General features: G+C 71.3%; 25 protein-coding genes. 12 read left to right on the top strand and 13 right to left on the bottom strand.

Annotation, left to right across the window (positions count from 1 at the left end):
• Positions 1–114: 114 nt before the first annotated feature.
• The 6 genes from ACWIGI_RS39165 to ACWIGI_RS39140 form a co-directional block, all read right to left on the bottom strand.
• Complete coding sequence (locus ACWIGI_RS39165; protein WP_454208701.1) at positions 115–384, bottom strand: three-helix bundle dimerization domain-containing protein; 270 nt, start codon at positions 382–384, stop codon at positions 115–117.
• Between the two features lie 236 nt (positions 385–620).
• Positions 621–1,241: a response regulator gene (locus ACWIGI_RS39160; protein WP_454208700.1), complete on the bottom strand. Its 621-nt coding sequence runs from the start codon at positions 1,239–1,241 to the stop codon at positions 621–623.
• Positions 1,238–2,377 carry a sensor histidine kinase gene (locus tag ACWIGI_RS39155; protein ID WP_454208699.1) on the bottom strand — a complete coding sequence of 380 codons (1,140 nt, stop codon included), beginning with the start codon at positions 2,375–2,377 and terminating at the stop codon, positions 1,238–1,240. The genes ACWIGI_RS39160 and ACWIGI_RS39155 overlap by 4 nt, the downstream gene beginning before the upstream one ends.
• Entirely contained in the window at positions 2,377–3,186 is an 810-nt protein-coding gene (locus tag ACWIGI_RS39150) for an ABC transporter permease (RefSeq protein WP_454208698.1), read from the bottom strand. The genes ACWIGI_RS39155 and ACWIGI_RS39150 overlap by 1 nt, the downstream gene beginning before the upstream one ends.
• Positions 3,183–4,148: an ABC transporter ATP-binding protein gene (locus ACWIGI_RS39145; protein ID WP_454208706.1), complete on the bottom strand. Its 966-nt coding sequence runs from the start codon at positions 4,146–4,148 to the stop codon at positions 3,183–3,185. The genes ACWIGI_RS39150 and ACWIGI_RS39145 overlap by 4 nt, the downstream gene beginning before the upstream one ends.
• A 114-nt stretch (positions 4,149–4,262) precedes the next feature.
• A complete protein-coding gene (locus ACWIGI_RS39140) occupies positions 4,263–5,054 on the bottom strand; it encodes an SAM-dependent methyltransferase (protein WP_454208697.1) in 792 nt (263 codons plus the stop codon).
• A 238-nt stretch (positions 5,055–5,292) separates the two neighbouring features.
• Here ACWIGI_RS39140 and ACWIGI_RS39135 point away from each other — a divergent pair, with 238 nt between their 5' ends.
• The 3 genes from ACWIGI_RS39135 (at position 5,293) to ACWIGI_RS39125 (ending at position 9,777) form a co-directional block, all read left to right on the top strand.
• Positions 5,293–6,549 (top strand): amidohydrolase, encoded by a 1,257-nt coding sequence (locus ACWIGI_RS39135; RefSeq protein WP_454208704.1) that lies wholly within the window; start codon positions 5,293–5,295, stop codon positions 6,547–6,549.
• Positions 6,550–6,973: 424 nt separating this feature from the next.
• A complete protein-coding gene (locus tag ACWIGI_RS39130) occupies positions 6,974–8,743 on the top strand; it encodes a ThiF family adenylyltransferase (protein WP_454208696.1) in 1,770 nt (589 codons plus the stop codon).
• Entirely contained in the window at positions 8,740–9,777 is a 1,038-nt protein-coding gene (locus ACWIGI_RS39125) for a 3-oxoacyl-ACP synthase III family protein (protein ID WP_454208695.1), read from the top strand. Before ACWIGI_RS39130 ends, ACWIGI_RS39125 begins: the two co-directional genes overlap by 4 nt.
• 60 nt (positions 9,778–9,837) lie before the next feature.
• Here ACWIGI_RS39125 and bla read toward each other — a convergent pair whose 3' ends face one another.
• Positions 9,838–10,731 (bottom strand): class A beta-lactamase, encoded by an 894-nt coding sequence (gene bla / locus ACWIGI_RS39120; RefSeq protein WP_454208702.1) that lies wholly within the window; start codon positions 10,729–10,731, stop codon positions 9,838–9,840.
• Positions 10,732–10,944: 213 nt separating this feature from the next.
• On the opposite strand from bla, the gene ACWIGI_RS39115 reads away from it, so the two are divergent.
• Entirely contained in the window at positions 10,945–11,820 is an 876-nt protein-coding gene (locus ACWIGI_RS39115) for a LysR family transcriptional regulator (RefSeq protein ID WP_454208694.1), read from the top strand.
• Positions 11,817–12,713, top strand: a complete 897-nt coding sequence (locus ACWIGI_RS39110) for a serine hydrolase (protein WP_454208693.1) — start codon at positions 11,817–11,819, stop codon at positions 12,711–12,713. Before ACWIGI_RS39115 ends, ACWIGI_RS39110 begins: the two co-directional genes overlap by 4 nt.
• A 56-nt stretch (positions 12,714–12,769) precedes the next feature.
• Here ACWIGI_RS39110 and ACWIGI_RS39105 read toward each other — a convergent pair whose 3' ends face one another.
• From ACWIGI_RS39105 to ACWIGI_RS39095, 3 genes are all read right to left on the bottom strand, one after another.
• Positions 12,770–13,564, bottom strand: a complete 795-nt coding sequence (locus tag ACWIGI_RS39105) for a murein transglycosylase (protein ID WP_454208692.1) — start codon at positions 13,562–13,564, stop codon at positions 12,770–12,772.
• Positions 13,565–14,584: a hypothetical protein gene (locus ACWIGI_RS39100; RefSeq protein WP_454208691.1), complete on the bottom strand. Its 1,020-nt coding sequence runs from the start codon at positions 14,582–14,584 to the stop codon at positions 13,565–13,567.
• A 90-nt stretch (positions 14,585–14,674) separates the two neighbouring features.
• Positions 14,675–15,823 (bottom strand): FG-GAP repeat domain-containing protein, encoded by a 1,149-nt coding sequence (locus ACWIGI_RS39095; RefSeq protein WP_454208690.1) that lies wholly within the window; start codon positions 15,821–15,823, stop codon positions 14,675–14,677.
• A gap of 425 nt (positions 15,824–16,248) precedes the next feature.
• Here ACWIGI_RS39095 and ACWIGI_RS39090 point away from each other — a divergent pair, with 425 nt between their 5' ends.
• Complete coding sequence (locus ACWIGI_RS39090; RefSeq protein ID WP_454208689.1) at positions 16,249–17,091, top strand: acyl-CoA thioesterase; 843 nt, start codon at positions 16,249–16,251, stop codon at positions 17,089–17,091.
• Between the two features lie 25 nt (positions 17,092–17,116).
• Here ACWIGI_RS39090 and hpnE read toward each other — a convergent pair whose 3' ends face one another.
• Entirely contained in the window at positions 17,117–18,541 is a 1,425-nt protein-coding gene (gene hpnE / locus ACWIGI_RS39085) for a hydroxysqualene dehydroxylase HpnE (protein ID WP_454208688.1), read from the bottom strand.
• Positions 18,542–18,624: 83 nt separating this feature from the next.
• Positions 18,625–19,080, bottom strand: a complete 456-nt coding sequence (locus tag ACWIGI_RS39080; RefSeq protein WP_454208687.1) for an SRPBCC family protein — start codon at positions 19,078–19,080, stop codon at positions 18,625–18,627.
• A 183-nt stretch (positions 19,081–19,263) separates the two neighbouring features.
• Between ACWIGI_RS39080 and ACWIGI_RS39075 the strand changes: the two genes are divergently transcribed.
• From ACWIGI_RS39075 to ACWIGI_RS39065, 3 genes are all read left to right on the top strand, one after another.
• Positions 19,264–19,644, top strand: a complete 381-nt coding sequence (locus ACWIGI_RS39075) for a hypothetical protein (protein ID WP_454208686.1) — start codon at positions 19,264–19,266, stop codon at positions 19,642–19,644.
• Positions 19,645–20,028: 384 nt separating this feature from the next.
• Positions 20,029–20,601: a hypothetical protein gene (locus tag ACWIGI_RS39070; protein ID WP_454208685.1), complete on the top strand. Its 573-nt coding sequence runs from the start codon at positions 20,029–20,031 to the stop codon at positions 20,599–20,601.
• A gap of 163 nt (positions 20,602–20,764) precedes the next feature.
• Positions 20,765–21,253: a MarR family winged helix-turn-helix transcriptional regulator gene (locus ACWIGI_RS39065; protein ID WP_454208684.1), complete on the top strand. Its 489-nt coding sequence runs from the start codon at positions 20,765–20,767 to the stop codon at positions 21,251–21,253.
• Here ACWIGI_RS39065 and ACWIGI_RS39060 read toward each other — a convergent pair.
• Positions 21,180–22,265, bottom strand: a complete 1,086-nt coding sequence (locus ACWIGI_RS39060) for an ATP-grasp domain-containing protein (RefSeq protein WP_454208683.1) — start codon at positions 22,263–22,265, stop codon at positions 21,180–21,182. The two genes, ACWIGI_RS39065 and ACWIGI_RS39060, sit on opposite strands and share 74 nt — an antisense overlap.
• Before the next feature lie 669 nt (positions 22,266–22,934).
• On the opposite strand from ACWIGI_RS39060, the gene ACWIGI_RS39055 reads away from it, so the two are divergent.
• The 3 genes from ACWIGI_RS39055 to ACWIGI_RS39045 are packed head-to-tail and all read left to right on the top strand — an operon-like array spanning position 22,935 to position 51,792.
• Positions 22,935–24,626 carry a fatty acyl-AMP ligase gene (locus tag ACWIGI_RS39055; protein ID WP_454208682.1) on the top strand — a complete coding sequence of 564 codons (1,692 nt, stop codon included), beginning with the start codon at positions 22,935–22,937 and terminating at the stop codon, positions 24,624–24,626.
• Positions 24,623–25,948 (top strand): MupA/Atu3671 family FMN-dependent luciferase-like monooxygenase, encoded by a 1,326-nt coding sequence (locus ACWIGI_RS39050; RefSeq protein ID WP_454208681.1) that lies wholly within the window; start codon positions 24,623–24,625, stop codon positions 25,946–25,948. Before ACWIGI_RS39055 ends, ACWIGI_RS39050 begins: the two co-directional genes overlap by 4 nt.
• A gap of 23 nt (positions 25,949–25,971) precedes the next feature.
• Positions 25,972–51,792 carry a non-ribosomal peptide synthase/polyketide synthase gene (locus ACWIGI_RS39045; protein ID WP_454208680.1) on the top strand — a complete coding sequence of 8,607 codons (25,821 nt, stop codon included), beginning with the start codon at positions 25,972–25,974 and terminating at the stop codon, positions 51,790–51,792.
• Positions 51,793–51,831: the final 39 nt, after the last annotated feature.

The following is a 51,831-nucleotide window of genomic DNA, read 5'->3' as shown; positions in this document are numbered from 1 at the left end:
TTTAACTCACCCACCCCGGCGCCTCACCCCGGGGGGGGGGGCCCCCCCCCCCCCCCCCGGCGCCCCCGTTCCCCCCCGGCCCCACGGCTCCGGACCGACACAGCGATCGATGTGTCACAGGAAGATCGGGGACGACGGCCGCAACGCGCCCCATAACGGGTCGCCCATCTTCGCCGACGGCTGATACGAGACCCGCCTGCTCAGCTGTCGTTCCGCGATCCGCTCCACCAGCAGCGGTATGAATTCCCGAACGCGATGGCCGTCGAACTCGCGGTGAATTCCACGCACTTCCTCGCCGACGACCCGGGCCGTCAGGTAGGGGAATTTGCCGGCCAGCCGGTCGACGAGCTCGCTGATCTGCCGCTCCTCTTCGGATGCCCTCATACTCTGGTCTCGCCTCCATACACGAACGTTGGCCGCCGGCTCCTGTGCCCTGGCCGGCGATCTGGACAACGGCCCGCAACGGACCGTGCCTCCGAGTGTCATCTCCCCCGGGCTACTTTTCTGCCCACGAATCCTTTTATGGCACAACTCGTCGGCTATTCGGCACCGCAGGTCCTCGACAACGACACCTGCAAGCGACAAATGAAATTGCAACTGCAACAGCGCCTTCCGGCGGCCTAGATCCAGCCCCTCCTGCGGGCCTCGAGCGCGGCCTCGTAGCGGTTCGAGACACCCAGTTTGGCCATCGCGGAGGAGAGGTAATTGCGCGTGGTGCCCGGCGACAGATGCGCACGCCGGGCGATATCCTCCACGGGCGCACCGTCGATCGCGTATTCCAGCACATCGGCCTCGCGCGCGGTGAGCAGGGTGTCCCCCGCGCTGATCGCCTCGGCCGCCAGTTCGGGATCGACGTACCGGCCGCCGCGATGCACGGTGCGGATCACCTCGGCCAGGGTCGCCGCGGACGTCGTCTTGGGCAGGAACCCCCGAACCCCCGCTGCGAGAGCGCGTTTGAGATAGCCGGGACGCCCGTGACTGGTGACGATCAGGGTGCCCGCGCCCGGGGTCAGCCGCTGCAGTTCGACGGCGGTCTCGATGCCGTCGATGCCGGGCATCTGCAGGTCGATCACCGCCACCGCAACCGGATCACCGTGTGCGGCGCGCACCCGCCACGCGGTCAGCAGTTCCTCGCCCGAACCGACATGATCGACCACCGTGAGATCGGCCTCGAGGTCCAGCATGGTGGCCAGCGCTGCCCGGACCAGGGTTTCGTCGTCCGCCAGGAAGACGGGAATCATGTTTCCTCCCAATGGATCTCGAGTACGAATTGGTCCTCGCGCAGCTCGGCGGTCAGCCGCGCGCCCACCGCCGCGAGCCGCTCGGCCAGCCCGCGCAGCCCCGAGTGCGCGCCCGGGACGCCCTCGGGGCGATCGTTGCGCAGTGCCATGCCCGCGGGCCCGAGGGTCAGCACCGCGGTGCTCGCCCGTGAATGCTCCACGATATTGGTGGTCCCCTCGCGCACGACCCACGCCGCGACCTCGTGCAGTCGCGCGGGCACCTTCGCCGGATCGCCCTCGACGACGAGTTCGCAGCCCGCCGCCGACAGCAGCGACCGCGCCCCGGCGACCTCGCCGCGCAGGTCGATGTCCCGGTAGCCGCGCACCAATTGGCGCATCTGGCCCATGGATTCGACGGCCAGGGTCTTCACCTCGTCCATTTCCGCCGCGGCGCGGTCGCTCGCACCCGCCCGCGCGAGCACCGCGGCGAGTTCGCTCTTCACCGCGATCGCCGAGAAGCCACGACCGACGACATCGTGCAGATCCCGCGCGAAGCGCAGCCGCTCCTGCGCCACGCGCAGTTCGGACTCAACGGCCTTGGCCCGGTCCAGTTCCTCCACGACCCGCAGTCCCCAGATCGTCAGCAGCGTGGTGCCGACCACGAATCCGCCGGCGAGAAAGGTCATCAGCGCGAAGGCGGCCATCGCCGCGGGCCCCGAACCGAACGCCACCCCGGTGGCCAGGCTCAGCCCGAGGACCGCCCACCACCGCTGCCGGGCGAAGGAGATCACCGAGAACATGGCCAGCAGCGCGACATAGATTCCGGCGACCCGGGCGTGGGTCGCGGTCGCGTCGTCGGTGGTCGTCCGGGCGACCACGGCCATGGCGGGCCACAGCAGGACCAGGGTCGCGGTGGCCACCGGCCGGATCCACGGGCGCGGCGCCGGTGCCGCAGGCGGGGCGAACTCGGGCTGGACCTCCACCACGGCGATGGACGCGATCCCCGCGACCACGATCACCGCGGCGGACCACCACGAGCCCGCGGTGGCCGCCATGGCGATGATCACCACGACGAGCCCCACCTGCAGGATGACCCGGCTGTAGAGGCGGAACTTCGCGGCCGCCGACAGCCCGCGCCACCACGACCGCACGCCCATCAGCCGCGATCGTCCCAGCGGAAGTTCCTGCGGGTCAGCGCGAACGCCAGGGCCGTCCATATCGCCAGTGTGGCAAACGGGCGGCCGAACTCGGCCCAGGTGCCCGCGAAGTCGAGGGTCGCGGCGGCGTCGCCGGCGGTCGCCGTCCGACCCGAGGCGCCGAGGTACACGAGGTCGGAGATGGCCGCGAACGGGGTCCAGTCCGCCACCTGGGCCAGTCGATCGGGCAGCGCGCCGCGCAGCCAGCCCATGCCGAGCATCGCGACGGTCATGACCGGGAGCGAGGTGATCTGTGCCGCTTCGGCGTTCTTGGTGACGGCGCTCGTCGCGAGTGCCAGGAGGGAGAACAACACGATCCCGGCGATCAGGGCGAGCGCTATCGCGAGCGGGTTCACCGGGAGTGGTGCGCCGGTGGCGTAGACGGCCGCCGCGACCGCGACGGTGGAGGCCACGGTGAGCAGCGCGCCGGGTACGGCCGGGGCGGTCTGGATCTGCCAGTCCGCGGCCTCGCCGGTGCGCAGGCGTTTGAGCACGCCCTCACCGCGCCGCGTGGTGATCATCGAAAGCACCGAGTAGTACTGCACGAACAGTAGAGACACCAGGGTGATGAGTTCGAGGGTCGAGGCCGCGATGTCCGCGGTCGGCTCCTGATCCTTGGTCAACAGGAAATAGGTGGCCAGCGAAATGCCCACCGGGAACAGCACACCCATCCACACCAGGGTCTTGTTGCGGCGGAACTGGAGGTACTCGGCCTTGGCGAGCGCGGTGAGCGGACGGCGCCGGAACACGGGGGTGAGGGTGGCGGTCATCGGGTGGCTCCGATCGGTTCGGGGGCGCCGGCGGAGTCGTCGGCGATGTCGAGGAAGACCGCCTCGAGCGAGGCGGCGCGGGCCTCCAGCCCGCCGAGGCGGACCTCGTGATCGCGGGCCCAGCCCAGCAGCGTGAGCAGATGATCCTGCGGATCGTGGGTGGCGATGGTGACGCGGGCGCCCGCGTCCACGCTCGCGCCCGGCAGCGGGGGCAGGGGCAGTCCGGGGTGGTCGAACACGATGCGGGCGGGGTGGCCGTCGACGATCTCGCGCAGGGTTCCGGTGCGGGCGACCGCGCCGGCGTGCATGATCGCGATGCGGTCCGCGAGGGCCTCGGCCTCGTCGAGGTAGTGCGTGGTGAGCACGATCGTCACCCCGGACGCCTTCAGGTCCGCGAGCAATCGCCAGGTGTCCCGGCGGCTTTCGGGGTCCAGGCCGGTCGTCGGCTCGTCCAGGAACAGCAGGCGCGGCTGCCCGAGCAGGGCGCAGGCCAGATCGACCCGCCTGCGTTCACCGCCCGAGAGCGCGCCCACTCGGACCCCGGCCCGGCCGCCCAGGTCGACCAGCGCCAGCACGGATTCCACCGGGGCCGGGTTGCTGCAGGTGCCTCGCCACATCTCCAGGGTCTCGGTGACGGTCAGCTCCGCGGGTAAACCGCCGGACTGCAACATGATTCCCACCTGGGCTCGTACCTGGGCGCGGTCGCGCCGCGGGTCGAGGCCGAAGACCTCGACGCCGCCGGCGGTGGGTGCGGCCAGTCCCTCGAGCAGGTCGAGCGTGGAGGTCTTGCCCGCGCCGTTGGTGCCGAGCAGGGCGAAGACCTCGCCCTCCCCGACCCGCAGGTCCACGCCCTTCACCGCCTCGAAGGCGTTCTTGCCGGTGCCGTAGGTGCGGCGCAGGCCGTGCGCGACGATGACGTCGGGACTCGGCGGCGGATTGCGGACGTGGCGTCGTTCGGTGATGGTCACGTCATCCACGATCGCGAATTCCGCGCGGCGTCAGTAGTACGCGCAGTCACCGATGTGGAGCGGGTTCGTCATGGTTGGGCCATGACAAATGTCAGCTGCCGGGCCGATTCAGGGTTTGCGCGCCACGCCGCAGTAGCAGGAGACCCTCGCGTCGTGTGCGCGCGAGATGTCGGTGGGTTCGGCGGGCCGCCACCGATGCGGCGGCACCACCCCGGGTTCGACGAGCTCGAGCCCGGCGAACCAGGAGGTGACCTCGTCGTGGGTGCGGACCTGCGCGGGTAGTCGGCGCACCCGGTAGACGTCCTGGGCGGCCACGACCTGCTCGGGGGCGAAATCGGCTGTGATGGTGCAGATCACGAGGTAGGAGCCGGGGGCCAGGGCCGCCAGGATATCGGACACGATCTTGTCGACGTCGGCTTCGACGAAGTGCAGCAGCGCGATCATGCTCACCCCGATCGGTTGCGACAGATCGAGCAGCGCGGCCAGCTCCGGTGCGGCGAGAATGGCCCGCGGATCGGTCACGTCACCCTCGATGTAGGTGGTGGCGCCGGGGGTTCCCCCGGTCATGAGCGCGCGGGCGTGCGCCAGCACCAGCGGATCGTTGTCGACGTAGACCACCCGGGCGTCCGGGGTGATCTCCTGCGCGATCTGATGCAGGTTGGGTTCGGTCGGTATGCCGGTGCCGATGTCGAGGAACTGCGTGATCCCGGCCTCGGCCAGGAATCGCGTACTGCGGTGCATGAACTGGCGATTGGCCCGGGCCGCGGTGCGGATGTCCGGCCAGGCCAGCAGGATCTCGGCCGCGGCCGCGCGGTCGGCCTCGTAGTTGTCCTTGCCGCCCAGGAAGTAATCGTAGATTCGCGACGTGTGCGGCTGATCCAGCGGGAAAACCCTGTCCATCGAACCCGCCTCACTCGCCCGGAACGATCACACCCTGTGTGGACAGGCTAAGCCGTCCGCGCACCCGACCACGGAGTTTCGTTCGGAACAATTGCGGCCCTTGCGGTTCCGTTGCTGCCCGCGCGGGCCCGCCCGGATCGCCCGGAGCGGGGTCAGCGGGCCCCTGGTCACGGTGAGGTTCGGCGGCGGGTACGGCGAAAACCGGGAAATCGCCATGATCAGCTTCGGGCCGTGGATCATTGGCAGGGTGTCGTCGATCAAGAGTCGAGTCGCCCACGTCACCGCCGATCTCGCGGACCTGTACCGCGATCTGCACGCGCATCCCGAGCTGTCCTTCGCCGAGCACCGCACCGCGGCGATCATCGCCCGGCGGGCCAAGGCCCTGGGGTGCGAAGTGACCGAGAAGCTCGGCGGGACAGGCGTGGTCGCACGGCTCGCGAACGGGCCCGGGCCGCTGGTGCTGTTGCGCGCGGACATGGACGCGCTGCCGGTGCTCGAGCAGACCGGGCTGCCCTACGCCTCGACCGCCACCGATCCGGCCGGCGGCGAACCGGTCATGCACGCCTGCGGGCACGACATGCACGTCGTGTGCCTGCTCGGCGCGCTCGACGCGCTGGCGACCGCGCGCGACCGGTGGTCCGGCACCGTGCTCGCGGTGTTCCAGCCCGCCGAGGAGGTGGGCCTGGGCGCGCTGGCCATGGTCGAGGACGGATTGTTCGACCGCTTCGGCAGGCCGGAAGTAGTGCTCGCGCAGCATGTCCTGCCGATCGCCGCGGGCACCGTGGCCACCCGGGCGGGCGCGATCCTGTCGGCCAACGACAGTCTGCGCGTCACCCTGCACGGGCGGGGCGGGCACAGCTCCCGGCCCGAGACCACCATCGATCCGATCGTCATGGCGGCGGCGACGGTGCTGCGACTGCAGACCATCGTGTCCCGCGAGGTGGCCGCCGCCGATCAGGTCGTCGTCACGGTCGGCACCCTGCACGCGGGCACCAAGGAGAACATCATCGCCGATCAGGCCGAGCTCGGGCTGAGCGTGCGGACCTACTCGCCCGAATCGCGCGAGCGGGTGCTCGCGGCGGTGCGGCGCATCGTGCACGCCGAGGCGGCGGCCGCGGGCGCGGACCGGGAGCCGACCATAGAGACCCTGACCCGATTACCGGTCACCTTCAACGACCCTGTCGCACTGGACAAGACATGCGGCGGGCTCCGGGCGGCGCTCGGGGACGATCACGTGCTCGACATGGCGGCCTTCCCGGCCAGCGAGGACGTCGGCATCCTGGCCGAGGCCGCCGGCGCGCCCCTGTCGTTCTGGTTCTTCGGCGGCGCGGATCCGGCGAAAGTCGCGGCGGCACAGCGCCGGGGCACGACCGATCAGGACCTGCCGATGAACCACTCGCCGCATTTCGCGCCGCTGGCCGAACCCACCATCGGGCCCGGGGTCAACGCGCTGACCGCCGCGGCGCTGGCCTGGCTCGAGCCGCGCAGGCGATGACGGTCCGGGTTCGCCCGACACTCCGGGGATAGCGACGCGCGCTCGGGCGATGAGCCTCGGAACCCCGCGCAACAAAGGGAACAAAGTAGACAAATTGCCATTGTTATCCGATGGCAATTTGTCCGGTTAGTCATTCCATTCCCATCACAGCTACTATTCAGCAACGTTGATTGTCAGTCGCGAGGGCGCGCGAATCACGTTGTCTTCCTGTTCAGTTTCGCCATGGCATTGCCGTACCCGGCTGAACTTGTAGCGGGGTGTGGTATAGCCAGCTAATTCCGGGAAAGGATCCATACACGTGTCGGTATCTGGCGGATCTCGTATGCCTGTCGACGGATGCGATATCCGGAACCGCAATTCTGATCCGCAGTGGCATGTTTGCGCATTCCACATACCCCGCCACGGGACCGGGGCCGCCGATCAGGTGGAACGGTTACGTGCGCTGCGGGCCCGCATCCTCTACGACAACGGCCGGCGACCGGAGTTCCGCGACGCCGCGGGCGCTCACGTCGACGACCAGGAATTAGACTACGGTGCCTGGCATTTCGTGGCGCGGCGGCACCCCGAGGGCCCCGTGCTCGGCTACATCCGGCTCTCCACCCCCGACACCGCCGAGCTGTTCCAGTCCCGCGCGTACCTGGGCGACGCGCGGTACGAGCAGCTGCTGGCCGCCGAGGGCGCCGGGGTCGCCACCACCTACGAGCACAGCCGGCTGGTGGTGGAACATCGCGCGCGCAAACTGGGGCTGGGAGCGCATCTCAACGCGGTGGCCATCGGGGCCGCGCATCATCTCGGCGCCGAGCTCATGATCGGCACCTCCGGCACCCGGGACGGGCAGGATCATTTCCACGGCCGGTTCGGGTTTCACCCTGTGGACGGAACGCGCTGCTACGTCGAGCGCTACACCGAAGAGGTCGTCATCCTGCTGCACCGCACCGCCGCCGGAGCGGGCGAGTACACCGGCCTGGTGGCACGCATGCGCGACGAATTCCCGCTGCTGGTGACCGGCGGCCTCGACACCGTACCCGCCGCGCGGCGCGAAAGCCCGCACGTGCCAGCGGCTCTGGCGGCCGCGCGGCACGGCGACAACGAGACGTGGCGGCCGGTGCTGTTCGAACCCCACCGCGCCGACGACTACGCGGCGCTGACCGACCTGCTCGAATCGGGCCGGGTGAACGCGGTGCACGACACCATCACCGATCAGCTCGCGGAGCTGATCGGCTGCCGCGAGCCCCAGCACCGGTATGCCGGAGCCGAACTGGAGCGCCGGATCGAGGAGCAGTTGGCCGGGGTCGAGCCCTGGGCCTACGGCTCGTGGGTCTGGTACCCGTGGTCGGGGCGGCTGGTGCACGTGCTGCCGCGCGAGGAGTTCCGGCTGGTGCGCACCGACCGCAATCGCGGCAAGATCCAACGGCCGCAGCAGCGCCGGCTGCTCGAGCGGCGCATCGGGGTGGTCGGGCTGTCGGTGGGCAACAGCGCGGCGGTGACGCTCGCGCTCGAAGGCGTCGGGGGCGCGTTCCGGCTGGCGGACTTCGACGAACTGAGCCTGTCGAACATGAACAGGCTGCGGGCGGGGGTGCAGCACCTGGGCCTGGCCAAGACGGTGATCTGCGCCCGGCAGATGTTCGAGATCGACCCGTACCTCGACATCGAGATCTACAGCGGCGGGCTGCACGCGGACAACATGGCGGAGTTCTTCGAGGGTGAGCACGCGCCGATCGACCTGCTGGTCGAGGAGTGCGACACCCCGTACGTGAAGATCGCGGCCCGCGAATGCGCTCGGGCGCTGGGCATTCCGGTCGTGATGGACTGCAACGACCGGGGCATGCTCGACATCGAGCGATTCGACCTCGAGCCCGACCGGCCGCTGCTGCACGGCAGAATCGGCGACCTGCGCGCCGCGGATCTACCCGAACTCACCGCCCAGGCCAAGTCGGATCTGATTCTGGCCATGGTCGACCCCGAGCGCATCAGCCCCGAACTCGCCGACGCGTTCGGCCAGATCGGCCGGACCCTGAGCAGCTGGCCGCAATTGGCCTCGGACGTCGCGCTCGGCGGCGCGCTCGTCACCTCGGCCGCGCGGCGCATTCTGCTGGGCGCGCCGTGCGCCTCGGGCCGGTTCTACGTCGACCTCGACGCCCTCATCGCACCCGAGCACAACACCGCTCGCGAACTGGACGGGGCCCTGACATGACGATGTCGTACGCGCCCGAGGACGCGTGCTCGCTGACCGTGCGCCCGCCGGTGCCGTTGCCGATCACGGTGTCCGGCTCCGCCGTTCATCTACCGGAGACGGTGGTGACCAACGCGGATCTGGCCCGGACCCTGGACACCTCTGACGAATGGATCGTGCGGCGCACCGGCATCCGGCAGCGCCGCCGGCTCGCCCCGGAGGCGGCCGTCTCGGACATGTGCGTCGCGGCCGCGCCCGCGGCGCTGGCGGAGGCGGGGGTGCGGGCGAGCGAGCTGGACGCGGTGATCGTGGCGAGCTACACCTTCGATCAGCCGCTGCCCTCGACGGCGCTGCTGGTCAAGGAGCGGCTCGGGGCGTGGCGCGCGCTGCCGATCGACATCACCCAGGCGGCGTGTGCCAATGGGCTGCAGGCGATTCTGCTCGCGGCGCATCTGCTGAGCGTGTCCGCGCGCACGGTGCTGATCGTGGCCGCGGACTGCGCGTCCCGGGTCACCGATCCGCGCGACCGCACCGCCGGGGTCTTCTTCGGCGACGCGGCGGGCGCGATCGTGCTGTCCCGCACCGAAACCCCCGGCGCCGGATTGCTCGCGTGGGACTTCGGTTCCCGGCTCTCGCACGATGTGGAGATCCGGGCGGGCGGGTCGCGCCTGCCCACCAGCGCGCGGACGGTGGCCGATCGGGAGCACTATCTGCGCATGGACGGGCGCGCGGTGTGGGAGACCGCGACCCGGGCGCTCCCGGCGAGCATGCGCGCGGCCACCCGGCGCGCCGGGCTCGATGTCACCGAGATCGACCATTTCTTCCTGCACCAGGCCAACCTGAACATCCTGACCGCGGCCATGACCGAGCTCGGGGTGCCCATGGAGCGGGCTCCGGTCACGCTGGACGAGCTCGGCAACACCGGCTCGGCGGGTGTGCTCACCGCGCTGCATCGGGCGCGGCAGGAGCGGCGGGTGCGCGGCGGGGACACGTTCCTGCTGTCGGCCATCGGGGCCGGATTCCAGTGGGGCACGCTGTGTTTGCGAGAGCCGTGAGGTGATCGGTGCGGGTGGCCGGGCCGCCGGCGAGCTCGGCGGACCGGCCCTCGCGCCGGCTCAGTGGTCCAGGCCCAGTGCCGCGACGGCGGCGCGGGCCGCGGCCGCGACCAGCGCGTTGTCGGGTTCGGCCCGCTCCTGCGATTTGGTGGTGAGCACGGTGATCACCACGGGCGCCCGCCCGGGCGGCCAGGCGATCGCCGCGTCCAGCGCCGAACCGTAGGCGGGGCTGCCGGTCTTGTCACCGACGATCCAGTCCGAGGGCAGTCCGGCGCGAATGCGCTTGTCGCCGGTGGTGTTGGCCTTCAGCCAGGAGAGCAGTTGCGCGCGTTCGGGTTCGGCGAGCAGATCGCCGAGCCCGAGGGCGCGATAGTCGGCCGCGAGCGCCTGCGCGGTGGTGGTGTCGCGCTCGTCGCCGGGGACGGCGGTGTTGAGTTCGGTCTCCCAGCGATCCAGGCGGGTCACCGGATCGCCGAGGGCGCGCAGACCGGCGGTGAAACCGGCCGGGCCGCCGAGTTGCTTCAGGATCAGGTTGCCGGCGGTGTTGTCCGAGAGGGTGATGGCGGCGTCACAGAGTTCGCCGATGGTCATGCCGATCGCGACGTGCTGCTCGGTGGCGGGTGAGTACTCGACGAGATCGCTTGCGGGATAGGTGATCCGCTGCTCGAAGTAGCCCGAGGACAGGGGATGCTCGCGCAGCAGCAGCCCGCAGGCCAGGCCCTTGAAGGTGGAGGCCATGGGAAAGCGCTCGCCCTCGCGATAGGAGACGGTGCGGCCGGTGGCGGTGTCCACCGCGTAGACGCCGAGGCGGGCGCCCGCCCGGGCTTCCAGCTCGGCGAAGGCGGGGTTCGCGGCGGCCGGCGCGGCGCTGGTGACGGGCTCGGTCGAGGCGGATGGGCTGTCGCACGCGGCGAGGGCGGTCGATGCCGTCAGCGCGAGCGCAGCGGCCAGCAGCCGGGTGCGGAGCGGGCGGTCGGTGCGGGTCGATAGGGGGTTGATCACGACCTCAGCAAACGCCCGACGAGGCGGTCCGAGCCAATAGCGGACCCGGCGCGAGCCGAGTCGTGTTCACTATCGCCGCAGGTAGAGGTGTCGTGTATCCGCCGAAAGCCCGGACCCGAGCGGCGGGGCCGCGGCGGGCGCGCTAACGGCTGGTTCAATGGCGGCATGGATCTGGTCCGGCATCTGCGCTTCTTCGTCGCCGTCGCGAACGAGGGGCACTTCGGCCGGGCGGCCACCGTGCTGGACATGACCCAGCCGCCGCTGTCGCAGGGTTTGCGCAGGCTCGAGGAGCACCTCGGGGTCGAGCTCATCCATCGCACGCGCCAGGGCGCGCTGCTGACCTCGGCCGGGCGGCAACTGCTGCCCCGGGCCCGGCTGCTCGTCGACGACGCCGATCGCCTGCTCGCCGAGTCCCAGCGCATAGCCAACGCGCGCGGCGCGGTGCAGTGGGGCGCGACCGAGGCGCTGCCGGATCGCGTCGTCACCGCCTGCGTGAGCGCGCTGCGGGCGGAAACGGGCGCGGGCGCAACGGTTTCCACGACCATGGGGACGACCGTCGATCTGATCGGCGAGGTGCGCGCGGGCGTGTGCGACGTGGCGGTGATCGATCACCCCGCGCTGGTGGACGGCGTGGAAGCCGGTCCGGTGGTGAAGATTCCGCGCTGGGTGGTGGTGCCCGCGGATCATCGCGGCGCCGTCGCCGAGCGGCCGGGGTTCACCATGCTGTCCGGTCTGGCGTTCGCGCATCCGGCGCGGGCGGGCAACCCACCCGCCTTCGACACCGTGGTGGATCTGCTGCGCGAACGCGGCGTCGACGCGCCCGTCGTGACCGCGCGCGACGACCGGGCGCTGTTCGCGGCGGTAGCGGCCGGGGGCAGTTTCGGGCTCACCGCCACACCGCCCACCCCGACGCCGGGGGTGGCGTGGGTGCGCCTGGCACCGCAGGCGATCGCGTTGCGGCTGCGGGTGATTCGCCGTCCCGACGCGAGCGCGCAGGCCGGTGCGCTCGATCGCGCGCTGTATCGGGAGCGGCTGCGATGACAGCCGCCGAACGGATTCGCGCGGTCTTCGCGGACGCGGGCTGCACCGGCTGGCTGCACGCCCGCCGCTGTGACGACTCCGCGGCCGAGGTATCGGTGGACGGCCGGGACCGGGTGGTCATGGCGTCGGTGTACAAGCTGCCGCTGTTCCTGACCTTCTGTCGCCGAATCGACAGCGGCGCACTCGATCCCGCCGAGCGGCTGACCGTCGTCCCCGCCGACTGCACTCCGGGCCCGACCGGTCTGGCGATCATGCGGGATCCCATCACGCTGAGCCGCCGGGACCTGGCCACCTCCATGATGACCGCCTCCGACAACGCCGCGGCCGACGTGCTGCTCGGCGAGATCGGCCTGCCCGCGGTCCACGACCTGCTCGCCGAGGCCGGGCTCACCGAGACCCATCTCGTCGGCGGCACCGCCGACCTGCACCGCACCCTGGTCCGCGACACCGACACCCACACCACCGCCGAGGCCTTCGCCGCCCTGGCCGACAACGACGAGGCCTGGTCCGTCTCGGCCTACGATCCCTCCTACACCAGCGCGACGACCCCGGAGGAGATGACGCGCCTCCTGACGGCGGTGTGGACCGGAAAGCTCCTGTCCCCCACCCAGACCCACGCCGCCCAGGCGGTGATGCGCAACCAGATCTGGCCCCACCGCATAGCCTCGGCCTTCCCCCACCCCACGATCTCGGTGGCCGCCAAGACCGGCACGATCGGCATCATCCGCAACGAGGTGGCGGTGGTCGAGTTCCCGCACGAGCCCCCCATAGCCGTGGCCGTCTTCACCCGCGCCGCCCGCGCCGACCCCGTGCTCCCCGCCGCCGACGCCGCCATAGCCGAGGCCGCCCGCATAGCCGTGACCGACCTCCGCCGCCCCCACCTGGAGCAGTGAGAGCGACCCACCGCGGAATTGGCACTCGGGCGATTGAGGCGGGCAGGCGCTCGGGGTCAGCGGTCGTAGGTCTGTGCGGCGGCGCGGACCTGGGTGATGTAGGCGCCGGAGTGGTTGTAGGCGAAGACGGCTCGGCGCCAGCCGGTGGGGGTGGACAGGTCGCCGCCGGCGGCGCAGAGGTAGCGGGCGGCGGCCAGGGCCGCGTCGTCGATGTCGTCGGGGGTACCGGATCGAGACGGGGCGGGCGTCGCGGATTTCAGTGTGGGAGCGAGGGTTTCGAAGGGGGTGTCGGCCGAGACGCCCCAGCGGGTCCAGGTGTCGAAGATGAACTGGAAGGGGCCCTGGGCGCGCGCGTACACGGGGTGGCCGGTGGTGGTCGAGGGGGCGAGGATCACGGCGTTGCCGGCGGTACCGTCCAGGGGGACGCCGCGGATCGGCGGGCGGACCGTGCCGTCGAGGGTGATCGTCGCGCCACCGAAGCGGGCGTGATCGCTTTCCACGCGGGCGATTCCGGCGAGGGTGGTCCAGCCGAGGTGGCAGTCGGGGCGGGCCTCGGCCATCACGACGGAAGCGTAGCCGTAGGCGGTGAGGGCTCGCTCCGGGATGGCGAACTCGCGGGCCCGGGGGCGGGCCCAGTCGCGCAGCTGGGAGACCCCGGATTCGACCGCGTCCAAACGGATCTCGGGAATCGGGTCGCCCAGGCCGGGCGGCGGCGGAGCCGCCGAGCGATGCGCCGAGAGCAACCCCGCGACCACGACGGCGGAGGCCACCAGGGCCACCCACATACCGCTCGAGCCGTGCCCGCGCTCGAGCGAACGGATTCGTTGTTGTTCAACAGGATTCTCCGCCACCTATTTGCACGTCCGTGCGGGGGTGGTGGACGACGGCGCGGTCCGGGCGCGTGGGATGACCGGCGGGCGGGCTATCGCCGGGCCGGTCGTGGTCGCTCCCGGGGTGGTCGTCCCTCGGCCGGTCGTGGTTGTCCCCGTCGTGGCGTCGCATGTCGTGGGAAGTGTTGTCACGCGCGGCGTTGTCTCGACGCGCGTGGTCGTGACCGATCGGGTGGTGGTCACCGGCCTCGTCGATGTGACCGGCCGCGTTGTCGTCACAGGCAGGGTCGTCGTCACCGCATCGGTCGTCGCGACAACCATCGTGACAGGGGCGGTGGTCGCGGGGTCGGCGTTCGTGGCCGGGGGCGTGAGCACCACCGTGACCGTGCGGGTGGCCGCCGGACCCGGGGACAGGGGCGGGCCGGGCCGTTGCTCGGGGCCGGCTACCACCGTGAGCGGATTGGGCTGGATCGACAGGCTCGCACCCGCGGACACGGTCACCGAGAAGACCGGGCCGCCAAGCGAAGTCGGGGAAACGGTCGTCGAATCCGGCAGGTCGGTCGTCGTGTCGACGACAGCGGGTTCGGTGCCGGGCGGCTCGGTCGCGGGATCGACGACCGACGCGGCCGACTCCGGGACGACCGGGGGCTCGTCGAGCACTGTCGCTCCGTCCATCGGGGTTTCGCCAGGCTCGGCAGCGGCGGGGACGGGGATGTCGGGCGGCACACCGCGGGGGGCCGCGGGGTCGCCCTCGGGCCCGGCGGCGACGGCCGGGGGTACTCCGTCGGAGGTCTGCGACGCGGCGGCCACCGCGGCGGCCACCCGATCCTCGCCCCGGGATTCCACCGCCACGAACACCCCGGCCGTCACCGCCACCAGCGCCGCGACGGCGGCGATCTGGGGCCTGTGCCTGCGGAAGTCGGCGCCGCCGAGGTATGCGCGGATCATCGCCGTCGGGCGCGGGCCGGGCGCGTGTGCCTCGAGCGGGAGGAGTTCGGTCGCGTGCGTATCGGGAGTTTCACTGCTGTCGGCTGATCGCATGGGTGCCGCCTTCTCACCGCCGTGCCCGGCATCGTGCGTGGTTCACGCGTGGGGTCCGGGCCCGCGGCGCGGGCCCGGACCCCGTTCGACTCAGGACTGGTTCTTCAGGAACGACACCGCGTTCGCACTGCCCGCGACCGCGATGTCGACCTTCCCGTCCCGGTCGAAGTCGAGCAGCACCGGCGTCTGCGGCTGCGAGGTCACCTCGACCTCACCCCGTTTGGCCAGGGTGCCATCACCGTTCCCGGCGAAGAGCACCATGCGCGAATTCAGCACCGCCGACATCGCCGCGTCCAGCTTGCCGTCGCGGTCGAAATCCGCCACCGCGATACTCGTCGGCCCCAGACCGGACAGCCCGACCCGATTCGTCTTCTTGAATCCGCCGTTCCCGTCGGAGACGAGCAGCGTGGTGCTGAAGGAGAAGGAATCCGCGGTCACCACATCGTCGATGCCGTCGCCGGTGAAATCCCCCGCCCGCACATCCTCGGTAATGAGTCCGCTGGTGCTCGAACCCTTCCTGTCGAATGTGCCGTCGCCCTTTCCGAGAAACACTTCCACCCGCTGCAGCACGGTGTTGTTGACCGCGATATCGGGTTTGTTGTCCGCGTTGAACTTTCCGACCGTGAAGGCCGTCGGCGCGCCGGGGATGAGCGCCGAGCCGCCCTGGTTGAACGTCCCGTCCCCCTTACCCAGCCACACCTGCACACCGGCGGGCACCAGGCTCAGCATGTCCGGCTTGTTGTCGGCGTTGACATCGGCCACGATGACCTGCTGCTGCGCGCCCTCGACGGTCAGGTAGGTCTTACCCGCCTTGAACGTGCCGTCACCGTTGTTCAGGAACACCGCGAGATTCACCCAGCTCTGCGCGACGACGTCGATCTTGCCGTCGCCGTTGACATCGCCCGCGCCGATGGCCCCGTAGCCGATTCCGGGCTTGCCGACGCGGGTTCCCTTGGCGAAAGTGCCGTCCCCCTTGCCCGCCATGAGGATCGGGCCCTCACCCTGGAAGTCGGCGGCAACCACATCGGGAATTCCGTCGCCATTGAAATCACCGCCCATCATGCCGATGGCGGACGGGCCCGGACCCCAGGAGGGAAATGATCCGCCGGACGGCGAATCCACCTTGGGCGCGAAAGTGATCGTGCCGGCCGCCACCGCCGTACTCGGCACGGCGAGGACGGCGGCGGCAGCGGCGGCGGCGAGGAAAGCGAGACGGGTACCGAGAATTCGATTCTGCATACGTGTTCCTGAATCTGAGTGGCACCCACCGAATGGTGGTGACGACAAACTGTAGGAGGGGCCCGATGAGAAATACCGAATTCCAAATCAATTCAGCCGATTGTCCGGTACGGCCGGACTTCGTTGGTGCACAGTGCACGAGCGCGTCACCGACCCGCCCCGGTCGCACGAATCGACGGCGATATTGTCATCCGCGACAATGGATTACGCCCGCCACCACCACGGCCATCGGCTCGGGACTGTGAGACGTCACAAGGCCGCACGACGCCCTGTCGACAACAATTCCGATTCGCAGTATTGCCAACGCCATGCGGCAATTCACTCATCGCACGGCATAGCGATCCCACCGCGCGACCGCACCCGCCCGCGTCCGGTGACCGGCCTCGGTGACCGCCGCACCGTGCCCGGTATGCGAATATTTCGCGATGGCTGGTGGAACTGATTCATGGCCGGTCGTCGACCTGCCCGACCTGCTCGACGTCCTGGACCTCACCGAGGCGGGCCCCGGGCGCTTCCACGCCCGCAATGTCGTCTCGACGCTGCCGACCACCCTCGGCAGTCAGACCCTGGCCCAGGCGGTGGTGGCCGCCGAGCGCACGGTGCCGCACATGGCGGTCCAGTCCCTGCACGGGGTGTTCCCGCGGGGCGGCTACGCCGACCGCGACGTCGAGGTGCACACCGAGATCGTGCAGTCGGGCCGGGCGCTGGCCACCGTCCAGGTGTCGTTCAGCCAGCAGGGCCGCGAACACGCGCGGGTGCTGACCATGCTCAGCACCGGCGAACCCGACTTTCTCGAGCACGGTGCGCGACTGCCCGGCGATGTCCCCGGCCCCGACGAGTGCGCGGAATTCCCCTGCGCGCTGCTGCCCTGGGAGGTCCGAACCCTCGGCGGCGCGGACGCTTTCGCACCCGAACTCGCCGCACCGCCCGTCCTGAACGTCTGGATGCGCGCCACCAAGGCCCCCGAACTGCCGACGATCGGCCGCGCCCTGCTGGCCCACGGCACCGAAGGCTTCCTGGGCCCGACCGCGATGCGCCCCTACCCGCGATCGGAGATCGCCCGCCGGGGCGAGCGCGGCACCTCAGCGATGCTCACCCAGACCGTCACCTACCACCGCCCCTTCGACATCCAGGACTGGCTGCTGCTGCGGTGCGAGAGCACGTTCGCGGGCGCCGGCCGCATGTACGGCCAGATCCAGGTCTTCGCCCACACCGGCGAACTGGTCGCCTCGGTCACCGCGCAGGGACTGATGCGCGGCGCGAGCTGATCGCCGCGCCGGGCGCGGCCGCCGCTCACCGGGCGTGACCGGGTACGGCAGCGAGATAGTCGGTCAACGCGCCGACCGCGCGCACCGCGCTCTCGGCCGCGGACTCCATGGTCGAGGGCAGTTCGGTGCGGGTCCAGTCGCCCGCGAGGAACAGCCCCGGAATGGGCGTGACGTGCGGCAGCCGTAGCGATTCGAAGCCCGGCTGGGCGGAGAACGTGGCGGCGGGCTGGTGAATCACCTTCGTGCGCACCACCCGCGCCGTCCTGGACTCGGGATAGTGCCTGTGCAGCGATTCGATCGCCGCGTCGATGAATTCGGCGTTGCGCAGGTGAACGGTGTCCCAGGACGCGCTGACCGCCAGGGAGTAGCAGTGCTCAGCGGCGTCGGGGGAACCGTGCATGCCGGAGGTGTCGAAGACCCACTCGATCGTCGTGTCGCGCAGGTTCTCCGCGAGCCGCCGCATCCGCAGCGGGCGATCGAGCCAGAGGTACACGCTGGAGATGGGCGCCGCCTCGATCTTGCGGACCGGCGTGAAGAAATCATGTCCGCCCAGCGCCCCGCGATCGAGAACGGTGGTCAGCGCCCACGGCGGGAGCGCCAGGACCGCGGCGTCGCAATCGATCACGCGGCCGTCCGCCAACTCGACGCCCCGCACGCGCCCGTCCCGCAGCACCGCGTCGACGAGCTTCGCGCCGGTATGGATCTCACCGCCGCGGGCGCGCAGGTACCGCTCGGCCGGCGCCACGAACAACTCGTGCAGGCTGACGCGGGGCCAGACCGCGTCTCCCGCACGGGGATTGCCCGCGAGCGCGCGCCCCGCGATGAATCGCAGCGCCTGGACGAAGGTGAACGCCGAGACGCGGTCGGGTCGTTCGTTGAGCAGGCCGATCACGAACTGATCGAGGGTCAGCGCGCGCAGCGAGTTCGGCACCCCGATCGTGCGGAACCAGCGGTCCACGGTCAGCTCGTCGAGCCGGGCGTCCTCGCGGGCGACCGCGGCGGCCAGCCGCACCCAGGTGCGCAGCGCGGCGGGCCTGTCGCGCAGGGGAATCGGCGGCCACACCAGCCACGCGGGCCCCACGACCCGGCGAGCCCACCCGGGCAGCCAGGACGGGCCCGCTCCGGTGAGCAGCTCGCCCGGTCCCCTCCGGATCGCCAACGGTGGTGCGTCCCAGCGCAATCCCCCGGCGCTGCCGACGGTCTCGACGTACTTCAGCAGGGCGTCGTAGCACCCGGCGAACAGGTGCTGACCGTTGTCCACCAGCCCGTCCACCCCGGGCACCTCGAACGAGAACGTGCGCCCGCCCAGGCGACCGGACTTCTCGACCAGGGTGACCCGGTGCCCGCGCTCGGCCAGCCACACCGCCGACGCCAGCCCGGCCAGACCACCGCCCGCCACCACCACGTGCGCGCCCGCGCCCTCGGAAGAGTGAGAAACAAAACTACTCATCATCTCATCGTAGGGACGAGACCGGGCCCCCGAGCGGAAACCGAAGCATTTCAGCGCGATTCGGCGGCGCCGAACGCGCCCGCCTATCCCGCCTCGGCGACCCGCGCGATGTCGGCGAGATCCGCGGCGATCATCTTCTTCGTCATGGACGCGGCCAGCGGCATGGTGAGACGTTCGAGCAGGGCCCGCAGCCTGCTCGGACTCTGAGTCTCCCCGGAGAACACGAAGGTGAGTTCGGACCCGGCGCCGCGCGGCTCGACGGTGATCTCGGTGCGGTAGTCGACCCCGCGCGAATTGGCAACGACCACCGTGCGATTCGGCGCGGACAGCTCGGCCACCTCCATGTCCTCGGTGGCCTCCTTACCGAACATGGCCCGGGTCTCGCGCCAGCGCGTGCCGACCTGATACCCCTCGCCCGCGAGCCGCTCGACCTTGCGCACGCCGGTCAGGGTGTCGGCTGCGCTGTCGAGGTCGGTCAGCACCGCCCAAACCCGCTCGACGGGTGCGTTGATGGTGCGGGCGACACTGATGACGGCCATGCGAATCCTCCTCGAGTCGGTGGCCCGGAGTGTAATGACCTGCACCGACAATGCGCCGCAGCCCGAACGGCGTGCCCCGGCGCGGCGGTCCGCGACCCCGGGACACAGGCCGGCGCACGTGGCGCGGGCCGAGTTTCGCGGGGAGACTGGGTCCGTAGCGCACCTTTCTCCCCAGGAGCAGCAATGGCAACCAACGGGCCTTTCGGGATCGATCCCGAGGAATTCGAACGCGCACTGCGTGAAGCCGGTATCAACCTGCAGGATCTGCTCGGCAAAGCCGGCCAGTACATCGACCGCACCGGCGCCGGCACCCTCGGCTCGCTGTTCGCGCAATTCGTTCAGCCCGAACGCCCCCGGACCGCGACGCCGCGGGAGGAGACCACCGGGGAAACCGGCAGCGGCGTGTGGACCATCTACACCGTCGAGGACGGCGCGGCCCGAATCGATCAGGTATTCCCCAGTGAGCTCGAAGCCCTGCGCGCCCATCGCGACAACACCGACGAACGCCGCCGGGTCCGCTTCCTGCCCTACGGGGTACCGGTGAGCGCGCTCGATACGCCCTGACCGCGACACGCGACACGACGCCCCGATCGCGCCCCGCGGCCGCAATTCGCGACCCGAGCCGAGTTCGCGCCGCCTTGTTCTTGCATCTGCAATTCCGCTCGAATGCCCGGACGAATTCGAATTGCCGAACGCCTTGGCCGAGTTAGCTTTCCCGAGTTAATTATCAATCCGGGATAGATACATACCGAACACGTGATGTCGTCACCTGTTTCCGACCTGGGGAATTTATTTCCGAATTCACCCACGGCAAGATGAGAACAGGTTATATTTCAGATCTCTTACGGTTACGGCTCGCAACCCGGGTCGTGCCATTGCTTCACATTATTGGAGATTGTCATGAGAACGACCGCATCCGTGTTGCTTCGTGCCGGCATCGTTACTCCGGTGGCGCTTGCCACTTTCTTCAGTTTCGCCGCTCCCGCCAATGCCACCCCGATCAGCGTGAACTGGAGCTGCCAGGGCACGATCTTCGGCATCGGGCAGACCTCGAGCATGGGCACCACCGTCACCGGCACCGCGCCGAGTTCGGCGACGTCCGGTTCGGCGGTGGCCATCACCCTCACGCCGGGCGCGTCCTCGGTGCCCAGTTCGGCGTCCGGGTTCACGGTCACGAACATCAGCAACCTGAAGATGACCTTCCCCGTGCCGGCGAACTCGACCCTGGTCTCGGCGACGGCGTCCGGTGGCACCGTGGCGGGTTCGGTGTCGACCTCGGGCGGCAACGTCGTGCTCACCGTGCCGGGCCCGATCGCGGGCGGGTCGAGCTTCACCCCGCCGGCGGTGACCATCAACGTCACCGCGGGTTCGCCCGGCACGCCGATCACCAGCAAGTACGCCGGAACCAGCTACGGCAACCCCGGCATGACCATGACGACCAAGGTGGCGTTCGTCGGCAACGTCGCGACCGCGTGCTACCCGAACCCGTCCCCGACCCTCACCACCACGACCGTCAGCTGAGCCCAACGGCCGGCGGTACAGCGTGACGGCCCGCATGCACGCTGGTGACATGTGGTGAGTGCCCGGGCTGGGCTGCGATCAGCGGCCCAGCCCGGGCTTGCGGATGACTCCTGTTGAGAGGTTTCATGTTTCGAGTGTTCGAGGATGGGAGCCCGTGCGTCCGATGTCCATTGATCCGGCGCCGGTCGCGGTCGAGCTGCGCAAGGCGCTGGAGTTCTATCACGGCACCCTCGAGGATCTGGCCCGCGAATTGATCCGCCTGCTCGGTGTGAACGAAACCGACAGGCGGGCATTGGAAATCGTGCTGCTCGGCGACGTGAAGGCCACCACGCCCGGAATGCTGGCCGAGCGATTGGATCTCACCGCCGCCGGTGTGACGATCATGCTCAATCGGCTGGAGAAGCAGGGCTACATCGCCCGCTCCCTGCATCCCACCGATCGGCGCCGGGTGGTCGTGGTGGCCACCGAGCTGGCCACCGCCCGACTGCGCGACCTGCTCTCGAGCCTGGTCGACGACGGCTACCGGATGATGCTCGCCCGGTACGATCCGGCCGAGCTCGAACTGATAGCCGGTTTCCTCACCCGGGTGAGCGAACTACAGCGCAGTCACCGCCAGCGCCTACGCGATATGGAACCGTATCCACGGCCCTGACGAACGCGGCGCCGTCGGGCACGGGCGTCACCTCCATGACGGCCTCGGTGACGGCCAGGCGGATGCCGAGGCGCGGGGTGCGGGGTTGGGACGGGTCGTCGTGCAGGAGCAGGCGGATCGCCGACCACGGGAGGTTGACCTCGGCGTACGCCGTCTGGAACAGGCCCGCCGAGGCGCGCGGATTGACCTCGAGCAGAACGGGATCCCCGTGCAGGTAGCGGAGCTGGACGTTGGACAGGTACGGCAGGTCGAAGCCGGCGACCAGGCGGCGGGCCACCTCCACCAGGGCGGGATCGTCGAGCAGGGTACGGAAGCGGCCGTGCTTGGCGCGCGGAATCGCCACCAGCAGCTCGCCTCCCGGACCGGACAGGCAGTCGATGCTGACCTCGGGATTGTCGAGGTAGGGCATGACCATCAGCTCCGGCACCCGCTCACCCTGCGCCGCCGCCAGCCGCAGCGCGGCCGCCACCTGATCGACCGAGGCCACCGGCTGCGGTGGAGCGAGCAACCCGGCGATGCTCAGCGGGCGGTCGTCGAGGATGCGGAAGCCGAACGCGGAGTACTCGCCGCTGGGCTTGATGCACAGCTTCTCCGCGGTGTGTGACAGCTCCGCCACCGCCCGGACCAATCCGTCCGCGTCCGAGATCACGCGCCACGGCGGTACCGGAACCCCTGCGGCCCCGGCGATTTCGTACGTGCGCGCCTTGTCCACCAGCGCCCGCACCGCCGCGGGCGGCGCGCACATCAGGCTGGTGCCCACCGCGGCGAACTCGGCCGCGCGATGCGCCAGCGCCTCCAGCCGCCGGGCCGGTATGAGGACGTCGATCCCGTTCCTGAGACAGAATTCGAGTGCGAACCGCGCGTACTCGTCGTTGTCGACCCAGCGCGGCTCGACCACCGGCACATCGCACGCCAGCAACGCGACCGCCGCCGGGTCGACATTGCCCGCGTAGATCGTGACGTCGACCCCGTCCGGGTTCTCCCGCAACAGCCGCATGATCTGTGCACTCACCGCGCCGGCACTGCTCAGCCAAATCCGAAGTGTTATGACGACGCTCCCGTCCCTGATTCCACACAACCAAGCGGTCAGAACCATCGCACCGAACCGGCGTCCGCGCATCTCGAGCGGCGCGGCCGCTCCCGCTGCCCCTGCGCCGAGTGCGATCCGCACCGACGCCGGGCCGCCCGGGCACCGACCGCAAGTTCGTGAATTGGACATCGATCCCGACCCATCCGCCGCACCCCCGGCGTCGAACCAACTCGCGGCGACGAACCGGGAGGACACCTCGACCACCGCCGTTGCGCCCCACCAGGAAAGGAGCACAGTGCCACGGCTCGACATGTCCTTGCGTTCCTTCGTACCGCCTCCTACCAGCTCGAACGATGCGGTCCGAGCATGCGCGGCGCGTGTGATCCGCAGTGGTGTGCGCTCGTGCGCCGTGCCCGGGAGACCGGCCCGCTGACCGTCGATCGACCGGGAATCGCGATCGCGACCCGGGCGCCGAAGTCCCCCTCCCCGCAGTCTCCTTCGCGACGGGCCCCGAGCGCCTCCCGGTGATCGACGCAATACCTGCGAGGATGTCCTGCGCGCAGCGCATCCATCGCGCTGCCGAACGTCTTTTCGCAGGCCTGAATACCGTTCGTCCACTGTGGCTGAAGCTGATTCGAGAGGTCGAGGTCGATGAGTTACGAACAACTACCGGGGCGCCCGTCGACCCTGGCGGACATTCTCATGCGTCGCGCGGTCGAACAACCCGGCCGGATCGGTTACATGTTCCTCGACGATCGCGGCAACCGCGAGGTCGAGGACTACGCGCTGCTGCTGAACCGGGTCGCCACCCTGGCCGCCCGGCTACAGGCCGTCAGCGCGCCCGGCGACCGCGTCCTGCTGCTGTGCCCGCCGAGTCTGGACATGGTGCACGCGTACCTCGCGTGCCTGCTCACCCGGCGTGTCGCTGTCCCGCTGTATGTGCCTACCTCGCAACGGCATTCCGACACCGTCGCCGCGATCACCCGCGACAGCGGCGCGATCGCGATCATCGCGCCGCGCTCGGTCGGCGCGGTCGCCCGCGAGCTGCTGAGCTGGCCCGACGAGCGGATCATCGACAGCGCGACGACCGGCGAGGGCGGCCTCGGCCTGCTCGACATGGCACTGCCCTGCGCGGACGACGTGGCCCACCTGCAGTACACCTCGGGCTCCACCGGCAGCCCGAAGGGCGTTGTGGTGCTGCACCGCAACATGATGCACAACCTCGACGTGCTGCGACGCGTACTCGAACACGACGAGAGCAGTTCGGCCGTCCAATGGCTGCCGCCGTCGCACGACATGGGCCTGATACTCGGAATCCTCGAACCATTGTTCACCGGATATCCCGTCACGCTCATGTCACCGCTGACATTCTTGCGCCATCCTCTCATCTGGCTGCGCGAGATATCGCAGAACGCGAATACCACCGCGGGCGGCCCGAATCTGGCCTACGGAATTTGCGCGGAACGGGTTTCGCGCGAGGACGTCGAACAACTCGATCTGTCGCGCTGGGATATCGCGTTCATCGGCGCCGAACCGGTGAATCCGACCATTCTCGCCACGTTCGCGGACAAATTCGCCGCCAGCGGATTCCGCCGCGAGGCGTTCTTCCCCGGATACGGTCTCGCCGAGGCGACCCTGTACGTGGCGGGCGGGCCCGCCGGCGCGGGTGTGCGCGCGACGTCCTTCGCGAGCCAGGAGCTCGAACAGGGCCGTGCGGTACCGGAATCGGACGGGCGCGAACTCGTCGGCTACGGACCGGTCCGAGCCGGCACAGCGGCGATCGTCGACCCCGATACGCTGCGCCGATCCGAGCCCGGCGGGGTCGGTGAGATCTGGCTGCACGGCGAGAGCGTCACCGGGGGCTACTGGAACAAGCCCGAGGAGACCGCGACCATCTTCGAGGCGGAGATCGCCGGCGAGCCGGGCACCCGGTACCTGCGCACCGGAGATCTCGGCTTCACCGTGGACGACGATCTGTTCATCTGCGGGCGCCGCAAAGAAGTGATGATCATCAACGGGCGCAATCTTTTTCCGCAGGATATCGAATGGAGTATCGAGTCCACGCATCCGGAATTGCGCCGCGGCGGCTGCGCCGCGCTCTCGATAGAGGTGGACGGCGAGGAAAGGCTGGTCATCGTCCAGGAAGTCGACGCACCGGCTTCCCCCGAGAACTCCGTTCTGGCCGAGTCCATGAAATCGACGATCAGCCGCGAGCACGCCGTCGCGCTGTACCGGGTGATCTTCGTCGACAAGGGCAAAGTCCTGAAAACGACCAGCGGCAAGATTCGCCGATCGCACCTACGTCATGTGTACGCCAACGAATTCGAATCGAGGGCCAATTGAGCGAGCCACGGGACGACGCGAACACCACGGAGTTCTTCCTGGACTGGGCCAGACAACGTCTGGGACTCGACACCGTCGACCCTCGAACGCCGCTCACCGCCCTCGGGCTCGACTCGGTCAAGGCCGCCGAACTCCTGACGATCCTCGAGGACCGCTTCGGCATCGAGGTGTCGGCCGAGGACATCTACGGCGGCATGTGCGTCGCGGACCTGGCCGCCGCGATCACCGAGCACCGGTCCCCCGGCACCGAGCCGGCCGGCGCTACCGGCGGCACCGCGAAACGACCCGGCGCCGGCGTCGATTTCAGCCTGTTCTTCTTCGCCAGCGATGCGCAACACCATGATTCGCGGCGCTACCGGCTGCTGCTGGACAGTGCGCGATTCGCCGACGAGCACGACTTCGCCGCGATCTGGTTGCCCGAACGCCACTTCCACACCTTCGGCGGCCTGTACCCGAATCCCGCGGTCCTGGCGGCCGCGCTGGCGGCGAGCACCCGGCAGGTGCGGATCCGGGCGGGCAGCGTGGTCCTGCCGCTGCACCATCCGGTCCGGGTCGCCGAGGACTGGTCGGTGGTCGACAACCTCTCGGACGGCCGGGTGGACCTCGCGTTCGCCACGGGCTGGAATCCCGACGATTTCGTGCTCGCGCCGGACAACTACGCCGAACGCGTCGCGGTCACGCGCGCGGGCATCGACACCGTCCGGCAGCTGTGGCGCGGGGAGGCCGTCGAGTTGCCCAACGGCGCGGGCGAACCCCGATCGGTGCGCGTCTTCCCCGCCCCGATCCAGCCCGAGCTCACCACCTGGCTCACCTGCAGCGGCGGTATCGAGCGCTTCGAGATGGCGGGCGAGTCCGGTTCGAACGTACTGACCGCCCTGCTCTTCCAGAGCGTGGACGAACTGGCGGACAAGATCACCGCCTACCGCAAGGCCCGGGCGAGCCACGGCCACGGCGCGGGCAAGGTCACCGTCATGCTGCACACCTTCGTCGGCCCCGACGAGGCCGAGGTGCGAAACACGGTCCGCGACCCGTTCAAGACCTACCTCGCCGACTCGGTCGACCTGTGGCGGCGGGGCGCGGAGGCCCTGGACCAGCTGGACGACCGGTCACGAGACAAGGTGCTGGACTTCGCCTTCGAGCGCTACTACCGCGCCAGCGGACTGTTCGGCACCCCGGAATCGGCGCTGCCGATGGTCGAGAGCCTGCACCGGGCGGGGGCGGACGAGATCGCCTGCCTCATCGACTTCGGGGTGCCGGTGCCGGCCGTGCTCGACGGCCTGCACTCGCTGGCCACCCTTGCGAACAAGGCACGTTCTCTTTGAGTTTCGGATCTTCAGGAGGCGGGATGCGCGACCATCGATCACCCCTGCAAGCCCTCGAGGGCCACGCATCGACCTACCCGCTCACCGCGGCGCAGCGTGCGATTCGGTTACTGCAGCAGCTGGCCGGCGAGACACCGGTTTCGAACGCGCTGTACCTCGAACTCGACGGTGACCTGGACACGGCGCTGCTGATCGCGTCGTTCGGGCGGTCCCTGGACGAGTTCGAGGTCAGCCGCGTACGCGTCATCGAGGTGGACGGCGTGCCGTGCCAGGTGGTGGACGACACCGCCAACGGCGCGGTTCTGCGGCTGGACTTCACCTCGGCGGCCGATCCCGTTGCGGCCGCCCAGGATTGGATGAACGCGGACTTCCGCGCGCCCATCGACCTGCCGCACGGCCCGGTGGTGCGCGGGGCGGTGCTGCGCGTCGGTGAACACCGCTGGTACTGGTACCTGCGCGCCCACCACATCGTCATGGACGGCGTCGCCGCGCTGAACATCCTCACCCGCAGCGCCCAGCTCTACACCACCGCGCCGGCGGGCGACGAGCCCGCCCGCCCGGCGATCCGGTCACTGGCCGAGATCGTCGCCGCGGACGAGCAGTACCGGTCCTCGCAGCGCTTCGACGACGATCGGCTGTTCTGGTCGAAGTACGTGGCGGACCTGCCCGAACCGGTCACCCTGACCGATCGGGTCGCGCTCGCCGAAGCGCATCCCCTCACCGTCAGCGCCGTACTGTCCGACAGCACCGACACCGCGCTGCGCACCGCCGTCGCGGACCGCTCGACCGGACCCGCGGTCTTCCTGCTCGCCGCCTTCGGGGTGTACCTGGCGCGTATGACGGGCACCGACGACGTGGTGCTGAGCCTGCCGGTGTCCGCGCGCGTCACCGCCGCGATGAGCCGCTCGGGCGGTATGACCGCCAACATCGTCCCGTTCCGCATCCGGCTCACCCCGGACCTGTCGGTGGGCGAACTGCTCGACCGGACCCAGGCCACCCTGATGGAAGTCCTGCGCGGGCAGCGATACCGGCACGAGGACATGCTCGCGGACTCGGGATCGGTTGCCGCGCGCCATCTTCCACAGGCCGCGGGACCCATGGTCGACCTGATGATCCTGGACACCAGGATCACGCTCGCCGACATCGTCGGCCGGTTGCGCGTTCTCACACCGGGCTTGGTGCCCGACCTGTCGGTGAACGTCTACCCCGCGGTCGGCGGGGAGAGCACCCGCGTCGACTTCTTCGCCAATCCCAGCGCGTACACCCCCGAGCAGCTCGCGGCCCATCACGAGCGGTTCACGCACTTCTTCGACAGCTTCCTGAACTGCGTCCGCGCCGACCCCGGCACCCGGGTGCGCTCGGTGGAACTGCTCGAACCCGAGGAGCGCCGCGCGCTGCGCGCCGCGGGCACCGGGGAGGCCGGTCCGGAGCGAATCACGTTGCCCGAGCTGCTGTCCCGGACCGCCACGACCCACGCCGACCGGATCGCGGTCCGCGACGGCGGACACACCTGGACCTACGGCGAACTCGACGAGTGGTCGAACCGGTGCGCCCGGGCCCTGATCGAGTGCGGCGCCGGTCCGGAAACCACGGTGGCCGTGGCGATCCCCCGCTCGGCCGCCTGGGTGCGCGCGGTGTGGGCGGTCGCCAAGACGGGCGCGGCGTTCGTGAGCGTGGACCCCGCCCAGCCCGCGGAGCGGAATCGGTTCGTGATCGACGATTGCGGGGCCGGCATCGTGCTGTTCGACGGCATGGTCGCCGCCGCCCCGGACGGGCACGGGGTGCGCGCGCTCGACCTCGACGACCTCCCCGGCGACCACCACCGGGACGCCGTCACCGACACGGATCGGGCCGGTGTCGTCCGGCTCGACTCCACCGCGTACCTGGTGTACACCTCCGGCTCGACGGGCACCCCGAAGGGGGTCGCGGTCACCCACGCCGGCCTGTCGGGAGTCTCGGACACCCTGGCCCGGCACTACGGGGTCGACGCCGATGCCCGGATGCTGGCCGTCGCGGCCCGCACCTTCGACGCGGCGGTCTTCGAACTGCTGGCGGCCGTGTCGGCGGGCGCGGCCCTGATCGTCGCTCCCACCGGCGTTTTCGCCGGTCCGCCCCTGACCGAGCTGATGCATGCCCACGGTGTGACGCATGCGTGTTTGACTCCGGCGGTCGCCGCCACCCTCGACGCGCCGCGCCTGGACGAGCTGCGCGTGCTCATGGTCGCGGGCGAGGCGTGCCCGCCCGCGCTGGTGCGGCAGTGGTCCGGCACCGACACCGCCGGTGTCCGCGAGCTGTACAACCTGTACGGGCCCAGCGAGGCGACGATCTGGGTCACCGGCGCCGCGCTGCGCCCGGACGACGCCGTCGCACTGGGCGCCCCGATTCCCGGTGTGCGGCTCACGGTCCTGGACGCGTGGCTGCGGCCCGTACCCGCGGGCGTGGCGGGCGAACTGTATGTCTCCGGGCCCGGGGTGGCGCGCGGCTACCCCGGCCGGCCCGCGCTGACGGCCACCGCGTTCGTGGCCGATCCCGACGGTCCCCCCGGCGCGCGGATGTACCGCACCGGGGACATCGTGCGCTGGGAATCGCGCGCGGACGGCACCCCGACGCTGATCTTCATCGGCCGCACCGACTCCCAGATCAAGATCCGCGGCCAGCGCCTCGAACTCGGTGAGATCGAAGCGGCGCTGAACGCTCTCGACGAGATCCGCCAGGCCGTCGTCGGCACCGCCGGCGCGGACGCGGGCATCTGGATCGCGGCCCACATCACCGCGACACCCGGCCACACCGTCGACACCGCCGCCGTCCGGCAGGCTTTGGCGCGGCGGCTGCCCTCGTACATGGTTCCCGAGACCATCACCGTCCTCGACGAGATGCCGATGACCCCGACCGGCAAGGTGGACCGCCGCGCCCTGCCCGCGCCGCTGCGCCCGGTCGCCGCCTACCGCGCGGCGGCCTCGCCCTTCGAGGAGATCATCGCCGCCGCGTTCGCCGAGGCCCTCGGGGTGGACCGCGTCGGCGCCGACGACGACTTCTTCGCCCTCGGCGGACATTCGATCTCCGCGACCCGGGTCGCGGGACGCCTGGCCGAGGTGACCGGGCGCACGGTCGGCGTCCGGGACATCTTCGACGCCCCCACCGTCGCCGGGGTGGCCCGGGTCCTGGCCGCCCGCGAGATCGGCCGGAACCGCCGGCGCCCGGCGCTGGTCGCCGGACCGCGACCCACGCGAATCCCGTTGTCGTTCGCGCAACTTCGCATGTGGTTCGGTAACCGCTTCGAGCCCAAAGCGCCGACCTACAACATTCCGCTGGTCTTCCGGATGGCCGGGGCGCTGAACACCGAGACCTTGCGCGCGGCGCTGGACGCGGTGATCGCGCGGCACGAGGCGCTGCGGACCCGGTACCCCGAAGCGGACGGGGTGCCCTACCAGGAGGTGGTCTCCGGCACGAACGCCGCGGTGATCGTGGACGTGGCCGATGTCGACCCCGCGGGGCTCGACGAGGCGGTGGCCCAGCGGGTCCGGCGTGGCTTCGACCTGCGGACCGAACTGCCCGTACGCGCCACGATCCTGCGCTGCGGGCGACTCGATCACGTCCTGGTGCTGGTGGTGCATCACATCGCCGCGGACGGGTTGTCGATGGCCCCGCTGCTGCGCGACCTGTCCACCGCGTACGCGGCGCGGTCCGCGGGCCGGGATCCGGGCTGGAGCCCGCTGCCGGTGCAGTACCCGGACTACGCGCTCTGGCAGCGCGACCTGCTGGGCACCGAGTCCGACGCCGACAGCGCCCTGGTGGCGCAATGCCGGTACTGGGAAACCGAATTGGCCGACGCGCCGCAGCCGATCGCGCTGCCCGCCGACCGCCCGCGCCCGCCGGTGCTGAGCAATCGGGGCGACGTCGTGGAGTTCACCGTCGACGCGCCGCTGCGCGAGGCGCTGTACCGGCTCGCCCGCGAACACCGGGTCAGCGCGTCCATGGTGCTGCAGGCCGCGCTGGTGGTGCTGCTGTCGCGGCTGGGCGCCGGGCCCGACGTGTCGATCGGCGGACCGGTGGCCGGGCGCACCGACGATGCCCTGCGGGACGTGGTCGGCTTCTTCGTCAACACGTGGGTCCTGCGCGTGGATCTGTCCGGCGAGCCGCGTTTCGATCAGGTACTCGACCAGGTGCGCGGTAAGGCGCTGAGCGCGTACGAGAATCAGGACGCCCCCTTCGAGCGCCTGGTGGAACGCCTCAACCCGATCCGATCCACCGCGCACGCCCCGCTGTTCCAGGTCTCGCTGGAACTGCAGAGCGGCGGCCTGCCCGCGCTCGAATTGCCCGATCTGGTGGCGGAATTCGTGCCGGTGTCCACCGCGAGCGCCAAACACGACCTGCACCTGGATCTGATCGAGACCCTCGGCACCGCGGAGTCGCCCGCGACGCTGGCCGGTCGCATCGAATACGCCACCGACCTGTTCGACCGTGACACGGTGGCCGGCATCGCCGACCGATTCCTGCGGGTGCTCGGGGCCGTGAGCGCCGAACCGGCCGTGCGGATCACCGATATCGGCCTGCTGGGCGACGCCGAACGCGAACGGCTGCTGCTGGAGTGGAACGCGCACGCGCCACACGAGGGACCGCAGCTCACGATCGCCGAGGTGTTCGGTGACCGGGTGGCCGCTCGCCCGGACGCCATCGCGCTGCGCGACGGCGACCGGGAACTGACCTACGCCGAACTCGCCGGGCACGCCGAGGCGCTGGCCCGCGCGCTGTGCGAGCGGGGCGTGGGCCGGGACGCGGTGGTCGCGGTCGCACTGCCGCGCTCGGCCGAGCTCGTGACCGCCCTGCTGGCTGTCGTGCTCGCCGGCGGCGCGTACCTGCCGATCGACCCCGAATACCCGAGCAGCCGTATCGAATTCATTCTCGACGACGCCGATCCGTCGCTCGTGCTCACCACGGCGCAGACCGCCGCGGGGCTGCCGATGGACGGACGGGCCGTGCTGTGCCTGGACACGGCGGATCTCGGCGACACCGCCCCCGGCACCGCACTCCCCGCGCCCGCCCCCGCCGACGCGGCGTACGTCATCTACACCTCGGGCTCGACCGGACGCCCGAAAGGCGTTGTGGTGGAACACCGCGGCGTGGTCAACATGGCCGCTCACGGCTGGCCGGGCGGACCGGGCGAGCGCGGTCTGCTGCACTCCTCGATGGCCTTCGACGCCTCCGCGTACGAGCTCTGGCCCGCCCTGCTGGCGGGTTCGACCCTCGCCGTCGCGCCGCCCGGGCGCGCCGATCTCGCGGAACTGGGCCGGACCGTGGCCCGGCACGGGGTGACGGCGCTGTACGTCACGACCCCGCTGTTCGAGGTGGTGGCCAGCGCCGGTCCGGAACTGGCGCTGGACTCGGTGCGGCGGGTGGTCACCGCCGGTGACGCGCTGCGGCCCGCGGCGGTCACCCGCTTCCGGGACCGGTGGCCGGGTATCGCCGTGATCAACGCCTACGGTCCCACCGAGAACACGGTGTGCGTGACCGCCTACGAGATCCCCGGCGCACCGCGCGCGCTGCAGCACGGCAGCGTGCCGATCGGCGCCGCCATCGGCAATATGCGTGTGTACGTACTGGATTCGCGGTTGCGCCCGGTACCCGCGGGCGTCGCGGGCGAGTTGTACGTGGCCGGTGTCCAGCTGGCGCGCGGCTACCGGAACCGGCCGGGCCTGACCGCGGAACGGTTCCCGGCCTGCCCGTTCGGCGCCGGCGAGCGCATGTACCGCACGGGTGACGTGGTGCGCTGGACCCGCACCGGGATACTGGAATTCGTCACGCGCGCCGACGAACAGGTCAAGGTGCGCGGCTACCGGATCGAACCGGGCGAGGTCGAAACCGTGCTCGCCGCGCACCCGCTGGTCGCGCAGGCGGTGGTCATCGCCCGCGAACTCGGTTCCGCGAGTTCGGATTCGGGTATCGCGACCGACAAGCGGCTGGTCGGATACCTCGTGCTCGATACCAACGGATCCGAACCGGACGACGCCGCGCACGCCGCCGGGATCCGGCGCTTCGCCGCGGAGCGGCTGCCCGAGTACATGGTGCCCTCCGCCCTGGTCGTGCTCCCCGCGCTGCCGCTGACCCCCAACGGCAAGGTGGACCGGCGCGCGCTGCCCGCGCCCAGCGCCGCGGTCACCGAATCCCGCGCGGACCTCACCCCGGCCGAGACGACCGTGGTCACCGTCTTCGCCGAGGTGCTCGGCCTGGACCGGGTCGGGGTCGACGACGACTTCTTCGCCCTCGGCGGGCACTCGCTCTCGGCGATGCGGGTGGCGTCCCGGCTGACCGCGGTGCTGGGCGTCGAGGTGGGCGTGCGCGAGGTCTTCGAGGCGCCCACGTCCGCGCGACTCGCGCAGGCGCTCACCGACCGCACGGCCACCGCGCAGCCGGCCCGGCCGGGCCTGACGGTCCGCGAGCGGCCCGAGCGCACGCCGCTGTCGTTCGCCCAGTCCCGGCTGTGGTTCATCAACCGATTCGAGCCGGACTCACCGGCCTACAACATTCCGATGGTGCTGCGCCTGCGCGGTCCGCTGGATCAGGACGCGCTGGCCGCCGCGCTGACCGACGTGGTCGCCCGGCACGAGAGCCTGCGCACGGTGTTCCCGCACGAGGACGGGGTGCCGTACCAGCGAATCCTGCCGGTCGAGGAGGCCGTGCCCGCGATCGAGACCGCCGCGGTCGATCCCGGCGACCGCGAGCGGACCATTCTTGACCTCGTGCGCCGGGGCTTCGACGTCTCGACGGCGACGCCGCTGCGAGTGACCCTGCTGCGCAACGGCGCCGACGATCACACCCTGGTCCTGGTGCTGCACCATATCGCCGCGGACGGCTGGTCGATCGCGCCGTTCGTGCGCGATCTCACCGCCGCCTACACCGCGCGCCGCCAGGATCGGGAGCCGGACTGGACGCCACTGCCGGTGCAGTACGCGGACTTCGCGCTGTGGCAGCGCGACACCCTGGGCCTGGAATCGGATCCGGACAGCGTGCTGGCGACCCAATTCCGCTACTGGGAAACCGAATTGGCCGACGCGCCGCAGCCGATCACGCTGCCGGTGGACCGCCCCCGGCCCGCGGTGGCCAGCAATCGCGGCGACGTCATCGAGTTCGGCTTCGAGCCGGAGCTGTGCGAGCGGCTCTACGCCCTGGCACACGAGCGCCAGGTGACGGTGTCGATGCTGCTGCAGTCGACGCTCGCGGTGCTGCTGTCCCAGCTCGGCGCCGGCGACGACATCAGCATCGGCGGCCCGGTCGCGGGCCGGACCCAGGAGGCCACCCACGATCTGATCGGCTTCTTCGTCAACACCTGGGTGCTGCGCGTCGACCTGTCCGGCGACCCGCGTTTCGAGCAGGTGCTCGATCAGGTCCGGCGAAAAGCCCTGACCGCCTACGAGAATCAGGACGCGCCGTTCGAGCGCCTGGTCGAGCTGCTGCAGCCGACCCGATCGCCGGCCTACCACTCGCTGTTCCAGGTCTCGTTCGCGCTGCAGAACAACTTGCTGCCGGATCTGCGCCTGCCGGATCTGGCCGCCGAGATCGTCCCGGCGCTCACCGGCACCGCGAAATTCGATCTGCACGTCGACGTGGTCGAGCGCGCGGATCCCGCCGACGGCGCGGCCGCGCCGATGCTGTCGGGCCGGATCGAATACGCCACCGACCTGTTCGATCTCGCCACCGTGACCGATCTCGCCGATCGGTTCGTGCGCCTGCTCGCGGCCGTCACCGCGGACCCCGGCCTGTCCCTGTCCCGGATGGATCTGCTCGCGCCCGAGGAGAGCGACCGGCTGCTGCGGACCTGGAACGACACGGCCGCGGCGGTGCCGCGGGCACCGTCGGCGGCCCACCTGTTCGCCGAACGGGTGGCACAGGCGCCGGACACGATCGCCGTCGCGGACGCGGACGGCGAACTCACCTATCGCGACCTGGGCGCCCGCGTGGACGCGCTCGCGCGGGTGCTCACCGCGCGCGGAGTCGGGCGGGGTGCGGTGGTGGCGGTCGCGCTGCCGCGCTCGGCCGATCTGGTGACCACGGTGCTGGCGGTGGTGCGGGCCGGGGCCGCATACCTGCCGATCGACACCGAATACCCCGGCAGCCGTATCGAATTCATCCTGAACGACGCGCAGCCCGCGCTCGTGGTGACCACCTCGGCCACCACGGGCGGTCTGCCCCTGGGCGACCGGGTTCCGCTGTGCCTGGACACCGTCGAGCTCGACACCGGCACACCAGGCGTCCCGCTGCCCGCGCTGTCCCCATCCGACGCCGCGTACGTCATCTACACCTCCGGCTCGACCGGACGCCCCAAAGGCGTTGTGGTCGACCACCGCGGCGTGCTCAACATGGCGGTGCACGGCTGGCCGGGCGGACCCGGCGAGCGGGTCATGCTGCACTCCTCGATGGCGTTCGACGCCTCCGCGTACGAACTGTGGCCCGCGCTGCTCGCGGGATCGACGCTCGTGGTCGCTCCCCCCGGCCGGCTCGATCTCACCGTGCTGCTGGGCGCCGTGGCCCGCCATCGCGTCACCACGCTCTTCATGGCGACCGCGCTGTTCGAGTTGTTCGCCACGGCCGAGCCCGAACTCGACGCCGCGTCGGTGCGCCAGGTGGTCACCGGCGGCGACGCGCTGAGCGCGGCCGCGGTGAGCCGCTTCCGGGATCGATGGCCGGGCGTCGACATCGCCAACGCCTACGGCCCGACCGAGAACACGGTCTGCGTGTCGACCCACCGCATCCTCGCCGCCGACCCGTGGGCCGAGGACGCGCGGGTGCCGATCGGCGCACCCGTGCCGAACGTGCGCGCGTACATCCTGGACGCGCGGCTGCGTCCGGTGCCGACGGGCGTGGCCGGCGAACTGTATGTCACCGGAGCCCAATTGGCGCGCGGCTACGCGGGCCGGCTCGGGCTCACCGCACAGCGGTTCGTGGCGTGCCCGTTCGGGGACGCCGAGCGCATGTACCGCACCGGGGACGTGGTGCGGTGGACCCGCGACGGGGTCCTGGAGTTCGCGGGCCGCGCCGACGATCAGGTCAAGGTGCGTGGGTACCGCATCGAACCCGGCGAGGTCGAAGCGGCGCTGGTCGCGCATCCGGCGGTGTCGCGCGCGGTGGTGGTGGCGCGCGCGCTCGCCTCCGGTGACGAGAACGCCGTGCTCGACAAGCAATTGGTCGCCTACATCGTGCGCGACCACGACACGACCGTCGGCGACGACGATGACCGCGCGGCCGATCTGGTCGATCATTGGCGCCAGGTCTACGACAACCTGTACGCGGGTAAGGAGAGCTACCTCGGCAACGGCCGCGAGTTCGCCGAGCCGCTGGCCCTGGACGCCGATTTCGGCGGCTGGAACAGCAGCTACACCGGCGAGCCCATTCCGGTCCCGCAGATGCGGGAATGGCGGGACGCGGTCGTGGACCGGGTGCTCGCGCTGCGGCCCGAACACGTGCTCGAGATCGGCGTCGGATCGGGCCTGCTCATGTCGCGCCTGGCCGAGCACAGCGCCGAGTACTGGTGCACCGACTTCTCGGCCGCGACCATCGCCAATCTCCGCTCGCGCCTGGGCGAGTCGGGCGTGGACTGGGCCGAGCGGGTGTCGCTGCGCGTGCAGGCCGCCGATGACGTCTCGGATCTGCCGCCCGGCCGATTCGACGTGGTGGTCATCAACTCGGTGGCGCAGTACTTCCCGAACGCCGCCTACCTGGTCGACGTGATCGGCAAGGTCATGGCCCTGCTGGCGCCCGGGGGCGCGCTGTTCCTCGGTGACATTCGAAACCTGTCGCTGCTGCGGGAATTCGCCACCGGCACCCAACTGGCCGGGGGCGGCGACGGCGACACCGTGGCCGCCGTGCGCGAGCGGGCCCGGCGCGCACTGCTGGCCGAGCAGGAACTGCTCCTGGCCCCGGAGTTCTTCCTCGCGGTGCGGGAACAGATCTCCGACATCGCTGCCGTCGACATCGAACTCAAGTACGCGCCGGTCGACAACGAGCTCACGCGCTACCGGTACGACATCGTGCTGCGCAAGGCCCCCGCGAACGTGCGATCGCTCGCCGACCTGCCCCGGCGCGACTGGAGCGAGTTCGGCGACCTGGCCGCGCTGCGCGCGCATCTGCTCGCCGAGCGGCCCGAGGGCCTTCGCGTCACCGGAATCCCCCAGGCCGGAACGATGCTCGACGTCACGATGTCCCGGGCCGTCGACGGCGCGGACGAGGCTACCCCGGTGTCCGAGCTGGACGGCTCGCATCCGGCGGCCGCGCTGCCACACGAGATTCGCGCGCTCGGTGCGGAATCGGGCTGCCTCGTCGCGGTCACCTGGTCGCCGACGCCCGGTCTGATGGACGCGGTCCTGACGCGCGACACCGGCGCGGACATCGTGTTCGACGATCTCTATCTCGGCACCGGACCGCTGGCGGCGCCGAGTGCGTACGCGAACGATCCCGGCATCGGCGATCTCGTCGCCGAGGTGCGCGAGTTCGCCGCACATCGACTGCCGGAGTTCATGATTCCCACCGCCATCGTCGTCCTCGACGAACTGCCGCTGCTGCCCAGCGGCAAGGTGGACCGGCGCGCCCTGCCCGAGCCGCAACTGCTCGCCGCGGCCTACCGCGCGCCCGCCGGCCCGCTGGAAGAGGTGGTGGCCTCGGTGTTCGCCGAGATCCTCGGCGTCGCCCGGGTCGGGGCCGACGACGACTTCTTCGCCCTCGGCGGGCACTCGCTGTCCGCGACCCGGGTGGCGTCACGGGTCGCCACGGCCATCGGTGTCACGATCGAGGTGCGCGACGTCTTCGACGGCCCCACCCCCGCCCGGCTGGCCGCGATCCTGGCGGAGCGCTCGGCCGAACAGCCCGGCGTGGAATTGACCGCCCGCGCGCGGCCGGATCGAATTCCGCTGTCCCTCGCGCAGTCCCGGATGTGGTTCATCAACCGGTTCGAACCCGAATCCGCCGCCTACAACATCGCCATGGTGCTGCGGCTGCGCGGGCACCTGGACGTGGCGGCGATGTCCGCCGCCATCGGCGACCTGGCCGGTCGGCACGAGAGTCTGCGCACGATATTCCCCGACGACCACGGGATCGCCTGCCAGCGGGTGCTGCCCGACGGCGAGGTCCCGGGCGTCGCCGTCGAGATCGTCGATCCCGCCGACGTCACCGGCCGGGTCACCGACATCGTGCGGCAGGGCTTCGACGTGGCCGCGCGGCCACCGTGGCGAATGCTTCTGCTGCGCACCGCATCCGATGATCACCTGCTGGTCGCGGTGCTGCACCACATCGTCGCGGACGGCTGGTCCATCGCGCCGCTGGTGCGCGATCTGTCGCAGGCGTACACCGCCCGGCACGCCGGCGGCGCGCCGGAGTGGGCGCCACTGCCGGTGCAGTACGCCGACTACACGCTGTGGCAGCGCGAGGTGCTCGGCACCGAATCCGATCCCGAGAGCGCGGCCGCACGCCAACTCTCCTACTGGACAACGCATCTGGACGGGCTGCCCGAACGCCTGGAATTGCCCGCCGACCACCCGCGCCCCGTCGTGGCCTCCCAGCGCGGCGGCACGTACACCCTCGTCCTGGACGCCGCGACGGTGGCCGGGCTCGGCGCGGTGGCGCGCGCGCACCGGGTGACCACCTTCATGGTCGTGCACGCGGCCCTGGCCGTGGTCCTCTCGCGCCTGTCGGGCAGCTCCGACATCGCGGTGGGCACGCCGATCGCCGGTCGCGGCGCGGCGGCGCTGGACGGCGTGATCGGCATGTTCGTCAACACGCTCGTACTGCGCACCCGGGTCGAGGGCGCCGGGCCGTTCACCGACCTGCTCGATCGCTGCCGCACAACGGATCTGGCCGCGTTCGCGCACGCCGACATCCCCTTCGAACGCGTCGTCGAGGCCCTGGACCCGCCGCGCAGTCAGGCCCACCATCCGCTGTTCCAGGTGCTGCTCGCCTTCCAGAACCTCGATCTGGATCCCACCCTGGCGCGACTGCCGGGGCTCGAGGTCGAACCCCTGCGCAGCCTCGACATCGGGGTCGAGCGTTTCGATCTCACCATCACCGTGGCCGATCTCAACGGCCCGCACGCAGGCGGCGAGGTGCCCGTCACCATCGGCTACGCCCTCGACCTGTTCGATCAGGCGACCATCGCCGCCTTCGGCGATCGCCTGCTGCACACCCTGCGCGCGGTGGTGGCCGACCCGGGGATCGACCTGCGAGTGCTGGACCTGCACACCGGCGACGAGCGCACCGCGCTGCGGCGGTGGAACGAGGGCGGCGCCGGTCCGGAGCCGCGCACGCTCGACACGATATTCGCCGCTGCCGCACGAGAATTCGGGTCACGGCCCGCGATCGTGGCGGACGGGAGCACCCGGACCTACCTCGAACTCGACGAGTGGTCGAATCGATGCGCGCGGGCACTCAAAGCCCTGGGCGCCGGACCGGAGACCACGGTGGCCATCGCCGTGCCCCGGTCCGCGGACTGGGTGCGGGCGGTCTGGGCGGTGGCCAAGACCGGGGCCGCGTTCGTGTCCCTGGATCCCGCCCAGCCGCACGAGCGCAATCGCGGCATTCTCGCCGACAGCGGACCGGTGATCGTGCTCGTCGCCGGGGCGTCGCCGGACCTGAGCGGGTCCGGGGCGACGGTGATCGACCTGGGCGCCTTCGACCCGTCGGCCTGGGACGCCGCCCCGATCACGGGCACGGACCGGCTCGGCCCGATACGCCCCGGCAACACCGCGTACGTCGTCTACACCTCGGGATCGACCGGCACGCCCAAGGGCGTGATCCTCACCCACGCCGGGCTCACCGCGATCACCTCGGGGCAGCACCGCGACCTCGACATCGACTCGGACGCACGCGTTCTCGCCGTCGCCGCCCGCACGTTCGACGCGGCGATCTTCGAACTGCTGCTCGCCGTGCACGCCGGCGCGACGCTGGTCGTGGCGCCGGCCGATGTCGTCGCCGGGCCGCCGTTGAGCGAACTCATCCGCGCCGAGCGGGTGACGCACGCCTGTATGACCCCGGCCGTGGCCGCCACGCTCGACGCGGACGAGCTCGACAGTCTGCGGATGCTCGTGGTCGCCGGCGAGGCGTGCCCGCCCGAACTGGTACGGCAGTGGTCCCGCGGCGACGCCGCGGGCGACCGCACGATGCACAACCTGTACGGGCCCAGCGAGGTCACGATCTGGGTGACCGGCACGGAAACCGTTCCGGACGTACCGATCTCGGTCGGAACGCCGATCCCCGGCATCCGCTCGGCGGTGCTGGACCCCTGGCTCAACGAGGTGCCGCCGGGTGTAATCGGCGAGCTGTACGTGTCCGGCCCGGGCGTGGCCCGCGGCTACCTGAACCGGCCCGGGACGACCGCGGCGGCCTTCGTGGCCGATCCGGCCGGGCCCGCCGGATCGCGCATGTACCGCACCGGCGATCTGGTGCGCTGGCAGCCCACGGGAGACCGGGACGGCGTCCTGGTCGTGGTCGGCCGCGCCGACACCCAGATCAAGATTCGCGGCCAGCGCCTCGAACTCGGCGAAATCGGCGCCGTGCTCACCGAACTCGACGAGGTGCTGCGCGCGGTCGTCACCCAGGTCACCCAGGGCGACACCGTGCGACTGGCCGCGTATCTCACCCCCGCCCCCGGGCACGAGGCCGACCCGGAGGCCATCCGGCAGGCCGCGGCCCTGCGACTGCCCTCGTACATGGTTCCCGACACCGTCACCGTCCTGGACGAATTCCCGCTGACCGCAACCGGAAAGGTCGACCTGCGGGCACTTCCGGAACCGGTGTGGACGACGACGGTGTACCGCGCGCCGGCCACCCCCGCCGAGGAACAGGTGGCCGCGGCCTTCGCCCAGGTCCTGGGTCTGGACCGGGTGGGCGCCGACGACGACTTCTTCGCGCTCGGCGGTGACAGCATCGTCTCCATCCAGCTGGTCGCCCGCGCGAAGGATCGCGGTGTGGTGTTCACCCCCCGCCAGGTGTTCGAGGCACGCACCGTGGCCGCGCTGGCGCGGGTCGCCGAATCGGTCGAGCCCGCACCGGTTCTCGACGAACTGCCCGGCGGCGGCGTCGGCGAGATGCCGCTGACGCCGATCGTCCGGTGGATGGCCGACCAGGGCGGGTACGACCGGTTGAACCAGACCCTGGTGCTGACCGCCCCGGCCGAGCTCGATCGAGACGCGCTGACCGCGATCCTGCGGGCGGTCGTCGACCGGCACGACATGCTGCGGGCCCGCCTGTGGCACGACGGGAACGACTGGCGGCTCGAGGCCCGGGCCGCCACCGCGGTCGACGCCGGCGCGCTGGTGCGCCCGATCGCGCTGGACCCCGATATCGCCGCGCCCGAACGGAATCGGCTCGTCGCGGCCGAGGTCGACGCCGCACTGGACCGGCTCGATCCCGCCACCGGCGTTGTCCTGCAGGTGCTCTGGTTCCACCCGGCCGGCACCGAACACGGCGGCCAACTGATCCTCGTCGCGCACCACCTGGTGGTGGACGGCGTGTCGTGGCGGATCCTGCTGCCCGATCTGGCGACGGCCTGGCAGCGGCACGCCTCCGGCCGCGACACGACCCTGCCCTCGGTCGGCACGTCCATGCGGCGCTGGGCCCACGGTCTGGCCGAGGAGGCGCTGTCGCCGCGGCGGGTCGCGGAACTGCCGCTGTGGCAGGGCATCACCGACGGCCCGGACCCGGCGTTCGGCTCGCGCGTGATGGATCCGGCCCGCGACGTCGCGAACACGATTCGCGTACGGCGGGTGCGGGTCTCGCCGGAGACCACCGAGGCCCTGCTGACCCGGGTGCCCGCGGCCTTCCACGGCGAGGTGCAGGACGCGCTGGTCGCCGCGCTCGCCGTGGCGGTCCAGCGGTGGCGGGCCGCGCGCGGGGTGCACGAGTCCTCGACCCTGCTCCGGCTCGAGGGACACGGCCGCGAGGAACAGGCCCTGCCCGGGGCCGACCTCACCGCGACGGCGGGCTGGTTCACCACCATGTACCCGGTTCGAATCCCCCTGGCGGGCATCGACATCGCGGACGCCTACGCCGGCGGACCGGCGATCGAGGCGGTGGTCAAGAACGCCAAGGAGCACCTGCGCTCGATTCCGGACCACGGCATCGGCTACGGGCTGCTGCGCCATCTGAACCCCGAGACCGCGCCCTCGCTGCCCACCGCGCCGCCCGCGCAGATCGCCTTCAACTACCTCGGCCAGCTGTCCGCGCGCGGATCCGCTTCCGGTGCAACCGATTTCGCCGTCACCGACGAACTCGGCGCGCCGATCGCCGATCGGGATCTGCACGTGCTGGCCACGGCCACGGTCGACGTCACCGCGGCCGTCACCGACGGCCGCCTCTCGGCCACCTTCGGCTACCTCGGCGAGCTGCTCGACGAGGCCGAGGTCGACGATCTGGCCCGGCTGTGGGTGCAGGCGCTGGACGCGGTCGTCGCGCGATTGCGGCAGCCGGACGCCGGCGGCCACACCCCCAGCGACTTCCCGCTCGTGCGCGCGACGCAGGACGACATCACGACCTGGGAGGCGCGCTACTCGGCGCTGGCCGAGGTCTGGCCGCTCTCCCCCCTGCAGTCCGGGCTGCTGTTCCACGCCCGCCTGGCCGCGGCGACGGTCGACGTGTACGCGGTGCAGCTCGCGATCGTCCTGTCCGGGCGGGTGGACGCCGACCGCCTGCGCCGCGCGGGCGGTGCGCTGCTCGAGCGCTACCCGAACCTGCGGGTGGCGTTCACCGCCACCGCCGCGGGCGAGGGCGTGCAGATCGTGGCCGACGAGGTGCGGCTGCCGTGGCGCGAGATCGACCTGCGCGCCGAATCCGCTTCCGCGCTCGCGGAGGTGATGGAGCGGGACCGGAACGAGCCCTTCGACACCGAGGTCGCGCCGCTGATGCGGTTCACCCTGGTCCGAGAGGCCGACGACCGGTACACGCTGCTGCTGTCGTACCACCACGTGCTCTTCGACGGCTGGTCCATGCCCACGCTGCTGCGCGACCTGCTCGCGGAGTACGCGACGCCGGGCAGCGCGGCCGAGTCGGCGGACATCTACCGGTCCTACCTGGACTGGCTGGACCGCCAGGATCTCGCCCACTCGGTCGGGGTCTGGCGGGACGCGCTCACCGGCGCCGAATCGACCCTGCTGGCGCCGCACATCGAGCCCGGCGGACCGGCCGAGCGCATGGGTTCGGCCGCGGTGGATCTCGACCGCGAACTGTCGGACCGGATCATCGCCGCGGCGGTGGCGGCCGGGGTCACGGTGAACACCGTGTTCCAGGTGGCCTGGGCCCTGGTCGTCGGGTATCTGACCGGACGCGAGGACGTCGTGTTCGGTGCGACGGTGTCGGGGCGCCCGGCCGAGCTGCCCGGCATCGAAGCCGCGGTCGGCCTGTTCATCAACACCATTCCGGTGCGGGTCCGGCCGCGGCCGGGCGAGCCCGTGGCCGAGCTGCTGGGCCGGATCCAGGCCGAACAGTCGGCCCTGCTGGGGCACCACCACATCGGGCTCTCCGATATCCAGGCCGCACTGAACGTTTCGGCCCTGTTCGACACGGTGCTGGTGTTCGAGTCCTACCCGGTGGACGAGGCCGCGCTCACGGCCCAGGCCGCCGCGATCGACGACATGCGCGTCGAGGAGTTGCGGTCGAACGACGCCGCGCACTATCCGCTGGCGCTGATCGTGGTCAAGGGACAGCCGTTCCGGGCACAAGTGCAGTACCGGCCCGGGGTTTTCGACGGCGAATGGGTTCACGCCGCCGCCGACCGGCTGGTGCTGGCGCTGCGCGCGCTGACCGCCGATGCCCCGGCCACGGCCGAGTCCATCGACCTGCTGTCCCCCGCCGAACGCGACCGGCTCGCACCGGTGCGCGGTCTCCCCGAACAGCCCCCGCTGCCGCTGGCGGACCTGCTCGCGGCCGGCGCGCGCCTCGACCCGGCCGCGCCCGCGGTCATCGCCGGCACGCTGACCGTGAGCTTCGGGGAGCTGGACGAGCACTCGAACCGCCTGGCGCGCTTGCTGATCGAGCGCGGCGTCGGACCGGGTGACGCGGTCGCGCTGGCGCTGCCGCGCAGCGCGGAGTTCATCGCCGCGCTCTGGGCGGTGACCAAGACCGGTGCGGCGTTCGTGCCGATCGATCCGCGCCATCCCCTCGAGCGCGTGACCGGCATGATGGCCGATTCCGGTGTGCGCCTGGCACTGTCGGTGGCCGAGACGGTGGCGACGGTGCCCGGCGACGTCGAGCGGCTGATGCTCGACGATCCGGAACTGCCGGACCGCCTGGCCGCGTACGCCGCCGATCCGGTGGACGACGGCGTGCGAACCCGCCCGCTGCGGACCACGAACGCCGCCTACGTCGTCTACACCTCCGGCTCCACCGGCACCCCGAAGGGTGTGGTGGTCGACCACGGCGGGCTGGCGAACTTCACCGCCGAACAGCGCGAGCGCTACGCGGTCGACGCGCGGGCCCGGGTACTGGCCGTCTCGGCCACCGGGTTCGACGCGGTCATGATGGAACTGCTCATGGCGCACCCGAACGGGGCCGCGCTGGTGGTGTCCCCGCAGGACGTGTTCGGCGGGCCGCCGCTCACCGACATCATTCGGAACCAGGGTGTCACGCACGCCTTCGTCACCACCAGCGTGCTGGCGACCATGTCGCCGGCGGGGCTGGACACGCTGCGGGTGCTGGTCACCGGCGGCGAGCGGGTGCCCGCGGAACTGGTGACGGCCTGGGCGCCGGACCGGAATCTGTACATGGCCTACGGCCCTACCGAGACGGTCATCGTGACCCTGCTCAGCGAACCGATGGCGCCGGACGCACCGGTGACCCTCGGCGGGCCGATCCGCGGCATCGAGGCGGTGGTCCTGGACGCGCTGCTGCGCCCGGTCCCGGTCGGGGTCAGGGGCGAGCTGTACCTGGGCGGCATCCAGCAGGCGCGCGGATACTCGAACCGGCCGGGGCAGACCGCGGCGGCGTTCGTTGCGAATCCGTTCGGCCGCACCGGTTCCCGCCTGTATCGCACCGGCGACCTGGCCTACTGGAACACGAGCGGAACCCTGGAGTTCGCGGGCCGCAACGACTTCCAGGTCAAGGTCCGCGGTCAGCGCGTGGAGCTCGGCGAGATCGAGGCGGTGCTGGGCGAGCAGGAGGGCGTGCACCGCGCGATCGTGGTGCAGCACGCCCGGTCCGGTCGGCTCATCGGCTATCTCGTGGGCGACGATCTCGACCCGGAACGGGTCCTGGCCGCGGCCCGGCATCGCCTGCCCGCGCACATGGTTCCCGATCTGTGCTCGGTCCTGAGCGAGCTGCCGCTCACGGTGAGCGGCAAGGTCGACCGCGCCGCCCTGCCCGAACCGGACGAGAGCGGACGCGCCTACCGCGAACCCTCGACCCCGGCCGAGGTCACGGTGGCCCGGGCCTTCGCCGAGGTGCTCGGCGTCGACCGGGTCGGCGCGGACGACGACTTCTTCACCCTCGGCGGGCATTCGCTCTCGGCGATGCGGGTGACCGCGCGCCTGGCCGCGATCACCGACGCCCGGATCGGCGTGCGCGATGTGTTCGAGTCGCCCACCCCCGCGCGGCTGGCACGCGTGCTGGACGCGACATCGGGAACCGTGACCGGACCCGCGCTCGTCGCCGGGGAACGGCCCGAGCGGGTGCCGCTGTCCTTCGCCCAGCTGCGCATGTGGTTCATCAACCGATTCCACGGCGCCGCGGCGTCGTACACGATTCCGCTCGTGCTGCGGTTGACCGGCGAGCTGGACACCGGGGCGCTGTTCGCGGCGCTCGGCGACGTGCTGGCCAGGCACGAGAGTCTGCGCACGCTGTTCCCGGACGCGGACGGCACGCCGTACCAGCGGGTGCTGCCCGCCGAGCAGGCCGTCCCGGACATCACGGAAGTGACCGTGGCACCGGACGGTGTCGCGGCCGCCGTCGCCGCGGCGATCCGGCCCGGCTTCGAGCTGCCCGCCGAGCTGCCGGTGCGGATCACACTGCTGGACAACGGTTCCGGCGAACACACGCTGGTGCTGGTCATCCACCACATCGCCGCCGACGGCTGGTCGATCGCGCCGCTGGCCCGGGACCTGTCGGTCGCCTACACCGCGCGGCGGGCGGGCGAACCCCCGCGCTGGACACCGCTGCCGGTCCAGTACGCCGACTACACGCTGTGGCAGCGGGCGACCCTCGGCGATCCCGAGGATCCGAGCTCGCGCGCGGCGGACCAACTCGCCTACTGGACAACGCGGTTGGCGGGATTGCCCGAACGCCTCGAGCTCCCCGCCGATCGGCCGCGGCCCATGGTCGCCTCGCACGCCGGCGCCGCGCACGCGTTCACGCTGGACGGCGCGCTGTTCACGCGGCTGGGCATCGTGGCCGACGCGCACGGGTCGACGGTGTTCATGGTCGTGCACGCGGCGGTGGCGCTGCTGCTGTCGCGACTGTCGGGCAGCACCGACATCGCGATCGGCACACCGATCGCGGGCCGGGGCGCGGCCGCACTGGACGATCTGATCGGCATGTTCGTCAATACGCTGGTGCTGCGCACACACGTCGACGAGGCCGGGTCGTTCGGCGATCTGCTGGACCGGGTGCGCGAGGTCGATCTCGAGGCCTTCGCGCACGCCGACATTCCGTTCGAACGGGTCGTGGACTCCATCGACCTGCCCCGAACCCAGGCGCACCATCCGCTGTTCCAGGTGATGCTCGCCTTCCAGAACCTGGATCTGGATCCGGGTTCGGCACAGTTGCCCGGGCTGACGGTGACGCCGGTGAGCCCCGGGGTGACCGTCGAACGATTCGATCTGTCCATCACCGTCGCCGACATCCCGGACGCGCGGGGCGATATCCCGGTCACCATCGGCTACGCCACCGACCTGTTCGATGCGCCGACGGTGGCGGCGATGGCGCACGCGCTGCAAAGCATCCTTCTCGCGGTGGCCGCGGCGCCCGCGACCGCCCTGCGCGAACTCGCGACCCTCGATGCGAACGAGCGGAACACGGTGCGGCAGTGGGGCGATGGCGGCCCCGCGCCGGACCCGATCCCCCTCGGCGAGCTGCTGTCCGGGGTCGCCGCCCGATTCTCCGACCGGCTCGCGATCACCGACGCCGGGCAGCGCACGACCTACGGGGAACTCGATTCAGGCTCGAACCGGTGCGCCCGCCTGCTCCTCGAGCGGGGCGCGGGACCCGGTCGGGTCGTGGCGATCGCGCTGCCGCGCTCGGCGGCCTGGGTGCGGGCGGTCTGGGCGGTGGCCAAGACCGGGGCCGCGTTCGTCTCGGTCGATCCGGCGCAGCCGCGGGAACGAAACCGGTTCGTGCTCACCGACGTCGGCGCGACGGTCGTGCTCGCCGATGCCGGAAACCGCACCGGCGCGGGCGAATCCGCGACGGACGAGTGGACCGAGGACGGCATCTCGTTCCTCGATCCCGAGCGAGCCGATCTCCTCGGGTACGACGACGCACCGCTGACCGATACCGATCGGCGCGGCGCCGTCCGGCCGGAGGACACCGCGTACCTGGTGTACACCTCGGGCACGACCGGAACGCCCAAGGGCGTCGCGGTCACCCACGCCGGGCTGACCGCCGTGACCACCGAGCAGTGCCGCCGCTTCGAGCTGGACGCGGACTCCCGGATGCTGGCCGTCGCGGCGCGCACGTTCGACGCGGCGGTGTTCGAGGTGCTCGCCGCGGTCTCGGCGGGCGCGGCGCTGATCGTCTCTCCCGCAGACGTTTTCGCCGGTGCGGAGCTGACGCGGCTGATCGACGCCGAAGGGGTCACCCACGCCTGCCTGACACCCGCGGTGGCGGCCACTCTCGACGCCGCGCGGGCGGACCGGCTGCGCGTGCTGATGGTGGCCGGTGAAGCGTGCCCGCGGACACTGGTGCGCCAGTGGTCCGGTACCGACGCCGCCGGTGTCCGCAGGCTGTTCAACCTGTACGGGCCGAGCGAGACCACGATCTGGGCGACCGTCGCGGAACTGCGTGCGGGCGAAGCGGTCTCGCTCGGCGGTCCGATTGCGGGCATCCGGCTCACGGTGCTGGACGCGTGGCTGCGCCCGGTGCCCGCGGGCGTGATCGGTGAGCTGTACCTGGCCGGGCCCGGGCTGGCGCGCGGGTACCTCGGCCGGGCAGCGCTCACGGCCGGCGCCTTCGTGGCCGATCCCGAAGGGGCGCCCGGATCGCGGATGTACCGCACGGGCGATCTCGTGCGGTGGGCGTCCACGGGCGCGGACCACACGCTGGTGTTCGCCGGTCGCGCCGACCGGCAGATCAAGATCCGGGCCCAGCGCCTCGAACTCGGCGAGATCGAGACCGCGCTCGCGCAGCTGCCCGAGGTGGGGCTCGCGGTGGTCGTACCGCACACCACGGGCGACGAGTCCGGCGCGACAGTGCGATTGGCCGCCTACGTCACCGCCGCCCCCGGGCGCCGGCCCGACCCGGAGGCCGTCCGGCACGGCGTCGCCCTGCGCCTGCCCTCGTTCATGGTGCCGGGCGTGGTCGTCGTGCTCGACGCACTGCCGCTCACCTCGAGCGGCAAACTCGATCGCCGCGCCCTGCCCGACCCCGAATGGGTGACGGTCGCCTACCGGGCGCCCGCGACACCGTTCGAGGACCTGGTGGTCGCGGCGTTCGCCGAGGTGCTCGGCACCGACCGGGTCGGGGCGGACGACGACTTCTTCGCCCTGGGCGGGAATTCGCTGTCCGCCACCCGGGTCGCGGCCCGGGTGACCGCGGCGGCGGGCGCGGAGGTGAGCGTGCGCGATGTGTTCGAGGCGCCGACCGCCGGCCAGCTGGGCCGGCTGCTCGCCGGGCGCTCGACCGGGACCGGCGCGCGACGCTCGGCGCCGGAGGCGCGTGAACGGCCCGCGTTCCCGCCGCTGTCGTTCGCGCAGTGGCGAATGTGGTTCATCAACCGGCTCGAACCGGAGTCGGCGGCGTACAACATCCCGCTCGTGCTGCGCCTGACCGGCGAGCTGGACATCGCGGCGCTGACCGCCGCGATCGGGGATGTGGTGGCGCGCCACGAATCGCTGCGCACGGTGTTCCCGGACCGGGACGGCACCCCGTACCAGCGGATCCTGCCGATCGCCGAGGCGGCGCCCGCCGTCGAGCTGCGCCGGGTGCGGGCGAACGAGCTCGAGCACGAGCTGCTGCCGCTGGTGCGGCGCGGCTTCGATCTCACCACCGCGCCGCCGCTGCGAGTCACGCTGCTGGACAGCGGTTCCGGCGAACACGTGCTGGTGCTGGTCATGCATCACATCACCGCGGACGGCTGGTCCCTGGCGCCGCTGGCCCAGGACCTGGCGCTGGGGTACACCGCGCGCCGGGCCGGGCGGGAACCGGAATGGATCACCCCGCTGCCGGTGCAGTACGCGGATTACACACTGTGGCAACGCGATGTGCTCGGGGACGAATCCGATCCCGAGAGCGTGGCCGCGGATCAGGTCGCGTACTGGACCGAACAGCTGGCGGGTGTGCCCGACCGGATCGAGCTGCCCGCCGATCGCCCGCGGCCCGCGGTGGCCTCCCTGCGCGGGGACACAGAATCGTTCGCGCTCGACGCCGGCACCGCGGCCGGACTGCACCGGGTCGCGCGCGCACATCACGCGACGGTGTTCATGGTGATGCACGCGGCGCTGGCGGTCGTGCTGGCCCGCGTCTCGGGAGGCAGCGATATCGCGGTGGGCACGCCCATCGCGGGCCGGGGCGCCGCGGCGCTGGACGGGCTCGTCGGCATGTTCGTCAACACGCTGGTCCTGCGCACCCGGATCGACGAATCCGGCTCGTTCGGCGATCTGCTCGACGAATGCCGCCGGGTGGATCTGGCGGCGTACGCCCACGCCGACATCCCGTTCGAGCGGGTGGTGGAGGCCGTCGATCCCACGCGCAGCCGGGCGCATCACCCGCTGTTCCAGGTGATGCTGGCGTTCCAGAACCTCGAGTTCGATCCGGCGGACGATCTGCTGCCCGGAATCTCCTGCACCCCCGTCGATCTCGGGAGCGGGGTCGAGCGCTTCGACCTCACCGTCACGGTGTCCGACGCGCCCGACGGCGACGGCGGGCTGCTGGTCGGGGTGAGCTACGCGCTGGATCTGTTCGACCGGTCGACGATCGGCGCCCTGACCCGGCGCCTGCGCGAGGTGATCGACGCGGTGGTCGCCGATTCCTCGATCTCCCTGCGCGCGCTCGAGGTGCTCGACGCACCCGAGCGGGAACTGTTGTCGCGGTGGGGAGATGGCGGCCCGGGTCCCGAACGGACCACACTGGCCGCGACCATGGATCGCGCGGTCGCCGAGTATCCGGACCGGCTCGCCCTGGCCGATCGCGGCGACGAGTGGACCTACCGGGAACTCGACAGCTGGTCGAATCGGTGCGCGCGCCTGCTGATCGAGGCGGGTGTGGGCCCCGAGTCCGTTGTCGCGGTGGCCATTCCGCGATCGGCGGCGTGGGTGCGGGCGGTCTGGGCCGTGGCCAGGACCGGTGCGGCGTTCGTCTCGATGGACCCCGCGCATCCGGCCGAGCGCAATCGGTTCATACTCGCCGACTGCACGGCGACCACGGTGCTCACCAGTACCGCCGAGCGGGCGCGGGCCCGCGGGGTCGCCGGGGCGGACCCGGCGGACTGGGCGGGTGACGACGTCCGCGTGATCGATCTGGATCCGCTCGAGCTGTCCGGGTACAGCGACGCCACCGTCGGCGACGACGACCGGGGCGGGCCGATCCGGGAGGACAACACCGGCTACGTCATCTACACCTCCGGGTCGACCGGAAAACCCAAGGGCGTCGCCGTCACCCACACGGGCATGGCGGCCGTCACCGCCATCCAGCGATCGCGCTGCCTGCCGGACCCGGACTCGCGCGTCCTGGCCGGCACCGCACGCACCTTCGACGCCGCGATCATCGAACTGCTGCTGGCGATTCCGGCGGGCGCGGCCCTGGTCCCCGCACCGGACGACGTGTTCGCCGGGGAACCGCTGGCGGAACTGCTGCGGGCCGAGCGGATCACGCACGCCTTCCTGTCCCCGGCCGTGGCCATGTCGGTCGACCCCGCCGGGCTCGACGACCTGCGGCACATCATCGTCGGCGGCGAGGCGTGCCCGCCGGAGCTGGTGCGGCGCTGGGTGGGGACCGACGCGGCCGGTGTGCGCACGGTGCTCAACGTGTTCGGCCCGAGCGAGTGCTCGATGTGGGTCGCGGGCACGCTGCTCGAGCCCGGGGTGCCCGTGTCACTGGGCGGCCCGATTCCCGATGTTCGCCTGGCGGTGCTGGATTCGTCGCTGCGGCCGGTGCCGCCGGGTGCGATCGGCGAACTCTATGTGGCCGGCCCGAGTCTGGGGCGGGGCTACATCGGCCGGGCGGGCCGGACCGCGACGTCGTTCGTGGCCGCGCCGTTCGGGGCCCCGGGTGAGCGCATGTACCGCACCGGGGATCTGGTGCGGTGGGCGGTCGCCGAGGGCGGTGAACCGGTGCTGATGTTCGTGGGGCGCGCGGACTTCCAGGTCAAGATTCGCGGGCAGCGACTCGAGCTCGGGGAGATCGAAACGGCGCTGGCGGACGCGGACGGCGTGCACCAGTCGGTGGTCACCGTGCACACGCCCGGCGACGGGGAGAACGGCGGCGTGCGCCTGGCCGCCTACGTCACCGCCGTGCCGGGGTGCGCCCTCGACCCGGCGGAGCTGCGCCGGGAGGTGGCGCGCCGACTGCCGTCGTTCATGGTGCCCGACACGGTCACCGTGCTCGACGCGCTGCCGCTGACGGTCAACGGCAAGGTCGATCGGCGGGCGCTGCCCGCGCCGGAATGGGTTGTCACGCCGTATCGTGCGCCGTCGACACCGCTCGAGGAGATCGTGGTCGCGGTGTTCGCCGACGTGCTCGGGGTCGAGCGGGTCGGGGTCGACGACGACTTCTTCACCCTGGGCGGGACCTCGGTGGTCGCCATGCGACTGACGTCGCAGCTGCGGGCGCGCACCGGCACCGCCGTGCCCTATCGACTGCTGTTCGCCGACTCGACTCCGGCGTCGCTCGCGCGGTATCTCGCCGCACCGCAGTCCGAGATGGGCGTTTCGCTCGGCGTGCTGACCCCACTGCGGTCCGGCGGGGACAAGACCCCGCTGTTCTGCGTGCATCCCGGCGGCGGGCTGGCGTGGGTGTACGGCGCGCTCGCGAGCCATCTGGACCCCGATCGGCCGATCTACGGATTGCAGGATCCGTACATCGTCGAGAACGAGCCCAGGCTCGAATCGGTGGAGGCGTACGCCGAGCGCTACGTCGCGGAGATCCTGCGGGAGTTCCCCGGCCTCACCACCGTGCACCTGCTCGGCTGGTCGCTGGGCGGGAAGATCGCGCACGCCATGGCGACCCGGCTGCGGGACGCGGGGCACACGGTCGGGCTGCTCGCCCTCGTCGACGCGGGTGTGGCGGAGAATCTGCCGGAGCCGCCGGTGCCCGACAGCGAGCGGGATCAGCGGGAATTGACCGAATTCCTGCGCGGGTGGCGCGATTTCCTCGCGCTGCCGGACGACAAGCAGATCGACGATCCGCACGAGGTGCTGCCGCTCATCGCCGAGCGGCTCAGCGGCGAGGGCATCCTGACGCCGGAGCAGGTGCAGCGCGTGACCGAATGCTTCACCACCCCGGTCGCGCACACGCCGCCGCGCTACGACGGTGACGCCGTGCTGTTCGTGGCCACCCGCGAGTCCTACCGCGATCAGATCGCCGGCACCTGGGACGGGCTCATCACCGGTGACCTGCGCCAGGTACCGATCGACGAGTGGCACACCGGGATGATGAATCCGCGGGGCGCCGGTGCGATCGGCGCGGTGCTGAACACGCTGCTGCGCGAGAGTGATTCGCGGATGTGAGCGGAACGGGCGGGGGGGGACCCGGGGGGTGGGCCCCCC

Source organism: Nocardia sp. NPDC055321 (assembly GCF_053645575.1).
The sequence above is the reverse complement of the archived record's forward strand: the minus strand, read 5'-3'. Positions and strand labels throughout refer to the sequence as shown.

What these genes read in the sequence shown, in the direction of transcription:
- ACWIGI_RS39140 (WP_454208697.1), bottom strand. Translation starts at nt 5,054, where the DNA reads ATGGACAGGGTTTTCCCGCTGGATCAGCCGCACACGTCGCGAATCTAC.
- ACWIGI_RS39045 (WP_454208680.1), top strand. Translation starts at nt 25,972, where the DNA reads ATGCGCGACCATCGATCACCCCTGCAAGCCCTCGAGGGCCACGCATCG.
- ACWIGI_RS39100 (WP_454208691.1), bottom strand. Translation starts at nt 14,584, where the DNA reads ATGCGATCAGCCGACAGCAGTGAAACTCCCGATACGCACGCGACCGAA.
- ACWIGI_RS39150 (WP_454208698.1), bottom strand. Translation starts at nt 3,186, where the DNA reads ATGACCGCCACCCTCACCCCCGTGTTCCGGCGCCGTCCGCTCACCGCG.
- ACWIGI_RS39125 (WP_454208695.1), top strand. Translation starts at nt 8,740, where the DNA reads ATGACGATGTCGTACGCGCCCGAGGACGCGTGCTCGCTGACCGTGCGC.
- ACWIGI_RS39165 (WP_454208701.1), bottom strand. Translation starts at nt 384, where the DNA reads ATGAGGGCATCCGAAGAGGAGCGGCAGATCAGCGAGCTCGTCGACCGG.
- ACWIGI_RS39065 (WP_454208684.1), top strand. Translation starts at nt 20,765, where the DNA reads ATGTCCATTGATCCGGCGCCGGTCGCGGTCGAGCTGCGCAAGGCGCTG.
- ACWIGI_RS39160 (WP_454208700.1), bottom strand. Translation starts at nt 1,241, where the DNA reads ATGATTCCCGTCTTCCTGGCGGACGACGAAACCCTGGTCCGGGCAGCG.
- ACWIGI_RS39080 (WP_454208687.1), bottom strand. Translation starts at nt 19,080, where the DNA reads ATGGCCGTCATCAGTGTCGCCCGCACCATCAACGCACCCGTCGAGCGG.
- ACWIGI_RS39075 (WP_454208686.1), top strand. Translation starts at nt 19,264, where the DNA reads ATGGCAACCAACGGGCCTTTCGGGATCGATCCCGAGGAATTCGAACGC.
- ACWIGI_RS39095 (WP_454208690.1), bottom strand. Translation starts at nt 15,823, where the DNA reads ATGCAGAATCGAATTCTCGGTACCCGTCTCGCTTTCCTCGCCGCCGCC.
- ACWIGI_RS39110 (WP_454208693.1), top strand. Translation starts at nt 11,817, where the DNA reads ATGACAGCCGCCGAACGGATTCGCGCGGTCTTCGCGGACGCGGGCTGC.
- hpnE (WP_454208688.1), bottom strand. Translation starts at nt 18,541, where the DNA reads ATGAGTAGTTTTGTTTCTCACTCTTCCGAGGGCGCGGGCGCGCACGTG.
- ACWIGI_RS39090 (WP_454208689.1), top strand. Translation starts at nt 16,249, where the DNA reads ATGGCTGGTGGAACTGATTCATGGCCGGTCGTCGACCTGCCCGACCTG.
- ACWIGI_RS39115 (WP_454208694.1), top strand. Translation starts at nt 10,945, where the DNA reads ATGGATCTGGTCCGGCATCTGCGCTTCTTCGTCGCCGTCGCGAACGAG.
- ACWIGI_RS39055 (WP_454208682.1), top strand. Translation starts at nt 22,935, where the DNA reads ATGAGTTACGAACAACTACCGGGGCGCCCGTCGACCCTGGCGGACATT.
- ACWIGI_RS39155 (WP_454208699.1), bottom strand. Translation starts at nt 2,377, where the DNA reads ATGGGCGTGCGGTCGTGGTGGCGCGGGCTGTCGGCGGCCGCGAAGTTC.